The following is a 54,881-nucleotide window of genomic DNA, read 5'->3' on the forward strand; positions in this document are numbered from 1 at the left end:
CAGCGTTATTGCACATCCGATAGCGGTACTGATTCCCACAATGACAGCCGTGCCGGTTTCTGTTCCCCAAGATGGACGAAGCACCCCTAATCCAAGAAGGATGAGGATACCGATAATGGCAGTGAGCCCTACACCCCAGAATACCTTACGGCTGTTTAACTTGTATATATAGGTTACAGCCAGTACAATAAGGAATCCTGCTATCAGGATACATGCAACTCGAAATGGCAATGATATCATGTTTCTTTATCTTTTCACAGTGATTATATAGTCAAGTTGATTAATTCTCCGCTTAGTTTTGCCACCTCCGCCGACAGCGTCTCCGGCAGGAAACGGGCATAAACCTTCTCTGTAATATCCGTGCTGCTATGTCCGAGCAGACGGCTGACTACCGACATGGATAATCCCTTGTTCAGCGCAAAAACCGCAAACGAGTGACGGGCAGCGTGCATCGAGAGACTGAACGGAAGGCCGATCTGCTCACCGACAACGGCCAGTGACTGATTAATGCATTTAGTGGCATTGTTACGGGCTTTGTACAGTGCCTCCGCATCATCCAAATCCAAAGTCTCTTTTACAAGGTTGAACACATACCGGCATCCCTCACGTTTTTCCCGCCATTGCTGTAAGATATGTAATGCAGGTTCAGTAAGCGGTATGACATGTCGTTTGTTTGTCTTTATCATAATCTTCCGCAACTCTTTCCTTGCGAAGTCGATATGTTTCCATTGCAGGGTCATCACATCCACTACACGGAGACCGCAGGCGTGGAACGCAAAGAAGAACATTTCCAGAAATTCTTTTCTGCGCGGTTCTGTACAGGTCTTGTAATATTCAAGCAATGCCGCCATCTGTTCCTTACTGAGACTTTTGCCGTCAAACTCTGCTTCTTCTTCAGAAAGCGATACCTTAGTTACAATGCGCATATCCTGAATCCTTGCATTGACGGCAGGTTCCATCATCCCCATTTCACAGGCGTATGCACACGCTTTTAGAATCGGAGTCAAAGAGTGGTTGATAGTGGCATCACTGTTCTGCTTGATTTCCCTGCGCCATGATATATAGCTGTCTAACAGCTCCGGAGTCATATCGCCTACATAAATACTGTCAGAACGATAGGTTCCCTGTCGGGTAGCCCTCAGAAATGTCTGGAATATATTCATGCAGCTCTTTCCGTTTTCATACCGGCTCCTTCCGATTCTGTTTCTTGCATAGTCTGAAGAAAGACGTTCCAATGTAAACTCTACGAAGTCCTTCCCTTGATCACGACGCGCAAGAGGTTTGTCCGCAAGAAAGCCGGATACGACATCAACGGTTATCTGATTAGGATGTTTTTCGTTATATTCGGCAAGTAGCGAATCTATACGTTCAACACGTGCCAGCAATAACTGGTTAAGTCGTTTGGATTCACCGCCATGACTTGCACGTATTTCACCTCGTCCCTGATTACCGTTCTGGTTCCAGTCCGCAACCTTGACAAAGACATTCGTTGTCTTACGGATTACCTGCCTGTTCCAAGTGTATTCCAACTCGACAGGATAGGCTTTTTCCTTGTCAACCACTTTCGGCGTGCGAAGGCGATATTTGCCCAATGGATATAGTCTTTTCGGTCTTCCCATATGCTTTTCCTCCCAATTCAATATTCCTGAGGAGAAGCAAAGGTAATGTATTTTAGACAAACAAACCCAGTTTTTGAGAAGAAAAACCGCAATTTAGACAAACAAACCGCACCATATAACACCATAAAACATCAGCGCGACAAACAAATTTTCATTGTTTATCGCGCTGTAATTTAATAATTTAGCTTACTTATAAGCCGTCAATACTCGTCCTCGTTGAAGAAGAAATCATCTTTACTGGGATAGTCAGGCCAAATGTCTTCAATACTTTCGAAAATTTCTTCATCATCCTCTATATCCTGAAGATTTTCGATAACTTCCATAGGCGCTCCCGAACGAATTGCGTAATCGATTAATTCATCTTTAGATGCAGGCCATGGTGCATCTTCCAATTTTGAAGCAAGTTCCAGTGTCCAATACATAGCTATATAGTTTTTTTAGCGTTCCCATAAAATTTTCGCAAAAGTAAGTTTTTTTTGGTAATATACAAGTATAAAACAACTAAATTAATAGTAGCCCCCAATTTTAGATTTGCGATTTCCACATCTAATCTCCCCTGCTTCTCCTGACAGAGCCGGTTAGCGGGTGATTTATAATCTAGTTTTACAACGATAGAAGGGTTTATAAAGTTACATTTTCAAGGGTTCGATATGGATAGTCGCATCGATCTTCAATTCTGTTTTTATCTGCATTTCGATAAGGGTAGCTTTTCTATGAGCTTCCTCCACGGTCTCTTCCCCGGGCACTTGGATATGAAAAGTGAATTCGATATGGTCCCCATAATGATGAATGTGGTAATGATGCGGATAAGCCACATTTCCCATTTCAGCTTTCACGATCTGTTCTACTTTCCCGATCACTTCTTCCGAAGGCTCTTCTCCTAAAATTTTATTTACTGCTTCGCGAATAATCCCATAGGCAGCATAGAATAACATGAAAGATATCAACATGCCCAATACACTGTCGATCCACCAGAAATAGGGGCTGAGAAAAAGTCCGGCCAAAACCATCAGTGACGATAAAGCATCGCTCCGGTGATGCCATCCGTCCGCTTTTACAGCAGCGTTACCGGTTTTACGGGCGATATAAAAAGCATAGCGGGCCAATCCTTCTTTTAAGACAATCGAAGCAACCGTAGCCAGATAAGCCAACCAACCGAAATCAGCCGCCTCATGTCCCCTCAATTTTGCGATAGCGTCTTTCATAAACTCTACTCCGATCAAAGCCAACAGAATAGCGATAATCAATGCAGAGATTTGTTCCCAGCGGCCGTGTCCGAACGGATGCTCCTTATCCGGTTTCTTCGAGGATAATTTAATTCCAAAGATTACGACCAAAGAAGTCAGGGAATCTGAAAGGGTATGCCAGGCATCGGCAATTAAAGCAAGCGAGGCCGACGCAATACCGGCATAATATTTTAAAACAAACAAGAGTAGATTCAGAATAACGGAAACGAGTCCTTCCCGATACCCCAATTTTGAATGTTGATCCATATGATTCTATTATTCGTCGGAAAAATGTTGAAGCACCCTTCTGTAAGTGTTGAATATCTTTGCTTTCGAAACAAACCCGATATATCTTCCTTCCTCGATCACAGGTAAATTCCAGGCTCCTGTATCTTCAAATTTTTTCATAACCAGGTCCATCGAATCCGTCACATCGACAATCGTAGGTGGAGTTGTCATAAAGTCGCGGACAAAGGTGACATTGTACAAATCCTGATTGAACATGATCTTACGGATATCGTCCAGCAATACAATCCCCAGCAATGCTTCGTTTTCATCGATCACCGGGAAAATATTTCTACTGGAACGGGAAACTTTTTTCACCAGATCCCCCAAAGTAGCCTCTATGGATATCGTCTGTAAGTCGGTCTCGATGACTTTATTCAGCTTCATCAAAGTCAGCACGGCTTTATCTTTATTATGGGTAATCAGATCTCCTTTCATAGCCAGCCGACGTGCATAAATAGAGTAAGGCTCCATGCCCCGCCCCGTTAAATGGGCCGTCACCGAGGTTATCATCAAGGGCACCAGCAAACTATAGCCACTGGTAATCTCAGCGATCAGGAACATAGCTGTCAACGGAGAATTCATGACACCCGACATCACCCCCGCCATACCTGCCAATACAAAATAACTGACAGGAACCGTGATCACTCCGGTCATATTGATCAGGTAAGCAATCAGGAATCCGGTAACTCCCCCAGTGAACAAACTGGGAGCGAAAACACCTCCAACCCCCCCACTACCGTTGGTGAAAGCTGTAGCTACTACTTTGATAAATACCAAACCGATCACATACAAAACAACGACGAATGCATAGTTCCGGAAATCGAAAAAATAGGTATTGTTCAACAGTGCATCTGCATTATCGGTCAGCAAAGCTTCCAAAGAAGAGTAACCTTCACCGTAGAGAGGCGGAAAAATATAGATCAGCAAGCCCAATAATGCTCCTCCTACCAAAATTCTTTTGAATTGGTTCTTTATCCCGGTAATAAATTTCTCGATTCGGATATTCGTCCGGATAAAATATACAGAAACCAATCCACACAATATCCCCAGAATAATATAATACGGCACATTAGCCAAGGCAAAATGTTCGTGTACGGCGAATTCGAGGACCACCCCTTCGCCCATCAGAAAATATACAATAACGTAAGATGAAATGGCAGCAATCATCAAAGGCACCAAGGAAGCCATCGTCAGATCCAGCATCAGTACCTCCAGGGTAAATACGATACCGGCAATCGGAGCTTTGAAAATTCCGGCGATAGCCCCGGCAGCCCCACACCCGATCATCAAGGTCATCACCTTGTAGTTCATGTGGAAAAAACGGGCCATATTCGAACCGATGGAAGCACCGGTCAGTACAATCGTCGCTTCCGTTCCCACCGATCCTCCAAAGCCAATCGTAATTGTACTGGCAATCATAGAGGAGTAGTTATTATGAGGTTTGATCATACTATTACGCCGGGAAATCGCATATAATACCTTTGTCACTCCATGACTGATATCTTCCCTCACAAAATAACGAACAAACAGGGAGGTCAACCAAATCCCTATAAAAGGAAGAATAAAAAACAACAAACTTCCGCTATCTATCTGCAAACGCTCGGTCAGAAACTGGTGGGTATAATGGACGGAATTTTTCAGGAATACCCCGGCCAGTCCGGTGATAATACCTACCAGAAGACTCAGGATGACGATAAAATTCCTTTCTTTGATATGGCGTACCCGCCAACTCAAAAAACTCACATACCAGTTATTCCACCACGACATAATTCAAGTACTAATACCAATACAGATAGCCTGTATCAGCGATTATTTTTTCCGAATACTTTTCAAGGATCCGAACTGCGGATAAAATTCCAGCATCAACCCTTCGCTACTAATCACATCCACAGGAAATTTCTTAATTTCTCCCAATTGAGGAACAATAGCAGGATAACTCATTATTTCTTCTTTCCCTTTCAGTAACTTCAACGTAGCTGTAGCAGGTACCCTATAATAAACAGCAGCCGCTTCACCTCCTCCACTCACCGGTGACGAAGCCGGAACCACAGCCTCTTCAATCTTCAGAAAATAAGCCTGAGCGGCAACATTTTTCGTATCTGTCACTCCGTTTTGTTCAGAAAACCGGAAAGCGACAACCGGTTCGTTAGCCTTTTCCGGAATACACTGGAATACCCGTTTTACCTTGACAGTTTCTCTTTTACCTAAGAAAAGACTCAGGTAGTTTTTTTCCATCCGATCGAATTCTTTCAATATGATCTCTAAATATTTTCCATCAGGAACATTATTTTCGGCTCCCAATAATTTTACTCTTTCCGAGCGAATCCGGAAAATCTCACTTACTGCTTCTTTTACATTGTCAGCATCGGTCTTAACAGCATAATGTACGATCGGATCCCAAATTCTCTTCATCTCACCGTCCACCTCCTGATAAGTATAATTGGTATCCAACACTTCTTTCAGCTGATTATAAGTATTCAGTTTCATGATATCGATCCTCTCTTCGTCCCCCAAGGCCTCGGCGATATACTTCATCTCTTTTTTTTCATTGAAAACTTCCCCTTTACCGGCAGCGATACCTGCCAGAAAACCTTCAGCACTAAGGCTCAGTGTCACCGGCCAATAATCCCCGTTGGCAGAAACAGAATACACCGCCTTTTCATCCGGAATATACTGTGGAAGAACATTTATTTTTTTTATGGCCCATTTTTCGGAGACTTGTGTCGCTTCAGGACGGATTCCCAATTCTTTCTCGGCATAATTCTGATAGGGTCCGGGAACAAAACGTTCGCATTCCAAGATGACCTCTACTTCATAGGCTACTTTAGGTAAAGTATAATTTACGTTCACTAACGTAGTCAGTTCTTTCTTTTTTTGAGCTGCGGCAGCCAGACAAACCACCAACATTAACGATACAATAAAAACTCTTTTCATAGTAATTGTTATTATTTTTCTAATCTTTTCCAGGCCTCTCCCATCCTCTCGGCTATCATTCCGGCACAACATCCTCTCCGGCCTTCTTTTTCCGCGACACAATCGCCGGCCAGCCCATGGGCAAAAACTCCTATCCGGAGCAAATCCAATAAATTCAATTTATTGGCAGCCAAAGCCAGCAGCACTCCTGTTAAAACATCCCCCGCCCCGCCTTTAGCCATTCCCGGATTACCACTCATATTGAAGAAAAGCCGGCGATCCGGAGTAGCGATAACGGAATGAGCTCCTTTCAACACGATATGCACCCGATATTGATTTGCAAAAATGCTTAATTTATTTAATCTCTCAAAATCATTTACACTTTTTCCTGCTAATCTTTCAAATTCTTTCATATGCGGAGTAAGAATACAGCCTTCATGGAGTAAATCCAATAACTCCCGGTGTTCCGCTATAATATTCAGCGCATCTGCATCCAGAATCGTCGTCCCTCTCCAGGTACGTAATAATTTTTCCAATCCACCGACAGTCTCCGGTCCTTGCCCTATAGCAGGTCCGACAGCAATCGCATCGTAATCTCTCAGTTTACAGACGGCAGAAAACCGTTCGGCCGATTCATCCGGATCAGGAATCGCTTCCGGCACAGTCGTCTGTATCACCTCGATTCCTTTACCCGGAATATGACAGTACAACAAACCGATACCCGAGCGTACAGCCGCTTTAGCCCCCAAAACAGCCGCCCCCATCATCCCATAACTGCCGGCGATCAACAGTCCTTTCCCATTAGTACCTTTATGAGCAAAAACCGGCGAAGGAGGTAAAATCGCTTTTACCGTATCTTCTGTCGTATAAAACCAATCGGTCGGTTGCCGAGCGATGATTTCAGGATGTAAGCCGATATCCAGCACTTCCCACCGGCCGACATATTTTTCATTCTCCGCCAGCATAAAGGCTAACTTCGGGAACTGAAAAGTGAAGGTATACTCTGCACAAACAATGGTTTCGGGATCGTTCCAGGTATTATCCTCCCCTGCCAACCCGGAAGGAATATCGACAGCCACCACCCGGTTAACAGAAGCATTCATTTGCTTGATAATCCGGGCTGCCAAACCGGTTACCGGACGATTCAGCCCCGATCCGAAAATAGCATCGATCACGATTTCTCCCTTCTGTAACACCAAATCATCGGCCTGCTTTAATTCTTCCACCTTTCCCCTGGTCAACCAACGCCGATAATTCGCCTCACAATCGGGGCTTCTATCCTGGGTCCCGGCAATCCGGAATACTCTGACCGGCACTCCCCGCCGATTCAATAATCTGGCAATCGCATATCCATCGCCACCATTATTCCCATTCCCGGCAATCACGACCACTCCTGCAACTTCAGTGAAAATTTTCAAAAAACGATCTGTCCAAATCCCGGCAGCCCGTTCCATCAAATCCAAAGAGCTTACCGGCTCATGCTCAATTGTATATTTATCAATCGCAGCCAGCTGAGCCGTTCGAAAAACTTTATTTAACTTTTCCATAACATTAACTCAATCGTTTTAAAGACGAAAAATACGGAAATATTCTTACATTTGCGACCGAAGTGGATTAATATTAACTTAAATACATTATCTATGTCTAAAAATCATCCTAAGGGGTTGCTTACTGCAGCTCTGAGTAATATGGGAGAACGCTTCGGCTACTATATCATGAATGCCGTATTGGTGTTGTTCCTGTGTTCTAAATTTGGTTTAAGCGAAGCCGCCAGTGGTACTATTTACTCATTCTTTTATGCTGGCATATATATTTTAAGTCTTGTCGGAGGTCTGATTGCTGACCGCACTCAAAATTACAAAGGAACTATTAAAACAGGTCTTGTTGTAATGGCCACCGGATACATTATTCTTTCCATTCCAATTCTTGCTACGGCAGCCAACACCACCTGGTTGCTGACCCTTACCTGTTTTGCACTTTTCCTGATTGCATTCGGAAACGGTTTGTTCAAAGGAAATCTGCAGGCAATTGTCGGCCAGATGTATGATAATTTCGAAGCCGAAGCTGCCAAGAAAGGCCCGGAGGCCCTCAAAATCGCAAAAGACAAACGGGACTCCGGATTCCAGATTTTTTATGTATTTATTAATGTGGGTGGATTGATCGCTCCATTCATTGCACCGGTATTACGCCAGTGGTGGTTGGGTGTAAACGGTTTCACTTACAATGCACAACTTCCGGCACTTTGCCATGAATATATCAACAACGCCGCTGCCATGGCTCCCGAAGCATTGGCGAACTTGCAACAATTAATAACTTCAGCCGGAGGTTCCATTGTTGACTTGACCGTTTCTTGCGCTCAATATTTACAGATTTTCAATGAAGGTATCCACTATTCATTCATTGCATCTGTTGCCGCGATGCTGATTTCTCTCATTATTTTCTTCGTCTCTCAAAAAACATTTCCTACTCCTGCAAAGAAAATTGCAGCTCAAAATGTAAGTTACACACCAGAAGAAAAAGCTGCTATGGCGAAAGAAATCAAACAAAGAATGTATGCGCTGTTCGCTGTATTGGGTATCGTTATCTTTTTCTGGTTCTCGTTTCACCAGAATGGTATGTCCTTATCATTCTTTGCCCGTGATTTCGTAGATTCGTCGGCCGTTGCACCAGAAGTATGGCAAGCAATCAATCCGTTCTTCGTAATTGCGCTGACACCTGTCATCATGGCCATTTTCGGAGGATTAGCAAAACGCGGTAAAGAAATTTCAACTCCCCGCAAAATTGCAATCGGTATGTTCATTGCAGGAACGGCATTCTTGTTCCTTGCCGTTTTTTCTCTGATAAAGGGTTATCCCTCCGCAAACGACTTCAAATTATTACCCATTGCAGAACAAATGGCAAACAAAGCTCATTGGTGGGTTTTGATTGCAACCTATTTCTTCCTGACGGTTGCTGAATTGTTTATCTCTCCGCTGGGACTGTCTTTCGTATCGAAAGTAGCACCTAAAAGTATGCTAGGTCTGTGTCAGGGTCTGTGGTTGGCGGCTACGGCTCTTGGTAACCTGTTGCTTTGGATTGGCCCGCTCATGTATAATGCATGGCCGATCTGGCAATGCTGGACAGTATTCTTTATTGTATGTCTCGTGTCCATGGGAGTTATGTTGGGTATGGTTAAATGGCTTGAAAGAGTCACAAAATAATAACAACGCTCTAAAACAACAAAGTCCTCTAAGCATTCATTGCCCCGGGGACTTTTGTTTTTAACCTACTAATTTAATTTATAATATTATGTTTCAAAACCAACCTAAAGGATTGTATGCCCTGGCTCTTGCAAACACAGGAGAACGTTTCGGGTATTACACGATGCTTGCAATCTTTACACTTTTCCTGCAAGCAAAATTTGGCTTCAGTTCAGCAGCTACATCAAACATTTTTGCGGGTTTCTTAGCCTTAGTTTATTTTTTACCCATCTTAGGGGGTATCCTGGCCGATAAATTCGGTTATGGTAAAATGGTAACAGCAGGTATCATCGTCATGTTTGCCGGTTATACCTGTCTTGCTATTCCTACCGGAGGGGATGCTTTTGGAGTTGCCGCTATGTTCGGGGCTCTTTTCCTGATCGCATTAGGTACCGGATTATTCAAAGGTAATCTCCAGGTAATGGTAGGAAACCTTTACGACGATCCTAAATATTCAGACAAACGGGACACAGCATTCAGTTTATTTTATATGGCGATCAATATCGGTGCTCTTTTTGCTCCGACAGCCGCTTCAAAAATCACAGAAAATTTCATGGCGAAAGCAGGCCTTAAATACCAAGGTGATATACCTGCACTTTGCCACGAATATCTGGAAAAAGGCCAGCAAATGGCAGCTAATTCCCTGGACACCCTGACTCATTTCGCACAGTCACAAGCTTCCGCATTCAACGGAGATCTGGCAACATTCGCTCATAAATACATCGACGAATTATCACTTTCTTACCACTATGGTTTCGCAGTGGCTTGTATATCTCTGATTGTATCTATGTTGATCTATCAGGTATTCAAGAGTACCTTCAAACATGCAGATATCAATACCAAACAAGCTGCAGCAAGCGGAAAACAAGAAAATATTGTCGAATTAACTCCGGAACAAACCAGATCCCGCATTACCGCTCTCGTACTGGTATTCGCCGTAGTGATCTTCTTCTGGATGGCTTTCCACCAAAACGGCCTTACCCTTACTTTCTTTGCCCGTGATTATACAGCCAGAACCGCCGATGGCGCTATAGGTATGAGCTTTAATGTTTTCAACCTGGTATTCGTGATTACTTTGATTTATAGTTTGTTCTCTCTGTTCCAGTCCAAAGAAGCTAAATCCAAACTGATATCGGCAGTTGTCGCAGTTATTTCTGTCAGCATATTAGTCTACAAATATCTGTCGTTAGCACCGGGTTCTTTCATTGAAGTTCTTCCTCAGATGTTCCAGCACTTCAATCCGTTCTTCGTTGTTGCTCTGACCCCTGTATCTCTTGCTGTATTCGGAGCTTTGGCCAAGCGAGGCAGCGAACCTTCGGCACCCCGTAAAATCGGTATCGGTATGTTTATCGCAGCTTTAGGATTTACCGTGATGGCTCTGTCTTCTATGGGACTTCCCACTCCCAATCCTGACGGAGCGATTGTTGTAGCTAATGATTTACTCGTATCTCCTTCTGTTTTGATCAATACCTACCTGGTATTAACCTTTGCCGAATTGTTTCTTTCACCTATGGGTATTTCATTCGTATCGAAAGTAGCCCCTCCAAAATACAAAGGTTTGATGATGGGTTTATGGTTCGGAGCAACTGCAGTCGGTAACTATCTGGTTTCTATCATCGGTATGCTTTGGGGTCACATGCCATTATGGGCATTATGGTCTATCCTCATCGTTTTGTGTCTGATCTCTGCATTATTCATCTTTATGATGATGAAACGTTTGGAGAATGCCACGAAATAATAAAATTTCTTTTAGCATTAAAAGAAGTCTAAAAAACAATAATTAAATAACAAAAGCTGCTCTGTTCCGGGCAGCTTTTGTTATGATTATAATTATATTTGCAGGCAAAAGAAAGGTAAATATGTTTAAACAGATCAACCATTCCTTTGCAGCGAAACTCAATATATACCTTATTTCGTCGGCATTTCTATTATGGGGAATCGGTTTTTGCTTATTCTATCACTATTCCTCCAGAGCGATCGAGCACCAAGCTTACCTGAAAATCGACGAATCGGCGGAAAAAATCAATCTTAAAGTGACTCGTTTATTGAGGACGATAGAAAAGATCCCTGAAAATCTCAGCTGGATTATCCCTTCCTATGTTACTCATGCCGATTCGATTTATGCGATTACCCGGCAGGTCGTTTTGAACAATTATGAGATCTTCGGATGTGCTATAGCTTTCGAACCCTATTATTTTCCGGATAAAGGGTATTATTTCGCTCCTTATTCATACATGAGTGGCGATAGTGTCGTCACCACACAAATCGACCCGAAATACGATTACTATCAAAAAAATTGGTACCGGATCTCAAAAGAAAGGAATGTCTCCCGCTGGAGTCGTCCTTACCACGAACTTTCGTCCAACGATATTCTGACCTCCACCTATTCGGTACCGCTCCGGGACCCCAAAAATAATGTAATCGGTATTTTTTCGGTCGACCTCTCTTTGAATTGGCTGACCGAGCTGATCGACTCGGTCAAACCCTATGAAGACAGTTATAGCATTATAGTCAATCGGGAAGGAAGGTATATACTTCATCCGGGAAACGACTTTTTCACGGATCTGGATAAAGATATCCTTCATGAAGCGGAAATCCTTCAGGACACCAATGCTTCAAAGTTGGCGCATCTCATGATGCAGGGGCAAAAAGGGAAAGGAGTATTTGTCAACAATCATGTAAAATATTACATCTATTTTACACCCATCCTCGGCACAGAGTGGAATATGGCTACCTTGTTTCCTTATTCTCATATTTTCGACAAATTACACCGATTCACTTGGATCATCATTCTTTCTTCGGTATTATTTCTGGCTCTCCTGGTGATTATCTGTACTACAACCGTTCGTAAAATTACGAGACCTTTAAAAATATTCGCAGCTTCCACGCATTCCATTGCGGAGGGAAATTTCAACATAACTCTACCGGTCATCCACACCCAAGATGAAATGCTGGATCTTTATAATGCTTTCAGTGAAATGCAGGAAAAGCTTTCAAAATATATGAAAAACCTGGAAACGACTATAGCAGCTAAAGAGAAAATAGAAAGTGAGCTACGCATAGCACATGATATTCAAATGAGTATGCTTCCCAAAAATTTTCCTCCTTTTCCCGGTCATGAAATAGGCCTTTATGCAGTACTCTATCCGGCCCGTCAAGTCGGTGGTGATTTATACGACTTCTTTATCCATGAGAACACCCTCTTTTTTGCTATCGGCGATGTATCGGGAAAAGGGATTCCTGCTTCGCTTCTGATGGCCTCTACCATCAGTCTGCTACGTACGCTTTCCTCAGGCAGCAATTCTCCGTCACAGATTGCTTATTCGTTAAATAATAGTATTGCTGAAAGGAATGAAGCCGATATGTTTGTGACCTTCTTCATCGGAATGCTGGATCTCCGAACCGGAGTAATGAAATATTGCAATGCAGGTCACACTCCTCCGGTACTGACAAGTCCGGATCGGACAGTAGCTTTCTTTGAAATGCAATCCGATCTTCCTTTAGGTATCCTAAAAAATCATGATTATCAGGAGTACACCTACCGATTCGTGAGCGGCTCGGGTATATTACTATATACCGACGGCATTACGGATGCAGAAAATGAAAAGAACGAATTTTATACCCGGGAACGTCTTTTGGAGATAGTGACTCAAAATCAGGAACTACACCCCCGCGAATTTATCCGTTCGATAATCAATGATATTCAGTCACATATCAAATCACACGAACTATCCGACGATCTCAGTATGCTCACTTTCATTTACGGTAGTGAATGGAATATCAAAAAATCATAAAATATACCGGTTTTTCTTTGTGATATTTAAATAAAGTATTACTTTTGTGCCGTCATAAAAAACAACACTGTCCAATGGTGTAATGGCAGCACAACAGATTCTGGTCCTGTTTGTCCAAGTTCGAATCTTGGTTGGACAACTTCGAAAACCTGATTTCACATCAGGTTTTTTATTTATATGAATCAATCCTAAATTCTTGTTGTTTCACACCCAAATATCACCTAAAAAAGAGGGCTTTCCGGTTCATGAAAAGTGGAAAGCCCCAGGTACTTGATAAGTACAGATATTATTCAAACACAAGTATGTCCATAAGGGTTCCCTGCGTTTTCACAACCGGAGCAGAACTACATTGATCTGTTTTACGATTATAGGTGAAAATTCCCGTTCCATTTTGTTCCGTTGCCAAACCAAAAAGGATGTCATCCCCGTATTTATTTATAGCACAACTATATCCATTCGTGCGAGGAAGATTCAACGCTTTCATCGTACAATGATATAAATCGGCTTTCAAACAGTAGTTCGTTTTCTCGTTGATGTAATCAGGACTGGCACTGGCAAATGCCGGACAATAAGCCAGGACGTACAATTCTCCATTTCCGGCATAAAAGTTAGAAATAGAATACTGCAATTTGCCCCCTTGAACTCCTTCCACGTTCATGTCAGTCATGTTAAAACAGTAGTCCGGATCAAATTCCGTCGCCCCCTTTTTAATCCGTAATAATCCGAATTTCTGATCCGGAACATAACCGTAAGATCCCCAACAAGTCACGTAAAGATCCCCTTTTTCATCTATAAACATACCGCAATCAAAAATAGATGCCGCGGAAAGTCTCGTGTCATGAATGATCTTTTCCGGCGTATCGGTAGCCTCATCAATGATCAGGACATGCGCACCACTTTTACAAATAGGCATCTGGTCAAATTCTCCACATCCGACATAGAGTTTCCCATCCCGCAGGATCAACCCCAGCGGATTCGGAGTACTACTTCCGTCAAGTCCGTATTCAGGCCTGGCAACATTAATTTCCCCTGTTTTTACCATGGTCGTCGGGTTAAATATAATGATCTTGTTATCGTTCGGAGCGGATGCATAAGCTTTCGTGGCCGAAACGAAAGCGATAGAAGCACACATAGGAGCAGCCGTCGCCACTTCCAAACGTCCTTCCACTTTCAAAGTTCCATCATCTTGCCGGGAGTATTTTACAATCGTACCCTCCGAAGTTCCAGGCACGTAGAATACCCAATCACGATAAGACATCAGATAAGGAGTAATTTTGGTTTCAACCGCATTTGCGAAAGACATCGTTCCGGCCTTCATATCCTGTATAGGTACGATATATCCCATATCCGCCTGCGGTTGCATGTTAATACCTACGATAATCGATGCTTTACCCTCATTTTCATCATCATCTTTGTTGTCATCCGTACATGACGTTACAAACAAGGCTGTACACAGAAAAGCCCCCAGAATAAAGAAATTGTTTTTCATTGTGATTTACTTTATTTATATACTTCAAATTAAAATTCTCAGGCACATTACCATTTTAAGGTTGTAAACCGAATTTTAGCCATGATCGTCCGGCCCGCCAGCGGGTAATTGAAATTAGTCATCTCATCCGTATCAAACAGATTATGGCATTCCACGCCAAACAAAACTTTCCGGTTCATGATTCCGTACTCCAGCCCCACCGTGTGCAGGCAAGCAGAAGGTATCTTATAATCCTGATGGCGGCTAAGCTCATATCCATAATAATATTTATCCGTGTAACCACCCTCGTAATACGCCCTGGCATACTGCCCTTTACCACCAAAGGGATTATCCTTCCGGTAATCCAGCATCCAGTTGAAAAAGAGAATCGGGATATGAGGCAATTGCATTTTATAGGTCTCACTCTCGGTGTTTGTTCCCGCTATATATTTCGAATAATCCAAAGATTTCTGCCAGGTAGCATTAAATGATACAAACCAGTTACGGTCAATATCCCATTTGATTTCACCGTCCACTCCGTACAACAGAGCCTCGCCCAGATTCTGGTATTTGGAATACCCCACAACAGAGGTCAGATACATCATGTTCTTCACTTGCATGATATACCCGTTCGACTCGAATTGTAAACGGGAATTTGCATTATAGTAACGGTCGAACATGATACCCAGATTATAATTATTAGCTTGTTCGGCTTTCAGCTCCGTACTTGTCAGCGTCGTTACACGATCCCCCAAAGCCTCCTCGTAACGGGGAAGGCGGAAATTATGTTCCAAGGCAAATTTCATCAGCCAATGAGAAGATAAATCGTATTTCAAAGCAAGACTATACCCCCAATACTGATCGGATTTATGCGTCTCTGCCGGAACGGCATCTCCCGGATAAGCCAGGTTCACTGTTTTTCCCCCTAAACGATAATAATAATGCCGTCCCGTCAGCACCGATGTCAAACGTCCTTGAAACCACTTGTTCTGTAAAGCGACGGAACTGATCATTCCCGATATATTCGATTTCAAACCGCTATAATCCTTTTTCAGAAACCGGTCGGCAACGGTGTCCCGGGTTTCATTGCTCACGTAACGGAAATCATTATTCATATTGACCAGCATTCTGTCCGGGATCAAATGATATTGCAAGTTCAGGTTATAACGATAATCCATCATCCCGTCATCCGACAAATTCGGGACATATCCCACTTCTCCGCCATATGTGTTGGGAACACGGCCACCATAAAAATCATAAAGGAAAGACGAGGTGTCGATCAAAGCAGTATGCGTATAAGTAACCATCCCATTGAATTTCAAATCCAGCTTCCCGAACAAAAAATGTTTTTTCTCCAGCTTGGGGTTTACACCGGCTGTCCAGATTTTTGTCCGGGCATGACGGATATTCGTTTGTATACCCTGGGTTTCTTTATAACTGTAATACCCGACAAATTCCAACTCGGCCTTGTCGAAGTAATGATCCGGAAACTTAAGCGTCGCCCCGAATTCCCCCATTTTCAAGCGGTCATGATCCCGTTTGATTTTCAAATCATTGACATAGGGAGAAGTGATCGTGTAATCATTTCTGGCAAAGGTCCCTCCCGCGAAAAGAGTAAAAGCCATATTTGCTTTATCAAAATAATGAGAAATACAAGCCGTAGGATTATGCACGCCGTAAGACTGGTAGCTATACGACAAATCATAATATCCGTGTTCGGCATCTATCGTCACCACATTAATCGCACTTCCTAACCCATCTCCCCCGAATTCAGGCGGAACAATCCCCTTGTATATCTCGATACGGTCGATGAATTGCAAAGGAATATCATTAATGGAAAAACTACCATCCGGGGTATTCAGGGCATAGCCGTCCATGTAGATCTGAACCCGGTTTCCTTCCAATCCCCGGATATTAACTTTTGTTTGGTTACCGACACCACCTGTTTGCCGTAGTTTTACCCCTGTCTGATGATTCAACACCTCCGTGATCGTAGTCCCGCGTCCTGCCAATTGTTTCCCATCAATAACGGCAACCGGGGTTCCCTGGCGTTTCACGTCATGGATCTCTTTCCTCTCCCCTTTAGCTGCAACGACCACCTGGTCAAGGGATTTCATATCCATCTGCATATAAACCTCCAGCTTCAGATCTTTGTTTGCCTCAACCTTCACTTTCCTGATGACATCTTTCATACCCACAAACGAAAAATGAAGTTCGTATTCCCCGGCAGGAACATTTTTAAAAAAGAATTCGCCCCGGGCATTTGTCCCCGTCCCTTTTTTTAGAGAAGGCATTACGATATTTACTCCCGCGACAGGCGTATCATCAGAAGAATCTTTCACAATCCCGGAAATTGTCTGCCCGTTAGAGAAAAGAATATTGCCAACCATAAAATAGACCCCAATATAAAAACACTTCATAACCCACATAAATTAATTAATAATTAGCACCCTAAAGCAAGTTTTAACAAATAAACACTAAAAACATCAAATAATTGTGCAAACATAGACGGAAAATCCATTTGCAACAATCCCTATTAATAGGGATTATTATTGCAAACTACCTACTAATGGTATTTCGGATGGCTATTTGATCGATTTCACCGGGCCGCCTCTTCTATTATACCGATATAGTGATTTGTATGACTCACCCTCAGAAAGCCAGTCTTTCGGCACTATTTTTTTCAGATTTATTTGGGAGAAGACAAAAAAAGACGTAGTTTTGTGCCGTCAAAATACTGTCCAATGGTGTAATGGCAGCACAACAGATTCTGGTCCTGTTTGTCCAAGTTCGAATCTTGGTTGGACAACTTTGAAAACCTGACGTAAAGTCAGGTTTTATTTTTATTCGTCTCCCGATTATTTCAATATTCGGGTATCAATCCGAAATACTTATCGGTCAAGTATTCTCTAATAATTCAAAAGATAAATTTTCCGCTATTTGTGATCTTTATTCGAAGAAGTATAAAAAAGAAAAGAACAAAAGGAAGATTACTGTTCGACAATCATGTTGTTGTGTATGTACAAATAAGGGATGTATGAGTGTATGAATTATCTCCTATTGCGACGCTCCTTGCGGATTCTAAAGGAAAGATATCAAACCAGTAATCTTATCCTCTGTTCTCCCTTTCCGATGTTACAAATATAAGAGATCAGTCCCATTTCTAACTTATATAAAAAATATTATCTTTTACACATTCAATTTCAATGCAGATTTTTTTTCAGAATAAAGGTTTGTCTCACTTCAGAAGGAGTCATTCCGAACCAAATTTTACAAAACTTATTCAAATGTACGGATGAGGCAAAGTTAAGTTCGTCAGCCAATTCCTTTAGGTTTACCTCACTGGTCATCAGACGGTGTTTAATATATTCGGCTTTCTGTCGCTGCATCCACTGATAAACCGTCTCGCCGAAAACATCTTTAAATTTCTTTTGAAACACTCCCTGGCTATATCCACATAGTTCTGCAAATTCACCGGCACTCTTTACATGTAGATAATAGTCGACGACCAGTTTTTTGAACTCCATATTTTTCCCCAATAGAGGATAAAAAAGCATAGCCAATTCATCCGAAGTATAGTAAGCATGCAAAATAATAAACAATTCCTGAATTTTTCTTGAAGCCAAATCAGCCATAGGAACCTGATTTTGTTCATAATTCTGCATTAATTGCAGAAAACGGTCGAGTGATTCACGAATCTCCAATTCCCGGAATTCATATTTTATCAAAGAGAAAAAAGGAGTCAGATTTTGAAAGATATATTTATCACAACTATGATTCAAAGTGCCGAACCCCAAAATAATGAGTTCGACCGTCGATACGGCTTTACATACACATCGGGAAAGGGGAGTCAGCAAGATCATGTTTCCATCGGAAATAAGCCTGGGATACAAATCTCCATAGATCACTTCCATTTCTCCATGAAGAATAAAAACCAGATTATTATTTTTATCTGCCTTATTTCTTTGAAAAACAGTATCTTTTTCAAACTTAAAATAAGAGAATTTATTCTTCAGATCAGATTTGATATAACAAACAGTATCACTTCCCATTTTCAACTTATAGATCAATGTGTTCTCCCGTCATTTTTTGTTCTTCTATAAATTTTGTCGGGGTCATTCCCAACCATTTTTTACAGAATTTTGTAAAGTGAGCCGGTGAAGAAAAACCAAATTCATAAATAATCTCTTTGAGGTTTACCTCCTCTCCACTCAAACGTTCTTTAAGCCGATCGGCCTTTTTGCCCAATATCCATTGGTATATCGGTTCATCGAAGATTTCTTTGAATGCCCGTTTGAAACTACTGACCGAATAACCACAGATCTGAGCCAATTCTGCCACAGACTTCACATGTAAACAATTATCTTCGATCAATTTTTTCAAATCTCCCTCTTTGTGCAAAGAAAGGGTATAAAAAAAATAAGACAATTGTTCTTTAGAGTAACAAGACTTCATCAAAACAAATAGTTCTTCCTGTTTTTCTTCGAACAAATACCTGCAATCCACCCCATCTTCCAGGTACACGGTCAACATTTCCACAAATCCTTTCAGCAGCTGGTTTAAAGGTAAGATTTCCAATAATTCCCCTCTCCCCTCCAAACATCCAAGCTCCGAAACTGTTTTCAAGCAATATTCAGTGGGACGGTCAGAAATAAAGTACAAAAATTCAAGTGGAGTAAAAGCTTTCAATTTACCTTTCAAAGCAGGCAACAAAAACATCTCTCCGGCTTCAACGAATACCACCTCGTCTTCAATAGACACACCAGCTTCACCACTTAATAAAAATATCCAGCAAATGCCCGAAGTTTTCCATTTTTCCCATACAAAACCTTTCTCAAATTTCACCTGTTCAAAAAAGACCAACTCACTCCGTTCATAATTATTACAGGTTGCCTCTTTATTACAACAGTAAACACGATCGTTACTCATAATTTAACTATATACATGAATACTAAGAGCTAACAAACATAAAATAAAACTTTCAGTCAAGTTAAATTTAATTATAAGTTACAAACAAGAGGCATGAAACATTCACGTATTCTGTGTTTTACATAACTTCACTCACTCCTTTTCAACAAAGGTAAGATTTAAAAAAACAAATCAAAAGATGTTCTGATTTAATTTCATTCTTTTTCCGGCAAATAAATCTTTCCATGAAAGTGTGCAGAAAAGTCACTGAAACGTGTTCAGACTTATAATTAGTTCTTAAAGTTGCTCCTTCGTCGCTCAAAGTCCATAAAATCGACGGACTTTATAAACCAATTAATTCGGCTTATAAACAACAAAGCATCCGAAGTTTCGAATAAAAAAACATTATTTCTTTTGGAATAAAAATATTAAAGCGTATATTTGCACCGCCAAACCGTAAAAGTGTTGGTTCAGTAGCTCAGCTGGATAGAGCAACGGCCTTCTAAGCCGTAGGTCGTGGGTTCGAATCCCGCCTGAATCACAAAAGCAGCAATTTGAAATTGCTGCTTTTTTCATTTCATTGTTGGCCATTTACCTTCGGCTCAACCGTATCTGACTTTCAAGAGCCTGTCTGATGACCCAAAAGCCAGATAGCCTCCTTTTTCTGTTGCCCTCCCCCAAATCTCTCATCACCGTAAATATGCGGTGATGAGAGAAAAATAAAACCACACACTGTTTTTCCTGTTTCTCAACGGACCTCTTTATAACGCACATCTTTAATTTTAGCGAACCCGGAATACTCCCAGCCCGGTTTCAGGGTCAACTTCATACCCGATCCGCTCACATCATAGAAACGCAGCATTCCTCCATTATTATCCGTAGCGGCATTTTTGTAAGAACAGACGATCAGTTGATTTTCACGGTCTCGGTATATATTTTTGATTTCATCGTCATATTTCGAACACAAGTCATCGATGCCCCACGGATAATCATAGCGGTTGAACTTCAAACAGGTAATCTCTTCGCCTTCTAAAGTAATCACCGGTTCGGAAACCCCTGATCCCACATTGTAAGCATAGACTTTATTTCCATAAGCGTAATAAATCACATAATACTGGGAACTGGCAGCAAAACAAGTGGCATTGGCAAAATTTTCCGCCATAACATCCAAATGGCAGGCCCCTTGTTTAAATTCCCCGCTTCCCAAATTCACCTCATAAATATGCCGCTTGCCATCTTCCTGCATAATGCAATACACCATTCCTTCGGAAAAAGAGGTGTTAAGCATACACACCAAATCCATATTTCCCGTATTGTAACTAAAATTTTTATTCTCCGGATCTTCCAACGGATGCAACACCTGCTTTTTTCCAGCGACATCGCTACCTGTAACACCTTCACCACTCCAGTAAACAAAACGATGATTATCCGTATCAAACAACAAGGCGATACCAAAGTCGGATGACAACGGTCTTTTCAGCGTAGTCCCGACATAAGGCGCCACCTTGTATTCAGGCGTTCCTCCCCGGACGGAAGTATTAATCGGATACTCGAATCCCGTTTCTACTTCCACCGTATTCCAGGCATAGACATTTCCTTCCCGGGATACGCAGATAACAGCATCGTGCTCTGGTTTATAGAGTCCTTTATAAGGCACTGACACAAAATTTACAATATGATCGTCAGTAGCAGCCAGAAACATTGCCGATTTCAATTCGTGATAACTCTCTACATCAAGAAATTCTCCGCCACCTTTAGAATCTGTTGTCTCCAGCCAGTAAGCCGCATCTTCGGACATTGCAATAATCCGGTTACCGGTAGCACTTCCAGTGGCATAGAATCCTATATTCGCAGCGTGGTACTGTTCCGGTACTCCATCCTTTCGCCGGATTACATCATAAGCCGGAACAATCCGGTCCACAGAAATCTGCGCCAGCATATCTAAACGCACCCGTTCTTCCGATCCTTCATCGCAAAGCAACATCCATCCCTCCGAGGTAATGGTCGTTGCATTGACATAAAACAATTTCAGGGTCTTTACTTCCGTCCGTTTATCGGTTACCGAGAACAAAAATGCATGCCTGCCGGACTCCAATGCAGCTAACATATGAAGGTCTTTCGTATTGGCAACTTCTTCCCATTCACCTTCCGAATTTTTCCTTTGGTAAGCAAATTCGAAGTTCGTATTCCGCTCATCAATAATTCCTTCCAAATTGGAAGTAACCACCGGTTTTAAATCGATATATTCCGCATTGGCCAATACCGACAGCATTGATGAAATGCTATCTATCGTAATGACCGCTTTATCTTCATACGTATAATTTCCTTTGTCTTCCGCACAGGCTATTGCCAACAGGCAAAACCACAACATGCTCAGACGCGAAATTTTTAATATATTCATTTTTTCTATATTTTAAGGTTTTAACACGACATTCGAGTAATCCACACGATAAGCATCCGGCAATTGCATATAAGAGCCGTCTTCATCGTATACCGGATCGCCTTCATCTGCTCTCCGTTGCAATTCCGACTGCAATTCCCGGGCGTAAAAAGGCATCCGTCCTTTGCTGACTTTGCCGGTGGCCCAAGTCCAATCCGTTGTCGTAAAGCCAAAGAAGCCATTGATATAGGCATATCGGACCGGATTCCACTTTCCGAAATACTGATCGGCAGCAACATCCCCCCACCGACTCGGCTGCGTATAAATTTCACTGATCAGAAATGTATAGCGGGTTCCGTCTATCGTATCTGCCGTTGTATTACTCCACACATTGCTGGATTTATAAGCATTGAGTACCTCAAAATATTGATTGGCCTCTAATTTCAAGACCAATGTATCCACCTGTTTTTTGATGGAAGCATTCCGCATGAAACGGACTCCAACAGTTCCCTCGTTGCTTCCGGCCTTGATTTTCAGCGTATCGAAATCCATCATATATCCTCCATCGGGATTCGTTACAGCATCATAAGAAGTCATCGTCGTTTGCTCTTCGTCGACAACGACTTTCAGGGCCCGGTCGTAATCTTTTACCTCGCCCAGCAACTTCACTTTGGCATTGAATACTACTGAGGTATAAGCTGCCGCATAATCGACAAACGAAAAATTAGTCCTCGTGGTATATCCTTCGGCGCCGTTACTTCCTGAAAAATTCTGTACCTGAAAATATACCATACTGTCACCACGGTTGTACAAACCGACGTTTTCTTTTTGGCAGGCGATACTTATTCCTGCCATGGCGGCAACCCATATCCATTTGTTTATTCTATTCATATGTCTGTATTTAACGGTTATCCAATTCACTTTTCGGCAACGGAAGTACAAAGCGTTCTTCCTTTTCTTCATCAGTTGCTTTATCTTTATAATTGTATGTCGGAGGTATTCCAAACATTGGTATGCCGGGATTAGTCATCACCTTTACTTCTTTTCGTCCGTTGTAATCATTATCGAATCCCATATTCCGACGCTTGAAATAGAAGAACTTCTGACCTTCTCCGACAAATTCACGGATATACTCCAAGGTCAGCCAATCCTGTAAAAAGCTCTCTCCGTTTCCTGTTCCCCAGTTATTGGTACCCCGGTCAACGAACATCCGGTTCAAATAGGTCCATGCAGTCGGCAGATCGTACACCTCGGAACCGGTCGTACCGAGACATTCCGCTGCAATATAATACGCTTCGCTAAGCTTGATCAGCGAACAAAAGGTTCCGTAAAATTTCTGAGCCTGCAATAACTGGTTTTCATCTTTATTATTGGTCACCTCATCCCGTTTTTGATCCGCAATTTCTTTGAATTTTACCATTTGGTAGCTCGCATTTCCTTCCAAAGTGGTTCCGCTGGCCCATTGCGACTGGAAACGCCAGTCTCCGACCCAATATCCCCCGTATTTGTAAAACAAAATACCATCTACATATCCGGTACGGGGTATCAGCAAAGCTTTTCCGGTATTACCTCCTCCAAAAGAATAGTCATAAATCAATCCTCTGTTTTTATTGTAATACCCGAATAAACACTCGGTCGAAAACATCCGGTCGGGGTCGGAACTGTTCCCTAACAACTTACCCGATTCAACCACCGGGAAGAACTCCCTGACCTGGGGATCGTCGGTCAGCTTGCGGGCTTCGGTCAAGGCATTGCCGTAATCTCCCCCCCACAGATAAGCCCGGGCCGTCAACAAGACCGTCGCATAGTAATTCAGACGCAATTGCCGGTAGCGCATGGAGTTATCCTGACTCACCTCATCGTATTCTGCACGGGGTCCCTCGGTAAGTACCGGATCGGAGGCCAGCAGTAAAGCTTCGGCTTCTGTAAGATCGCGGATAATATAGTCCTTCAGTACCGTACCGGCCGGCATAATGGACAGGATTTGCGGATCGGTGCTTTCATTGTAAGGGATACCGCGTCCATCCGGATTTTTCGCCATAATCGGCCCGAACAAACGCAACATATCCAAATGCAGCATTGCACGGACAGCCAGCATCTCGCCCTTGAGCATTTTATATTCCCGCTCCGGTAATACCTTGTCCTTTACAGCATCATCCTCGATGTTCTTCAATACCACATTGGTATTCATAATCGTCGAATAGGCTTCGTTCCATATACTGCTCAGTACGCCTGTAACCGACTCGTTCGAATAATCCCACTCGGTCAGAGCCCGCAAGTATTTATAATAATCGCTTTCATCCGACTGCTCCACAGCGTAATATTGCCCCAGAATATCGATCATGTCATAACTCAGGTATTTCCCGTAAAGCGAGTTCCCGGACATTCGGTTGTAAACCCCGTTAACAGCAGCATAAAATCCATCTTTGGAAGAAAATTGCTGTTCCTCACTCTGTTTATCACTCGGTTTATAATCCAGCCAGTCGGTGCAGCTGTACCATAAAATACAGCTTAACAGAAGCGGAAAAACGATTCTATATTTTTTCATGATATCGGATTTATAAAGTTAATGAAATGGCGAAAGACACACTGCGTGCGAAAGGATAGGAAGTACCCCGTTCCATCTTGATGGTCGACAGGCGGAATATATCGTTCATATAGGCATTCAAACGTAACGAGCCAAGCCCCCATTTATGAACCAACTCAGGAGAAAATTCATATCCTATCCTCAAAGCCTCCAGACTCAATGAATTGTCTTTCTGTACAAAACGGGAAGACATCGGAGTGGATGTCGAATTGGCGATATTCTTGAACTGAGCCTTATCGCCCGGCTTTTGCCAACGGTCATAAAGAGCACGCTTATCCTGATTATATATCAGCGAATTCGTACTGATGTTCTCTACTTTATTAAATAAAACGGAATTAAACGAATGACCGCCCACCCGATAGCGGAAATCCAGGTTACAGGAAAAACCTTTCCAGGAAAAATTGGTACCCAGTACCCCTTCCACCTTCGGACGACTGTTGGCCACCACCACTTCATCGTCATATGAAAAATCATAAGTCAATTCCCCGTTTTTCTTAATAAACAGTTCCCGTCCGGTGGAGGGATCGATTCCTGCCGAACGTACAGCCCAGATATCATCGGGGTCTGCGCCGTCATAGTACCGCTTTGTCGACCTGTTATCACCTTCACGTTCCTGCGAATTATACATTTCCAGACGATTGCCGATGCCGGACAGCTCATTGGAACCATGCCGCAGATTACCCCGAACCGACCACCAGATCCGCTCGCTCATCCGGCGAATAATGTAATACGTAGCCGATGCCGTAAAACCTTTGGAGGTTTGTTTGCCGAAATTTTTATAAGTCATATTGTCGGTCGCTCCCGAAGAAGGCGGCATAGAGATAGCGATCAGCAAAGGATCAGTTGTCTTGTAATAATAATCCCCGGTCAGGGTCAGACGGTTATTCAGAATCGTAATATCGAACCCGATATTTTTATCGAGGGTTGTCTGCCATTCCAGATCAGGATTTCCCAGCTGAGCCAGCGAAGTGGTCATTCCGAAATAATTAAAGGAATTGAAATTATAACGGAACGTCGTAATGGTTGCCGAAGAAGAAAAATTCTGATTCCCCGGATTACCGATGGAAGCTCTCAGCTTCAACATGGAAATTCCGTCAAAATGGTCGGCAATAAATTTTTCATGGTGCAAATTCCATCCCAGACCGACAGCCCACGTACCGATATAATGCTTATTAGTCCCGAATACCGACGAACCGTTGACACGATAACTGAAATCGAGCAAATAACGGTTATCATAAGCATAATTTCCAATCACATACCCGCTCACCGAACGTGTCGTACTTTCGTTATAAGCCGGGGAACCTCCGTCCGGATAACTGTTGGCAAAAGAAGGAAGTGTGAAATCTCCTACCGGAAAACCGATAGCCGAATATCCTTGCGATTTCGCCTCTAAAGCAGAAAGGTACCCCCCCAATACGATATTGAATTGGTGTACTTCTTTCAATACTTTGGCATAAGTAAGCGTAAATTCTCCTTCATACTTATTGCTCTGTGTTTCCGTATTGCCATACGAACCGCGTTCTGAGAAATCCGTTTCGGCAAAACGGGTATCCAGAGGAGAATAAAAAGCTTCCGCCTGAGTACTCTGGTGTGTAAAACCGAACCGAGCCCGTAATTTCAAGGTCGGGACAGGAGTATATTCTACAATAAACTTATCCGACCACGACAAATTGTTTCCCTTGTTATAACTGTTCTGCTTAGCATTGTAAAGCGGATTGGCAGCTTTAATATAATCCGTATATTCCAGCCACCTTTCCACTTCGCCGTTCTCATTGTATTTCGTATAATAAGGATTAGCGTCGGCATATTGGGAAAAAGCGACAATCGGATCCTTGCTGTCCGTATTGTTCATATCAAACTTATTCATAAACTGAAATTTCTTCAGCCGGTAAGTCAGGTCGATATTTCCGCTGATATTATCCCGTTTGGATTCTTTCATTACACCGGTAATCCCGTTATATGCCAGTCCGATACCGAACATAAATGCACCTTCACCGCCGTCTACATAGAGGGAATGCCGGTGATTCAGGCCAACCCGCAGAGGTTCCGACAGCCAATAAGTATTTACTCCGCGGGCAATATCGGCCAATTTATCATAATAAGACTTTTTCAATTCAACATCTTTCACAACATCATTCGATGCATCATACCTGCCGACCAAATTTTCAAAACGCAATTTTTCACTGGCATCCATCAAATTATAACTGCTCAGATCAGCCCATGAAACATTGGCATTTCCGCTGTAAGCCAGATTTAACTTACCCGATTTGGGACGGATGGTTTCCACTACCACCACTCCATTTGAAGCCTTCGAACCGTAAATGGCCGTTGAAGCAGCATCTTTCAAAATAGTAATCGAAGCAACCCGGCTCATATCCAAATTATAAATAGCTTCCAGCGAAGACTCGAAACCATCCAGAATAAACAAGGGCTGATTCGGGTCCTCGCTCAATTCATCCCGGGTACTGATCAGACTTGATTTTCCCCGGATTTCAATATCCGGTAATTTATTCGGGTCGGAACCGAACTCATTATTCTCAAGTACATTAAATGAAGGATCCAGTGTTTTTAAACTGGCGATAACGTTTTGGGTACCCACCGATCTCAGCTGTTCCCCGTCGAAAGTGGCAGAAGCTCCGGTAAAACTGTCTTTTTTACGGTTAAAAATACCGGTAACGACCACTTCATCTATTTCTTTTGCATCTTCCTGCATCACCACTTTTAAAGGTTTGTCATCTTTCAGCACAATTTCCTGTGTTTTCATTCCGATAAATGAAAATACCAGCACCACATCTTTCTTTTGCGGCAAAGCGATCTTAAAAATCCCTTCGGTATCTGTTACTGTTCCCAGGGAGGTACCCTTGATTAAAATAGTTACTCCGGGAAGCGGACTACCCGAACGGTCAGTCACTTTACCTGTCACTTCCGATGTTTTACTCTGAGGCAAAGCAGCATTCACCTTCCCTTTACGCAACACGACCGTATTATGGGTAACCTCATAAGTGATACCGGTATTTTTCAACACCTCACTCAGAATTTCGTCCAAAGTTTTATTCTCTGCCACGACATCAATTCCGGTCACCTGTTCGATATCCTTAACACTATAGAAAAAAAACATTTCGCTTTTCTTTTCAAGTGCCCATAAAATAGTTTTCAGGGAGGCATCATGCATCTTGAAATTCATTCTTTCATTTTGTGCAGTGACACGGGCCGACACCTGAAACACTGTACACAACAAAAAGCACACACCTAATTTCATTGTCATCAGAATTTTTCTTCTCCACACCAACCAAGGGTGGATTGTTTGCATTTTGTTCATCGTTTGTTTGGTTTAAAAATTATTGTTTTGCACTAAATACAATTGTTTTACCTCTTGTATTTACATTTATTTTATGAGTCGAGCGAATGACATCCAATATCGGTTCGATAGAAGCACTACGATTCAATTTACCCGCAAATTCAACTTCTTTGATCCAATCCGCCTGATAACAAACCTCGAAATCATACCATCTTTCTAAAACAGTCATGATCTCTGTCAGACGTTGTCCACGAAACACAAACTGTCCGTTTTTCCACGCAATATAAAGATCGAGCTCTACTGTTTTCACGTCCAGTTTTCCTTTTTCGATATCCCACTCAGCCTGTTGTTCAGGCTTCAACGTATTCCGGACAGACTTATCCATCCCCGTAAATACAGCCACTTCTCCCCGTACCAAAGTAGCCTGTACCCATTTTTCATCGGCATAAGCCTTTAAATTAAACTCGGTACCCAATACCCTCACATCCATATTTTCAGTCTTTACTACAAAAGGCTGTTTCTCATTTTTCGCTACCTTAAAATAAGCTTCTCCCTCCAGCCAAACTTCCCGGTTCTGTCCGGAAAACTGTACCGGATACCTCATTTTCGTTTCTGAATTCAACCAAACAACCGTTCCGTCCTGCAAAGTCATTATATATTCTCCCCCTTTAGAAACTTCCAGGGTATGCCAGTCTGCTACCGGCATTTCTATTTGGCCGTTGTATTTCAAACCGCAAGAATCGTTACTGATAAGCATACCGTCACAATCGATCAATTGGGTATCTCCATTTCTTTTCTCCAACTCGACAGTTTTCCCATCGGCCAATACCAGACGGGCCTTTGAAATACCGGGATGAATTTGTTGCGTCACATCAACAGGAACATTTTCTTCCCGCTGCATAAACCATCCCAACACTCCTCCTCCCAATAACAACATGATAATTGCTGCATATTTCCAATACCGACCGGATAAGCCCTTATTGCTTTTACTCTCAGTCAAACGATTACGAACTATTCGCCAATGTTTTTCCACATCAACCGAATTCCTCTTCTCTTCCTGCCGGATAAGGTAATGAGGATCAGTAAGCCGGGAATGCAAAAGCCTGTTTTCTTCCGATTCTTTCAGCCAACATTCCAATTCTTCTTCTTCAGCAGGATTTAAACCGAAGCTGATCTGCCTGGCAATCAATTCATATATGCGCCGATATGCTGCGATATTCACCATAAAAAGGTTCGATTAAATTAGTTGAAAGTTTATAAAGTTCGTAAAGTTTAAAAAGCTATTGACCCCTGAGGGCACTTAGTTAATTGACAATTATCGCATGATAATTGACCACATATTTCCCAACCTGTGGTTTCTTCTTTATTTATTTGATAATCAATGATTCTCTTCTTCATTCTCTTTTTCATTTCTTTTCTTATTATTTTCTAATGGAAGCAAAGCTTCCAGACAATTGTCAATTATCATCTGGCAATTATTCTTTTTGCGGATTCCCGCAAAAAGAATCGAACATTTTTCAAGTCTAATAACAACTGAAAAGAAAAAAAAGACGAATGGAGGTTAAAAAAAATTCATTTTTAACATTAGAGGTAACAAATAGAAATGCTCTTTCAGAATGCCTCTTAACTTTTTATAAGCACTTTGTTTCAGGGTACGGACAGAATTGATGGATATATTCAATTGATCTGCAATCTCCTGATTCGAATACCCTTGCAGGCTTAATTGTATTATTTTACAAGATTGCTTGGGCAGCTGTTCAACTGCTTTATGGACAAGCTGATAAGTTTCTTCTTCAATAATCTGGTTCCGGAAAAAGAGTACAGAATCTTTCTCCTGTAGTCTTAAATGTTCGTCTACAATCTGATTGTGTTTAATGTGATTCAGTGCCAGATTCCGGGCCGTCGTATACAAAAACCCCTTTACCTTCTCTGGCGATACGAATTCCCCTTCAAAGCGCCATAATTGGATAAAAGCCTCCTGAGCGATATCCGCAGCCATATCCATATCATGGACATACTTATCTGCAAACATGACAAGAAAGGGGAAATTTTCTCTGAAAAATGCCCCGAATAATTTGTAATCTTTCTTATTTACAGCAGCGATCAAATCCATTCCGGAGCAAATATAGTGTAAATTCACTTAAATAGTATCTGTAAAAGAGGGTAAAAGTGATACAAAATTTGCAAATTATCACGCCCGGACATCCATCAGTTTCCCCACAACAGCCTGAGCAATTCCTAAGCACCGTTTCATTCCGCCTGACAATCGGTTGGCCCATGAAAACAAGTTCGTCCGCGTCCCCGCAGCCTGTTATATACGACCGCTTCCCTCCTTTATCAGGATGGTCCCTGTGTCGGCCCATACACCGGTACAGGCCGCCAGGAATACCATCAACAATAAAGTACTTTTTACGTTATCTGTTTCAATCGCTATTTTTTCAATTCATTTTCCAGCATCTTCTTCAATTCCGGTGAAGAAGGACGGGGAGCATCCACCGACACGATATTTCCTTTTTTATCAAAAACCATAAACCGCGGGATTCCCGTAATCTTATAATCTTTGGTAATCTTGCTCCAACCGCCGGCCAATAACTGCACCCCTTTCAGTCCCTCCGTTTTAATGAAGTCCAGCCATTTCTGTTTATCCTTGGATTCATCAACAGACACTCCCCCAAACACAACATCTGTCCCGTGCATTTCCTCCTCTAACTTTTTCAGGTAAGGAATCTGCTGACGGCAAGGTCCGCACCAAGTGGCCCAGACATCTACCAACACAACCTTCCCTTTAAAATCGGACAAAGACACCATTTTCCCGTCCACATCCGGATAGGTAAAATCGGCAGCCTGTCCGCCGGCTTTCGTATCATACAGTTTGGTTCCGACAGCTTCTGCCCGCATTTTCAAAGAAGGAGTCACCAAATATTTACCGAACTTCTCCATTGCGTTCAAATACTGGTCATAGGATTTAAAACTACGGAAACTATTATTAACGACATATTCTCCTTTCAAACGGTCGTTTCCCAAATAAGAAAGGCAATCATCCGTATAAGATTCCACGTCATACTTTTTGCCGTCTTCATTATAAGCGAACGAGGTATAACTGATGAGCATTTTGATCCCTTCCGGGAACTGCAGCACCTTGTCGTCCGTATATTTTCGTGCAGAGACAATATGACTGTAATATTCCGGCCGCATCGATTTTTCCGGATGCTTCTCCCGGGGAGTATGCAGGAAAATAATCGCATAATAATCGGTAGCATAATCCACATAGTCCGACAATATCACGTCGAAAGCCTTATTCCCGCTTCTCAATTTACTTTTCAGTTGCTCCAACCCTTTCACATAAGTTTCGAATTCCGGAAAGAAATCCTCGTAATTGCTCCGTGTCAATTCAAAAAATACGGCTTTCAGGCGAATATTAGCAGCATAATCCACCCAGCTGTACAGGGTTTTATTTTCCTTTGAATTTTTTCCGTTCAACTGTGCCCGGGTTTCTAACAAATCGATATTGACCTGTTCACCCCCCTTCAGATAAACAGGAAAATTCAGTCGTTCCCCTCCGATGGAGTAAAAACCGGTTTCGGGTTTCAGCAGAAACCCGAAACTGCCGTCCGCTCCGATTCGAGAGGTCGCACACGCCTGTATGCTACCATCTACCGTTTTATATAGGGTGACTTCCTTTAGTTTTGCTCCTTTTACAAATCCTTTAATGGCCGAATATTCCTGTGCATGGCCAGGCAGGGATAAGCACAGGATCAATATAAACAAATAATTTTTCATGGTTATAAATTAATAAAGTGTTGTTTTACCTGTTCCTTTGATATAAATCAGAGCACCTACTTTTCCTTCCCCTTCCAGTATTTCGGGATCAGCCTGTAAATTACCCGCTTGAATATTGTACAGGTAAACCTTATACCGGCTACCGTCAAAAGTGGCGACCGCCAGTTTATTAATCACCGTGGAATATTTAAGGTGCCGCATATAGGTGATATTCTCACTATCGGAGAGAATAACCTGGCTCTTTTCCTGATAACCGGCATCGATATTACAGGAATAAACCGTATGCCCCTGCGAGAAATAGATAATATTATTATTTTGGCTGCTGGCCCGGAAATCCGCTTGTAATAACTTTAAAGAATTATTGTCAATCAGGGTATCACATTTTTTTGCCGGATTATTATATGGGGAATAAGCATTATTGACTTCCAGATTATACATCAGGCAGGTATCGGTCTGTCTTTTTTTCAGCAAAGCCCAACCGGAATTACTGGGACCGGGACCAATATACAGCAGATCGGCATCCAGGTTACTGACTCTGGGATAGGTGAGCGAATCAACCGCACCTTTCTCTTTAAAGTTTACAACACTGCTACTCATAGCATTTATCGCGACAAACGAATCCGACGTTTTATCAAAGCAAAGCGGTTGGCGGAAACCGTATGTCCAATTTGGATACAATTGATAATTACCAGGCAGAGCAACCCCAAACCGGCCGCTATTGGAAGACATGTTGTAAATGTAATGTGCTTTACCGTCATTCATCAGATAAAGTTCAGTGCTTTGAGAACAGATGTTCTGAAAATTTGCGACAGCCGGACGTTCATAAAACAGATCATCGATGTCGCGAATGATTTCCCCGTTCGACGTTCTGATAACCACAGCTTCTTCCTTGGCCAATGCGAAAATACTGTTGGTATTTACATAACGTTCATTGATCTCATCCCATGCCTTGTAATTGTATGAAAATTCAATGGCGCGTGCTTCTCCCTTCAGATTTCTCCCTTCATTGTTTGTGGCAATGATATTTTCTATTTTACCTTTTTCCGTAGAAAACAAATCCAGGTCTGTACAGTCGTCTTTTGTACGGAGGACATACCAGCCTTCAGACAGAGCTGTTGTGACAGTCAGCGGCACTTCTTTAATCTCAGTAATACCTGTATTCCGTTCCGTCGCCATACAGACAATCTTATATGAACCAGGGTCCAGTGTCATCGGATAGACCAAGTCCCGGGTAGTAGCGATGGTATCCAATGTCGGAGCATATCCCTGTACATTGGTTTGGTACACACCCCAATGAAAATCATATTCAGCATCGGCCGGACTGACTTCCGGTGAAATGCGCAAAGTATCGACCAAGGTGTAGAGCGTGTAACTTGCTTTCATGCTATCGATTCGAATTTCGAAAACCTCGGTATAATCATAGTTGCCCTCATCATCATAACAGCCGTAAAAGCCGATGAGGAATAGTAAAAAACTGATAATATATAACTGTTTCATCGTTTAGCGTATTAAAAATTCAACTGGGGAATGTTATAAGGGCACTGTTCGGATCGTTCTGATTTTCCCGCATCGGAGCCAGTCCCTGTACTTTGTTGTCCGGATCATCATTATAAGCCTGCAACGCATCTCTCAGTTTATCTTTTGTATAATTGATTTCTGCATAATCTGCACTTAATTTGTTCCACCAGGCATCGCTGATTTCCGTCTGCATCACCTCAATCATAAACTCATGTTTCCGGGTACTGTAAACTCCGAAATAATAACGATCTACACTACTATTCCAGAAATTGGGTTTGCTGAGTTTGTCAGAGAGAACAATAGTGCCGGATAATTTACCGGTCTCACCCAACCGGAAGTCATCAGTGGCTTTCAACCGAAGGCACAGGCGATAATCGTCTTCTTTCAAACTGGCATCCCGCAACAAAATGACAGGGATTTCTGCCGTTACAGCATTCGGCTGAATAACCAACAGGGGAAGCATTTCCGGGTCGTCCATCGGTACATAATGTACTCCTGCTACCGCCTTATTGGGCTTTTCCGTCAAAATCGAGTCGATAAGATTGCCTTTCTCGTCATACTTATACTCAACATCATATTCGCTGATCTGTTCCAAAGCAATTTGGCGTACCCGATTTTCCGGATCACCGATTGTATTGACTGTCAGGTAAACCGTATCACGTCCGATCGCTGCATCCATATAGTAAAAGCTGGTAAGGATTTCATTAGCCTCATCCATTTGTACACGGGCGATATCGTTGAATAACAGATATTCCGCTTTCTGGCAGCCTGTCAGCCCGATCGCCACCAAGAAGAGAACCGTATAAATGATTTGTTTCATAATTTTCTGGTATTTAGTTTCCATAATTAATTTCACTCAAAGGCAAAGGCACGACATAACTCTCCTCGTCGCCCGGAAATTTCGCCCAAAGAATATTTTCCACTGCCAGACGCTTAAAAGCGTAGAATGCCTGCCCTTCGGCATAAAATTCTTTGTTGTACTCTTTAATTAAAACCTCCTCTAACTGGGCTTCGCTTTGCAGATTTACCAACTCAATATCCCTGGAGAGGCAAAACTCTTCGTACAACCGACTGGCTTCACTCAGAGGTCCGCATTCCATAGCAATGAAATACATTTCAGCCAAACGGATCAACGGGAATTGATTAATTTCATCGTGATTATCATCTTGCAGGAATTTCTTAATAGAAAAGACAACACTTCCGCTTCCCGAAGTGTAACTGGTCCACAATCCTAAATACCGGATATCCGTCGTTCCTGCCGGATATAAATTCGGAGAAAGGACGTTTTGAGCCTTCGAATAAGAAGAGTTAGTCGTAAAAGCACTTTCAGCCCTATCTTTAAGGTTATATTCATAAATAGCTAAAATGTGTTCCGTAGAAAAGGAATAATCTGACTTACTCAAATTATCCGTCGATCCCAAAGTAAAAAGGAGTTTTCCGTCACTATCTTCAGCCTCGGTCAACTCGGTAGCACAATCATAGGCTGCAGACTTATTCGTTTCTCCTCCCATCCAGAGAAAAAAACGGGCTTCCATCGCTTTCACCGCGTAGTAATTGAAGCGGACCTGGCGGGCTAATAAAAAATTTTCTGCCGAAACGGACAGATTGAGTTCCTCCCCACCTTTTTCTGCCGGAATAATTGGATCTACCTGTTTCAGCAATCCTTCTGCATCAATCAGATCGTTTTTCAACAGTTCTGTAAATTCCTGATAGGTGTGATGGGTATGGTAGTCGATACCCACCGTAGTGACATAAGGAAGAATTTTACCGGTACTTGTCCGGGTCGGCATAGGACCGAACAAACGGAGCAGATCGAAATGACAATAAGCCCGCATAGCCAGAGCCTCACCTTTGATAATCTCGTACATTCCCGGTTCGAAAACGTCCTGTCTGGCATCGATTTGCTCTAAAATCATATTGGCCGATGCTATGATTTTGTAAAGCTGGGTGTAAATCGTTTCGAAACTGCTTTGAACACTATTGTCAACATAGTTGAACTGCGAAATCTTCTCCTGGGTACTATTCGCTGAACAATCCCAATGTTGAGCCAGGTATTCTACTGTACCATACATCAGTTGCTGTCCATAAGCACCGGTGCTCTTCATATTCAAATAAGCGCCGGTGAGGGCATCCTGAAATCCTTGCTGATCAGCATACATTTCTTCCAGCGTCATTTCCGTTTCCGGCTTTACATCCAGCCAGTCATTACATGAAACGAGGCCACTGAGTAGCCAACAGGCCAATATATATAATTTAATTTTCATCTCTGTTTATTTTTATCGGTTAGAACATTACGCTTAACGTAAAAGAGAACTGACGGGAGAAAGGATAAGAGGTTCCCCTTTCCTGTTTGATCGTCGAAATCCGGAACAAGTCTGCAATATCTCCTTTCAATGTGAGGGTCTGGATACCCAAATTATGCCGGAGCCATTTGTTTCCTTTCAAATCATATGTGATATTCAGGTTCTGGCAGGTAAACGTAGCTTCATCCTGTACGAATCTCGACGTAGCCTGTGTAGCAGTAGTCTCTTTGATCCCTTTGAAAAATGTCCGGTCACCAGGCTCTTTCCAACGGTCTTCGTATACCCGTCTGTCTACATTGTATTTTTTATCGGCATTTTCCACCCGGTTGATCAGGGTCGAATTGTATTGCTGTCCGCCCCATTCGTAACCGAAAGACAGATTGACAGACAGATCCCTCCACATAAACATCGTATTAATATTTCCCCGGTAGTCCGGTTGGTCTACTCCACAGAACACCCGGTCCCTCGCATCCCAGGTATAAGTAACCTCCCCGCTCTTCTTCAGGAAAAGTTCACGGCCGTTGCTGGGGTCGATACCGAGCGAAGGAACGGCATAAATCGCATTTTGAGAGTCTCCTTCCTGCCATACTTTGTTAGGAGTAGCCCCTCCGGTAGCCAGTAGGGTAGCATTGGCTTCTTTCATGGCTTCCGAGAGTTTGATAATTTTGTCTTTGTTCCGGACTAAAGAACCTGTTACCGACCAGATCAGTTCCCGTTCCGTATCGCGTAACAGATAGCCAGTCACTTTCAATTCAAAACCTTTATTTTCCAGTTTTCCGATGTTGGCTTTATAGCTGGTAAACCCGTTGGAAGGAGGTAATTCCAAAGAAGACATCAGGCCATTTGTCCGTTCCAGATAAAGATCACAGATCATATTCAAACGGTTGTTAAGTAAATTTACTTCGACTCCGGTATTGTACTTCATGGTCTTCTGCCATTCCAGATCAGGATTAGCCAGTGCTTTCAGGTTAGCTCCCATCCAATTGTAATAGCGATCGCTCAAAGAATAAGTATAAGTAACCATAGCTTCATAGGCACTGAAGTTGTTCGAGCCAGTCTCACCGACAGAAGCCCTTATTTTCAAGCGGTTTATCCAATCGACATTACTCATGAAATTTTCCCTGTGGATGTTCCAGCCGATACCGGCAGACCAGAAAGGAGCAAACCGTTTGTCTGCTCCATACAGGGAAGAACCGTCTGTCCGAAATGAAGCATCTACAAAATACCGGTCCTCGAAAGAATAACTGGCATTACCGACAAAACCGACACGCCGACTTTTGGATTCACTACCTCCCGGTTTTCCATTTTCTTTATATTGCATAGCTACTGCCAGAAAATCGAGCGCCCCACTCGGAAAACCTTCTACAGAAAAACTGTACCTCTGTGATTTCTGGTCTTCCAAATCCATATTCAGACCGGCATAAATCATATGCTTTTCCGCAAACACTTTCGAATAATTGGCCGTCAATGAAAAATTGTAACGCGACGATCTGCTCGTCGTATAATCATAAGTTCCTCTTCTGAAGTAATCGTCATCGGCATAATCAGCAAACGCTGTATGTTCGGGGGGAAGGTATTTGTCTGAATTATTCGTTTGAGTATAAATACCGAATGTACCCCTTAAGGTAAATTCCTGTACCGGTTTCCATTCGATCGAGAAATTATTGGTAATATTAGTATAATCGCTTGTTTCTTTTGTATTCAACGTAGCATTATACAAAGGATTGGCAGGATTATTTCCTCCCCAGTAGCTGTAATCCTCATCAAAAAAACGTTTTACATTACCATTCTCATCCGTTGCTGTCCAATAGGGATTCAGTTTTACATACTGATCGAAAGTTCCATAGGGAGACTCTTGTGCTTTATTCAAACCGATCGTCAGCTGATTTCTGAAAATCAGGTCGGAAGTTTTGTAAGAAAGGTTGATCCCTCCATTGAACGTCCGGCGGAACGATTCTTTCATAACTCCGGCTACGTCGTTATACTGCACTGTTGCCGAATAGCGGAAACTCGGATCTCCTCCTTCCAACTTGATGTTGTGCCGATGCCCCACGCCGACACGCAAGGGCTTGGACAGCCAGTAGGTATTTACCCCTCTCTCCACCTGTTGCAGAATTTCATTATATTTTTGTTTCAACTGCACTTCATATTCAGCCCTGACACCGTCATAATAGCCAGATCGAAGTTCCAGATCCAGCTTTTCCCTGGCATTCAATACATCATAATCGCTCAAATCCGGCACTTCGAGATTCAGGCTTCCCGTATAGGCAAACCGCAGTTTTCCAGGTTCGGGTTCTTTTGTCGTGATCACAATCACACCGTTTGCGCCACGAGAACCGTAAATAGCAGTTGCCGAAGCGTCTTTCAGCAAAGTGATCGTCTCCACCTCGCTATCATCCAAATCCATCATGCGTTCTAAAGTTATTTCAAAACCGTCCATGATAATCAAAGGCGTGTTCAATTCTGCTTTTGTATCGCTTTGCAACTGGTCGATATCCGGCATATTGGCCGCTCCGCGGATCTGTACTTCCGGTAAACGGTTCGGGTTAGAACCCCATTCGTTGCTTTCCAGGATATTGAAAGAAGGATCGATATTGCGCAAAGTGGTCAGTATGTTTCGGTTACCGAAACTTTTCAATTCCTTTTCCGTAATCACCGACACAGCGCCAGTATAGCTTTCTTTCGATTTTGAGAAGATTCCGGTCACAACTACCTCGTCCATTTGCTTCACCTCTTCTTCCATCACTACATTCAATTCTTTTTCCCCTTTATAATACACTTCCTGAGTTTTCATCCCGACAAATGAAAACACCAGTACCGTTTCATGATCGGCCGGCAGATCCATTTTAAAGTGGCCGTCCACATCCGTCACTACTCCGACAGAGGTACCTTTTAAAACCACGGTCACTCCAGGTAAAGGATGGCTTCCATGATCCCTTACCCGACCGGTAATTTTCCGGGATTGCGGGAGTATTCCAGCCGTTATCTGTTTCTTTCCAGCCTCGCGGATGATCACCACCCCATCCTCTATGACAAATGAAAAACCACTTTTCACGAATATACTTTCCAACACTGTTTCCAACTTCGTTCCCTTCATCTCTACATCCACCCGTTGCATGCGATCAATTGCATCGCTGTCATACACAAAACGGTATTTGCTGATTTCTTCTAAATAACACAAAACCTCCGATACCGTAACATTTTTCATCGCGATATCGAACTTCGTGTGTTGGGAAAACACATTAGCCTGTACATTCAATGTACACACCAATGAGATAAATACCGTTTTCATGATTAAAAACATCCGTGGTAATTTAAGGAACACGGAATCACCTGTTCTTGATTTTTTTTCCATACTTTTGTAGTTAGAGTTTATAACAATTTTTTGCTCTATGTCGGTAGAGCAAGGGTTTTATAACTAAAGGCGGGGTATATGCCACTATACTCCGCTGTTTTTATTATTCCACAATAATACACTGCCCCTGAATACGGAAATGCACACGTCCCGTTTTTTCAATCTTCGACAATATTTTATTTATATTGTCATAGCGTTCCAAATTCAGAGTAAAACGGGCATTCTTCAAGTCCGGAACTGCAAAAAATACCTCTACATCATACCAGCGTGCCAACCTCGTCATCACTTCTTCCAGCCTTGTCCGCGTAAAACGGAATTCTCCCCTGGTCCAGCCGATATACTCTTCAGCAACCACTTTTCTCACCCGGATTTGTCCTTCCTGCTTATCTACAAGAGCCTGTTCATCCGGGCTCAACAGTTGCCGGTGCTCTTCTGTCTTCACCTCGACCCGCCCTTCGACCAAAGTCATCTTTACCTCTTTAGTTTCGGGATAAGCCTCCACATTGAATAAAGTCCCCGTCACTAACACTTCTATTTCATCCACTTTCACGACAAACGGCTGTTTTTCTTTTTTCGCCACTTCAAAACATGCCTCCCCTTTCATGATTACTTCCCGGTTTTCTCCTGTGAAACGGACCGGATAAATCAGCTGCGACTCAGCATTCAGCCATACTTTCGTTCCATCCGACAGTATCAGCCGGTATTCACTTCCCCGGGGGACCCGTACCGTATTCATTTCCTGTATCGGAGCTTCTTCTTGTTCTCCTGTCTGGTAACTCACCACGTTCTCCCCTATCCTGATTTTCGTTCCCTTTCCAGCATCGACCACCCTTTCCTGTCTCTTTCCCAAATCAATTAATTCTCCATTACCGAGAATCAACACAGTCCCCGCACACCGGTCATTCCCCGACCGAGATATATTCAAATCATCAGCCGGTAGAAATATCCACCCCAATCCCAGGAGCAAAATCACTCCGGCACAAACAGCAGCCCCCGAATGCCAGGACCAGAATAGCCTCCTCGTACGGGGAAGTTTGCTCCACACTCCTTTCCAGGCTTTATGCAAATCCGGATGCTCCGTTCTCCGTAAATCAACAATCAGACGCTTACATATAATCTCATATTCTTTTTCATGGGATTCCGATTCTTTCCACCACTTCTGAAACCGTTCCTCTTCTTCCGGAGTAATAGTCCCCATAAGCCGGCAGCTAATCAAATGTGCAAGTTCATACCTATTTTCAAACCCTCTCATTTCTATGTGTATTTTATACTGAAACACTTAAAATCAACAAGTGGGTGTGCGCATCTGAAAAAAAAAAATTACTTTTGTTTCCGAATATCAGTATAAACGACCGGCAAATAAAATGCTTCTAAACAATAAAAGATTTGAATTATTTTTCAATACTTACTATGAACCTGTCTATCTCTTCTCCTTAAAATATGTAAGAGAAGAGCCTGTAGCTCAGGATATAGCTCAGAATGTTTTTGTCCGTTTATACGAGAAGAGAGAAAATTTTTACGCCATCGAAAAAGCCAAATCTTTCGCTTATACGACTGCACACAACCTTTGTCTTAATCATTTGCGACATTCCCAGATCGCACAAAAATATATTTCACAACGGGAAGAGGAAGAAGAGCAAAATTGTCTTCACGAAATTACTTATCAGGAAACACTCCGTTTACTCAGTTTCGCCATCAGCCAATTGCCCCCGCAAACCCGGGAAATTATCCAGCTCGGTTTGGAGGGCAACAATAATACTGAAATCGCAGATCTTCTGCATATCTCTGTCAACACCGTCAAATCAATGAAAAAAAGTGCATACAGACGGTTACGGGAAATACTCGGAAAGGAATACACATTACTTATCCTCAAATTGCTCGGTTGGTAAAACCGTAAATTTTACTGTCCTTTCCGATTTCTCCTGGCCATAACCGTGCTGATAAGGATCGGAATGCCCACAAATACTACCGTACCGACAATTACTAACCCCGTATAAAAGGCAGGACTACCGACCGGCAACTGCGAAGGTGGAAAAAAGGTAACGATAAATGAAAAGGCGACAGCCAGAAAACCGACTCCCGCAATCAGCCACATGCCCATCTTACCTCCGGGCACTTTATAACTTCTTTTCAGATCAGGTTGAGTATACCGCAATTTTATTCCTGAAGCATACATCATCATATACATAACGAGGTAAAGTCCGATCGTCAAAGCACTCAACAAAAAGAAAGCCACACTGACATCATCCATAATGATATACAGGGAAGATAAAACCGATACAATAGCTCCCTGAATAAAAAGGATATGAGTCTGTACCCCATTCCGATTGGTTTTTTTCAGGAAATCAGGCAATTGTCCATCGTTAGCCGTCCATAATAATCCACGGCTAGGGCCGGAAATCCATGACATAACCCCGGCCAAAGCTCCGAAAGCCGCTAACAATCCCATCACATTAGTCAACCACCCGATATGATAATGACCGAACAATTGCTGAAAACTGACGAACAATCCGGCTTGTAAGTTGATCTGATCATAAGGAGTAACTATCGCTACTGCCAGAGAACCTAAAGTGAACAAGGCAAAAGAAATCAAGGCAGCTAAAAACATGGCAGCAGGAAATTGTTTTTGAGGTTCTTTCATTTCCCGGACATGTACGGCATGTACCTCGACTCCGGCAAACAACAGTAAAATACCCGCCAAAAAAGCGATATCACTGATCCCCGTCATATGAGGGAAAAAACGCGGATGTACATGCCCGGCATTTACGTTGACCACTTGAGTAACCGTATCCGGGACATGTTCGAAAGCAATCGGATTACCTCCTGCAATCCAAATAATCGCCATAACGATAATGACCACTCCGGGCAATACGGTTCCTAATAAAAATCCCTGACTGGTAATCCGGGAAATAATCGAGGTGCCCTTAAAGGTCAACCAGGTAGCCAGCCAATACATAGCAATAGAAAACACCCCTACAAACCAGCCATTCTGCGACAAGTCGGGTTTTCCGATCATATATGCGATAGAGGCGGCTGCAAATCCAAGTACTGTCGGATACCAGACTACATTCTGAATCCATTGCAAAAAAATCGCCGTAAATCCCATTTTCCGGTTAAAGGCTTCTTTCACCCAAGTATATACTCCACCACCCCGGTCGGCAAAAGCGCTACCTAATTCGGCAGCGACCAAAGCCGCCGGTATCAGGAACAGGAAAGTAGCAAAGAAAATGTAAAAAAACATCGTCAGCTCCTCCTGAGCCATCATCGGCAATCCTCTCAAACTAATCACTGCAGCTGCCGTCATCAAGGCCAACTGCCAAGTTGAAATATTTTTCTTCATTCCAATAAATTTTAATTAATCAACCTCATTTATTAACCTACTAACGGAATAAATCTATTTTTGGTTGCTTTCTGTATCGGCTAAAAATTCGGGAATTTGTAACAAAGCTTTTGCAAAAGCGTAATTCTCCTAATTCAGAATGAAATTAAGGTATATTATGATCCTCAGCATTATTATCAAAATCATCATCGGTATGTCCGGAGTGATCTTTTTTCTCCGCATCTCAGGCAAGACACAAATGGCCCAGCTCACTCCCCTCGACTCGGTCAATGCATTTGTTTTAGGAGCTCTGATCGGAGGCGTGATTTATAATCCGGACTTGTCGGTATGGTATATGATCTTTGCGCTCGGAACCTGGACAATCGTCAATATGACTATCCGCTACTTGCTGCGTTTCAGTCTGATCAGGCGTTTAGTCAAAGGAGATACGGTTATGATCGTCAGGAACGGACAAATCAATCTCAAAGAATTCAAACGTAACGGTCTGGAAATGGAACAATTCCGGACCATGTTGCGGGAAGTGGGTATATTCTCGATGTTCGATGTAGACGATGCCCGCTTCGAGACAAACGGCAAGCTCACCGTTTCACTGAAACGAAATATTTCCGAATCTTATCTTTTTGTCAATAATGGATCGATCCTGCAAAGTTCACTGGATAATGCCGGAAAAAAGGAAACCTGGCTACTGGCTCAATTAAAAAAACTGGGATACGAAGATATCGATTCGCTCTTCTGCGTGGAATGGACCCCTGGCAAGGGATTTTATATTGCTGCTAAAAACACGGATTCTCACAAAAGTGGTCAGGCACATTCCGATAACGATATTTCGAATTGATTTTTCAATTAATCCGTTAACTTTGCACGCTGAAAATATAAAAATACATGAAGCAATACACGCAGCAACCTTCTTTACTGGCTTTAAGTCCTTTATTTATATTTCTGGGAGTCTACCTGGTCACTTCTCTTATCGCCGATGATTTTTATAAAGTACCGATCACTGTCGCTTTCGTGATCTCTTCCATCGCAGCTATCGCCATGACCCGTCATCTCGGTCTGAGTGAAAGGATCGCTCATTTCTCCGGAGGTGCTTCGGATAAAAATATCCTTTTGATGATCTGGATATTTATTCTGGCGGGAGCCTTCGCCCAATCGGCCAAAGCGATGGGAGCCATAGACGCCACGGTCAATCTGACTTTACACATTCTTCCGGACAACCTGCTTTTGGCCGGTATCTTTATCGCCGCTTGTTTTATTTCTTTATCGGTCGGGACCTCCGTCGGAACGATCGTAGCCCTCACTCCTGTTGCTGTAGGAATCGCCGATAAAACCGGTGTAGAACTAGCCTATATGGTAGCTATTGTCGTCGGAGGGGCCTTCTTCGGAGATAATCTTTCGTTTATCTCTGACACTACCATTGCAGCCACCAAAACTCAAGGGTGTGAAATGAGAGATAAATTCAAGGTCAATAGTTTAATTGTCATGCCGGCAGCCATCCTATTGCTCTTTTATTATGTCTTTGCCGGCATGCACATCCATACCCCCACGCAGATCGAAGCCGTCGAATGGATCAAGGTTATCCCTTATCTCATCGTTCTCGCAACTGCTTTAGCCGGCATAAATGTCATGCTCGTATTATTTCTGGGGATATTAACTTCCGGGCTTATCGGTATACTCTCTTCCGGTTTCGATTTGTTCGGCTGGTTCGGTGCTATGGGAGCAGGTATCACAGGCATGGGGGAATTGATCATTATCACTTTATTGGCCGGAGGTATGCTCGAAATGATCCGATACAACGGAGGGATCGATTACATCATCGTCAAACTCACCCGACATGTCAATTCCAAACGTGCCGGAGAGCTGAGTATCGCCGGTTTAGTCTGTCTGGCCAATCTTTGTACGGCCAACAACACGATCGCTGTCATCACCATCGGTCCTATAGCTAAAAATATAGCTGACAGATTCGGCATCGACTGCCGTAAATCTGCCAGCATATTAGATACATTTTCTTGTTTTATCCAGGGAATCATACCCTATGGAGCTCAAATGCTGATCGCTGCAGGTCTGGCCTCCATCTCCCCGCTTTCCATCATTCAATACCTGTACTATCCGATGCTGATCGGGATATGTGCCCTATCGGCTATCGTCTTCCGGTATCCGCGCCGTTATTCCTGACAGACTCAACGGTCCGTTCCCCCCAAAGCTTTGGCATACTCGGCCAAGGCTACTTTATATTGATAGTTGACAGAAACCACATTGGTGTACGCCTGTAACCAGCTCACCTGGGCCGACAACACATCGATAATCGGCAGTTTCCCTTCATTATAACTAAACGTATTCAACGTCAGGTTGTCCTTTGCTATATCGAGAGAAGAATATACGATCTCCAGCTTTTTGGATATTTCGATCACATTCACCCAGGCATTATTCAGCTCTTTACTTACCTGGTCCTTGAGCTGGCTTCTTTCCAGTTCTTTGGTCCATTCCTGGGTCCGGCTCAATCTCACATTCTGCCGCATTTCTCCCCAATGGAACACCGGTATATTGATTTGTGCATAAGCCGTAGTCGCCCATTGAGCCTTTCCGTCCACATTCAACAAAGTCGTTCCGTATTTTTCTTTTATACCGACAGCCAATTGGGGCAAATACTTCGAACGGGCCATATCGGTCTGCAATTTCGCCATCTCTATCCCCATAATGGCAGATTGATAGTCGGCTCTTCTTTCCAGGGCCTTATTCAACCCTTCCTGCTTAGGAACCCAAAGCACTTTTTGAATAGAATCGGTCAAAACTACAGCAGCATCCGGCTCCACTCCCATCATAATATTCAAAGATTGCAGTGCTGTCTTATAATTCGTCGAATTCGTATTCAATTGTAGTTCAGCTTCTTTCAAACGATTCTGCACCATCAATACATCTGTTTTACTGATAGCTCCTTCTTCAAACCGTTTATTTACAATCTCATACAATTCCCTTACAATCTGAACGAATTGTTCCGAAAGCTCATACAGATTGCGGTTTGCGGCCACCGACCAATAGCTGACATCGGCGGCATAAATCATGTTATCCACTGTATGTTCTACCGACAACTGAGCAATAGCATGTTGCAATTTAGCTACATCATATTGTTTCCGGACAGCGCTCCCGGAATAGACATTCTGTACCAATCCGGCTTCTACTCCATAATTATCGTGTTTCAGGTCGGTTCCGGGCAAGAACTCCACCTTCTCCAACTGATAGGAATAGTTTCCGGTAATATCCAATTTCGGAAAAAAGCCCGTTTTAATTCCTTTCAGGGAATATAAAGCCCCGTTTACAGCCTGTTGGGACTTTTGGATATCCTGATTATATTCCAACACTTTTTGCCGGTATTGTTCCACCGACAAGGTCTGGGCGTCAACTATTCCACCCCAAAGTATTGCTCCGACGATTAAATATATTTTTTTCATTCCGTTTATTTTTATCCTTTCTTTTTATTATTCCTCATTCATTCTTACCTCAGGGGTATCTGTCACTTTCACCCGGAACAACAAACTATAGGTAACAGGTAAAACAAAAATAGTCAACAGACTGGCCACCAATAATCCTCCCATGATACAAGCGGCCATTCCGCCGAACATCGCATCGAACAGCAAAGGCAGCATACCGAGTATCGTCGTCCCCGAAGCCATCGCTACCGGCACAATTCTCGACTTTGTAGCTTCGATAATAGCTTCCAGGCGGGGAGTACCTTTTTCTTCTTCAATACCGATCTGGTCTACCAGCACAATAGCATTCTTGATATTCATACCGATCAACCCCAGTACCCCCAGGATTGCAAAGAAATCGAGCATTTTCCCGGTTACAGCCAATCCGAAGACAACTCCGATAAAGATCAGGGGCACCATCAACAAAATGATCGTCGGTTTACGATAAGTTTTAAACAAAAACAACAACACGATGAACATCAGGATAAAGGTCAACGGTAAATTGGCAGCCATAGCCGAATTCGACTCTTCCTGAGTTTCGTTTTCCCCGAAGACCTGCATCCGGTAACCCTGAGGGATATCCATACCCTCGGTAATCGCTTTTTTTACCTGCGCAAAAGCTGCCATCGTATTGGCTCCACGTTTGGAGTCACATTGTGCCATCATCACCTTATCGCGGTTATAACGCTTAATTACGTTGTAATTATATCCGAAGGCAAAGCTGTCCACCACCTGAGCCAAAGGGACGGCATATCCCGACTGGGAAAATACAGGTAAGGTCTTCATATTATCGATATTCGACGATTCGATATTTTCCTCTTTCAGCAAAATAGGCATAAACAAATCCTTCTCCCGATAATCGCCCAAAGGCAAACCGTTGGTTGCAATTTTCAGGGCATAGGCCACTGCCTGCCGGGTAATCCCCAGCCGTTGTCCCCGTTCCTGCGAATAAGCCGGCTCCCAGACAGGTACTTTATTTCCCCAGCTATTTTTGATATCGGTAACCATATCACATTCGTGCATGATACTCATTGCCTTCTCCGTCAACATCGTAAGCGTATCGATATTCTCTCCGATAAAACCGAATTCAATATTCGCTTCCACTGCCGGCGAAAGCTTAAATAAAGAGGAACGGATCAGGATATCCGGATAGTTTTCACGGACATATTTATTCAGGCGTTCTTCTACCTGAGCCGTATATTTTTTATCTTTTACTTCGACCAGGAAATTACCGAAATTAGATTTCGGACCGAAAGAAGTACTGGCCAGATAGTAACGAAGTGGTGAGCTTCCGTATGTAGCCGATACATTCACGACTTCTTCCTGTTGTAACAAAAACTCTTCGATCTTTCCCATTTCTTTTTCTGTCTCCCGGATACTGTATCCTTCAGGTAAAAAGCAATCGGCCCTTAAATAGGGTTTATCCATATTAGGGAAGAAATTCTGGGGCATCAACCCCATAATCGTCATCGCCAGCATAAATAACCCCACCATCACTAACATCGTCGTCCCCTTGAAGCGGATCAGCAAACGCAGGAATTTACCGAATTTATGGTAAAAAGGAGTATCGTACGGATCTTTTCCAGTCTCACCGGAACCTTCTTTCAAAATGAAATTTCCGAAAACAGTTGTCTGAGCCAACGCCAGCACCCAACTAAGTAACAAAGAAACGGCCAACACAATAAACAAAGGTTTGATCATTTCCGCTACGGAAGATTGCGCCAGATATAAAGGCAGAAAAGAGAATACGGCGATCATCGTAGCCCCCAGCAATCCCCATTGAGGCGTAGTAGCCCCGTCTATCAAGGCTTGCCGGCGGCGTATTCCCCGCTTGATCGCTATTTGTGCATTATCGGTGACCACGATAGCATTATCCACCAACATCCCCATGGCTATAATAAAAGCAGCCAAGGAAGTTCTATTCAATCCTACTCCCATAAACTGCATGATCAACAGTGTTCCTCCGATACAAAATATCAACGAACTACCGATCAGAATACCGGCCCGGACTCCCATGACGATAAGAATGATAAAAATCACGATCACCACCGACTCGATCAGATTCAGGATAAAGCCGTTGTTCGCCTCCCGGGCGATCTGATCCTCGGGGTACAGCGTCACCATTTCGATCCCTACCGGCATTTGTTCTTCCAGTTGTGCCAACTTCAACCGCACAGCCTCTCCGGCCTTCACCACATCATAGTCGGGTGCCGTAGAAACTCCGATACCGATCCCTTTCCTGCCATTTACCCGGATCAGGGTACTGGGCGGTTCCATATATCCTTTTTCAATCACAGCAATATCTCCTAAACGGATTTGTTGCCCGGTCTCGGTAGAAATCAACTGATTTCTGATATCGGTCAGATTCTTGTACGTTCCTTCAGCCAGAATCTTGAGCTGGATATTTCCTGCTCTCTTTTCTCCGGTATTGATCAACGAATTCTGTGATTTAATGGTCTGCATCAACGAATTCAGGTTGATCCCCGAATTGGCCAGTTTCGACATAGAAATAAAAACATTGACCACCTCGGTCTGTTCTCCGAACAGGGCCACCTTCTGCACACCTTCGATCGTAACCAACTCGGTTTTCAGCCGTTGTCCCCATTCCCTCAGGTCATGATAGCTAAATCCTTCGTCGGCTGTCAGAGAGAAATAGATACCGAAAACATCTCCAAAATCATCGGAAACTTTAATATCGGATGCCCCTTGAGGCAATTGCGACTGAACATTCAATACCTTACGCCGGAGTTCATCCCACATTTGCGGCATTTCTTCGGGCGGAGTTGCGGGACTCAATTCGATATTGATCTTCGACATACCGTAATATGAATCGGATTTGATCTTATAGACACGCCGCATAGACTGAATCTCCCTTTCAATCGGCTCTGTGATCAGTTGTTCCACTTCCTTCGGAGAAGCTCCCGGATACTGAGTAATCAATACGGCTGTCTTAATCACAAAAGGCGAATCTTCTTTTTTCCCCAGCGAACCGAAAGAAATCACCCCTCCGATCAACATGACGAAGAGAAAAAAGTAGATGACCTTCGGATTATCCAATGAATACTTTGCTATATTCATATCAATATGGTTTCAATTTTAATTTCTAATTTTCAATAACGGCAACTTTCTGTCCATTAACGATATAATTCACTCCTGCAACCACGATAATATCGTCGGCTTCCAATCCTTCGGTCACCAAAACACGATCTGTCCCCAACAATTGCTCGGTAGTGACTTTTTGTCTTTTGACCGTCTCATCGGCTGTATGATACAACCAAACCGAAGTTTCGTCAGTTTTTAAATCTTTAAATACAGCACTTAACGGCACAGTATAGCCTTTTCCGGTCTCATTATCGATACTCAGGATCACTTTACAAGAGAAACCCGGATAAATATTATACACATCGCGGTTAAAGCTCTTGTCGGTAATGGCCAGTCGCACAGGTATCCCACTCCCGTCGGGAGAAGCATCCACAAATTCTTTCACCTCTGCCTTAAACCATTTGCCTTTGTAAGTATCGAATTCGACCGCCACTTGCATTTTTTCACGGGTCAACCTGACATTAGTCTCGGGAAGGATAAAACCGACTTCCAATTTATCCGGATTCACCAATTTTATAATCGATTCTCCCGGCTGCACTTTTTGATAATTTTCAACATATTTCTGTTCTACAAAACCGTCGAACGGTGCTCTCAATTTTGTATCGGCCAATGTATTCTGCGAAGTCTCGTAGGCCGATTTGGCTTTTACATAGTTCGCTTCGGCTATTTCATAATCCTGTTTAGAGATCGCCTGCATCGCCAACAACTTCTTATTTCGTTCCATTTGCAATTTGGAGGTGACATAAGCCGCCTTATTGGCTTCGAATTGCAAATTATAATCCAAAGGATCGACAGCAGCGATGACTGTCCCCTTCTTCACCTTCTGTCCTGCATCCACATTCATTTCAACCAACGGCCCGGAAACCTTAAATGCCAGTTTACTGTATTCTTCAGCCTGTACCACTCCGGTATACATTTTTTGCATAGCTCCCAGTGATTCTACTTTTACCACCCGTACCGGACGAATACTTTCCTGGCCGGTATTTTCTTTTTTTCCTCCACAGGAAACACCGATCCAAGCACACAAACCCGACAAAATAAATAATCTCAATTTCATGATTCTCGATTTATTTTCTTTTTTTTTAAATTCATTCACAAAGACGCCTCTCTTCTATCAAAAGATAAGCCAAACCCTCCCCTATTAAGTTAAAAAATATTTTTTATGGGAAAAACCAGTAAAAACCTCATTTGTTCTTTTATACGGTTTTCACTAAAAAAAGTTGAATAGAAGTCATCGGAAATTTCTATCTTAAATCGTTAAAACGGGTAGAACCCCTCTTCCGGTTTCTTGATTTTCTTCCCCAGGCAAAGATTCCTCCCCCAACAGCGACGATAAATATAGGGAATAATAAATTCAGCATTTCCCACGAAGTACGTTCCGCTTTCAGCCGGGTTTTATCCAATAGATATAAGGACAAATTCCGTCCTCTCAGCTGCATCCATCCCTCATCATCACACAACCAATTGACACAATTGAGAATAAAATCACGGTTTCCGTACATCTGTCCGCTATACTCATCATAGCCCAAGGGTACGATCCGGGCATTTTCCCCCACCCCTCTCACCTGATTACGGATCACCTCCCCGTCAGCTACTACGATCACCCGACTATAACCGCTCTGTGCTTTAAAAGGCTGTCCCGCCACTTCTTCCCGATTCCGGTACTGGAACAGAGAAGTAAAATTTCCCTCGACAGCTACTGCTACCGGTACAAACCGACGATTGAACCGGTCGGGAGTCATCTTCTCCTCGGTTATCGACAACGATACAGGGCAAGGAGTTTTCATAACAGCCGCATAAGAGGAAGTGGACAACAATACGGTCTTTTTCAGTCCATCGTTTTTTCCCACCGTATCGATACTGTTGGCATAATCCACCCGTACCGGTTGCAATCCGGCCGTTACCGGATGTTGTCCGCGGGCGAGTAATAAGGGCGAATAATACCAGCAACCCGGACTATAGTCGGGAGTCGTCCCGTTCATCCCGGTAATCACAGGAATCAGCACACAATTTCCATCCAATACCAGATCAGGATTTATCCTTACCCCATAGCGGAACAACATATCTTCCACATTCAAAGGCCGATAAACAGCAGGTACAGTCTCCTGATTTTTCAACACTTCGTGATCTACATCCACTTCGTCCAAGCACCATAGTAACCGTCCACCATGCATAAGATACTGATCGATAACGTATTTATCCCGCTCAGAAAAATCTTTCGTCGGTTTAGCGATAATCAAAGCAGCATAGCGTTTCAAGTCGGTCGCCAGGCTATCACAACTCACCAGATCGACCTGATAATAATAGGAAAGTGTCTTCGCCATATCCATCACTTCCGGATAAGTCAATTCGCCCTGTCCTACCAAAAAACCGACTACTTTTTTTTGTTTCTGTATCAGTAACCGAATCGCTTTTGTCAATTCATATTCCAATGCCTCGATAGAATGGTTGATATTCTCGTCGGCACTATTTCCGGGCACATTCTGTAATAAATTGACACTTACTTCAGTTTCCTGATCGTAAATGATCAATCCGGGAAAAATGATCTGCTGGGATAAAGTCTCGTCTTCACTTCTGCGATTCAGATTTATCGGCAGGATTCCCCGTTCTGCCAGGTATTTTACTAAAGCCTTTTTCTCTTCAGGATCCTGTATTTCCGTAGGATCGATCAGCTGATAACGGAAATTATTTCCCGAAAGCCGGCGGAATTCTTCGAGATTTCTGGTCAATGCATATTGCAATTTTTGCAAACCGGCAGGTAATTTTCCACCCAAAAAAATATCTACACTGACTCCCCGGTCGATTCCCCGGAGCAACGAACAGGTGGATTCGGAAAGCGTATAACGCTTATCATCGGTAATATCCGCCCTCAGGTAAACCCGGGTACAAGCCAGATTCAAAACCACAAAAGCTATTATAACATAGCCCCCGCCTAACCGTATTCCGTGAAACCGCCGTACGGTAGCCCACAGAAAAAGAAAAACGAAGGAGACAAAATAAACGACATCGCTAAAAGCGATGACCCCCCGCGACATGGGCTCATAATGAAAATGAATTCCCCAAAACTGAATCGAAGTCTGATAATCTTCAAACAAAGGAATACCGGCTATAAAGTCGAGACCGGTATACAACAAAAAAGCCACCACCAGGGTGTAGAGAAAAGCAATAATCTGATTTTCGGTCAAAGCCGAAGCCCAAACCCCGGCAGCCACATATATGCCGGATAAGAAAATCAACCCGATATACGAACCTATAATTCCTCCCACATCGATATGTCCGACCGGCTGGGCTAAAAACCATAAACTGACCGGATAAACGAGGGTAGGTAATATCGAAAAGAGCACCAACAGAAATCCGGCCAGATATTTTGCTCCGACAATCTGCCAGGTAGTTAGCGGGCGGGTAAGCAGTAACTCCAGCGTACCGGTACGCCTTTCTTCTGCAAATAGGCGCATACAAAGAGCAGGAACCAGAAAAAGGTACAAAAGCGGAGCAAGGGTAAAAAAAGCCTGCATGTCGGCCAGGCCACTTGCCGGAATATGATATCCTCCCGGAATGATCCACAAAAACAGACCATTAGCAAGCAGAAAAAACACCAACACCACATAGCCTGACAGCGAGGCAAAAAAACTTTTTAATTCCTTCCTTACCAGTTCACCCATATCTCCCGTTTCCGGTTTCGTTCCTACAGGAAGCTACACCCCTTTTACTAACCCGGAACTTCTCAGTTTAATCTTAGTCAACACCTTTTTGGTATAAAGTGGGAAATCACTTTTGATCATCCAATCATAATATCCCTGTTGTTCTTTCAACACCTTCTCTACAGGCACTCCTTTATTCTTACCGAAGTTAAACACTTCTACCCCTTTATCGTCATAAATAATAAAACCGGCAAAGTCGACGTTCTTGTTTTGGGTAGAAAACTTACTTAAGAAATCGATATTATTTTCCAGCTTTTCCCCATATCTATCCAGCTGGGCCATCAGCACCTCATAGGTAGCCATCGTGTCGGCTGCAGCCGTATGGGCATCTTCAAGACATTTATCACAATAAAAATGGTAGGCAGCCGACAGGGTACGCTGTTCCATTTTGTGGAAAATAGTTTGTACATCTACAAACTTCCGTTTACTCATATCGAAATCCACCTCCGCACGCAAAAATTCTTCTGCCAATAAGGGGATATCGAAACGATTCGAATTATATCCTCCCAAATCACATCCTTCGATATAATGCGCCAATTCGCGGGCAATATGCTTGAACATCGGTGCATCTTTCACATCTTCATCGTAAATGCCATGAATAGCAGACGCTTCTTCGGGGATATGCATTCCCGGATTCACCCGGATGGTCTTTTGTTCCTCCTTACCGTTCGGATACACTTTCAATACCGAAATTTCCACGATCCGGTCTTTAGCAATATTGATTCCCGTGGTTTCCAGATCGAAAAAAACGATGGGATTAGCTAAATTCAGTTTCATATACTTCAAAATTTATAATCTCTTCCGTAGCAGGACAAGGACAAGCAACACTTTCCTACCCATAAATCATAAGAGCCGTTCGATTTACTATAAAAACCAATCAAACGACTCTTTATCTTTCATTTTTACCTTTACTATTCTATCGGATAAGTCTTTCCGTTACACCATCATCGGCATCAGCAGCATCAACAAATCTTCATCGTTGTCCTCGTTTTCAAACGGCAGGAACAATCCCGGACGAGTCGGATCGGATAACTCCAGCACCACATTTTCAGATTCGATATTAGAGAGAATTTCAAGGACGAAAGGCGATTTGAAACCGATAGCGATGTTCTCGCCTTCATACTGACAAGTCAGTGTTTCGTGTCCCGACATCGAATAATCCATATCCTGGGCTGAAATGACGATTTTTCCTTCTGCAACATCGAATTTCACCAGATTACTAGCCTGATTGGCCATGACAGACACCCGGCGTAAAGAATTGTAAAGCTCTTTCTTTTCAATGATAATCTTTTTCGGGTTATTCTGCGGGATAACCGAATTATAATTCGGGAAACGTCCCTCGACCAGAGTAGAAGTCATTTTATAATCACCGAATACGAAGCAAGCCATTTTATCGTTAAAAGAGATCTTCAGTTCCGAGTCGTCTTTCGGCAGAATATTCTTCAGCATCAAGGCCGGTTTCTTCGGTAAAATCAAAGAGAACTGTCCGCTTTCACTTTTGGCGTCGAACCGTTTGTAACGAACTAATTTGTGAGCATCCGAAGCGACAAAGGTAAAATTATCTTCGTTCATTTCGATCAGGATACAGTTCATAACCGGACGCAGATCGTCGTTGGCCGTTGCAAATATCGTCTTCACAATTCCTTCCAGAATCAAACCGCATTTAGAGGTCAGGTCGTTGCTGCTATCGTTGAGTGCTGCCTGTATCGGATAATCTTCGGCACTTTCTCCCGGCACAGAAAACTCTCCCTTCTCGGAAATAATTTTCACCTCATTGGTCTCCGTATTGATTTCGAATGTCAACGGTTGTTCGGGAAATTCCTTCAAAATATCCAGCAATATTTTGGCAGGTATCGTTATTTTACCTTCTTCTTCCAGACTTTCCAATTCTATCCGGGCTTCCATGGTCGTCTCTTTATCAGATGCTGTTGCATATAAGACACCTTCGGTAGCCACCAACAAGATATTATCCAGAATAGGTTGTACGGGCTTTCCACCGATCACTTTACTTACCGCTTGCAAACGGGTCAGCAATGTATTGCTTGATACGACAAACTTCATAGATTCAATATTTTATGTTTTACTTTATTTCAATCCCAAAGAGACGCCTAAATTAGTGTTTTTTCCCTTCACAGAAAAGATTTACAAGAAAAAAGTTTCCTACTTTTATCAACATCGGTGTCCCCCCGTTCCACTTCTTTTCCATCCACGAATATTCCCCATACATAAGCTCGGGACCGACATTTCGTTTGCTTAAACGAATCGTCCCAACCACCGTAGATACCGATTCCATCCGTTTTAAATACTTGTTCTCCCCAGCGGTCATCAATATACCATTCAAAGCGGCTTCCGGAAAGATAGTCGAGCCCATCTTCGATAAATCGCCCCCAGGGTACCGCCCCTTTGATTTTTGGCGATAAGCAGACGGGATATTATCGTTTAATTGTAGGTTTATTTTTTCTTTCTATTCCGATTCCGGGTTTTATGCCGTCAGACCGGTTCGCCTGGACCGGTCCGCTAAGGCTTTCCTTCACTGACCGGCGGAACTCCTCGCAAGCTCGTCAGACACCACCGGTCGGGCGTTCGGAAAACCTAACC

Annotated in this window: 36 protein-coding genes, 3 tRNA genes and 1 pseudogene; 9 read left to right on the forward strand and 31 right to left on the reverse strand. The window is 42.9% G+C overall.

Annotated elements, in window-relative coordinates; all coding sequences use genetic code 11:
* From AC5RDS_RS09710 to AC5RDS_RS09740, 7 genes and pseudogenes are all read right to left on the reverse strand, one after another.
* Window positions 1-240, reverse strand: a pseudogene (locus tag AC5RDS_RS09710) (hypothetical protein); the annotation flags it as partial.
* 23 nt (window positions 241-263) lie between these two features.
* Window positions 264-1,619 (reverse strand): site-specific integrase, encoded by a 1,356-nt coding sequence (locus tag AC5RDS_RS09715; protein WP_013611299.1) that lies wholly within the window; start codon window positions 1,617-1,619, stop codon window positions 264-266.
* A 200-nt stretch (window positions 1,620-1,819) separates the two neighbouring features.
* Complete coding sequence (locus AC5RDS_RS09720; RefSeq protein ID WP_009135471.1) at window positions 1,820-2,041, reverse strand: DUF2795 domain-containing protein; 222 nt, start codon at window positions 2,039-2,041, stop codon at window positions 1,820-1,822.
* A gap of 207 nt (window positions 2,042-2,248) precedes the next feature.
* Window positions 2,249-3,112, reverse strand: coding sequence for a cation diffusion facilitator family transporter (locus tag AC5RDS_RS09725; RefSeq protein WP_217778123.1), 864 nt, complete (start codon window positions 3,110-3,112; stop codon window positions 2,249-2,251).
* A gap of 9 nt (window positions 3,113-3,121) precedes the next feature.
* Window positions 3,122-4,900, reverse strand: coding sequence for a chloride channel protein (locus tag AC5RDS_RS09730; protein WP_013611301.1), 1,779 nt, complete (start codon window positions 4,898-4,900; stop codon window positions 3,122-3,124).
* Window positions 4,901-4,942: 42 nt separating this feature from the next.
* Window positions 4,943-6,067 carry a DUF4831 family protein gene (locus AC5RDS_RS09735; RefSeq protein ID WP_368317987.1) on the reverse strand — a complete coding sequence of 375 codons (1,125 nt, stop codon included), beginning with the start codon at window positions 6,065-6,067 and terminating at the stop codon, window positions 4,943-4,945.
* An 11-nt stretch (window positions 6,068-6,078) separates the two neighbouring features.
* Complete coding sequence (locus AC5RDS_RS09740; protein WP_013611303.1) at window positions 6,079-7,593, reverse strand: bifunctional ADP-dependent NAD(P)H-hydrate dehydratase/NAD(P)H-hydrate epimerase; 1,515 nt, start codon at window positions 7,591-7,593, stop codon at window positions 6,079-6,081.
* Between the two features lie 93 nt (window positions 7,594-7,686).
* Here AC5RDS_RS09740 and AC5RDS_RS09745 point away from each other — a divergent pair, with 93 nt between their 5' ends.
* From AC5RDS_RS09745 to AC5RDS_RS09760, 4 genes are all read left to right on the forward strand, one after another.
* Window positions 7,687-9,246, forward strand: coding sequence for a peptide MFS transporter (locus AC5RDS_RS09745; protein WP_013611304.1), 1,560 nt, complete (start codon window positions 7,687-7,689; stop codon window positions 9,244-9,246).
* An 88-nt stretch (window positions 9,247-9,334) separates the two neighbouring features.
* Window positions 9,335-11,023: a peptide MFS transporter gene (locus tag AC5RDS_RS09750; RefSeq protein ID WP_013611305.1), complete on the forward strand. Its 1,689-nt coding sequence runs from the start codon at window positions 9,335-9,337 to the stop codon at window positions 11,021-11,023.
* A 121-nt stretch (window positions 11,024-11,144) separates the two neighbouring features.
* On the forward strand, window positions 11,145-13,079 hold the full coding sequence (locus AC5RDS_RS09755; protein ID WP_215658481.1) for a SpoIIE family protein phosphatase: 1,935 nt from the start codon (window positions 11,145-11,147) through the stop codon (window positions 13,077-13,079).
* A 68-nt stretch (window positions 13,080-13,147) separates the two neighbouring features.
* Window positions 13,148-13,218, forward strand: a tRNA-Gln gene (locus tag AC5RDS_RS09760).
* A gap of 147 nt (window positions 13,219-13,365) precedes the next feature.
* On the opposite strand, the gene AC5RDS_RS09765 is transcribed toward AC5RDS_RS09760, so the two are convergent.
* Window positions 13,366-14,568, reverse strand: coding sequence for a YncE family protein (locus tag AC5RDS_RS09765; RefSeq protein ID WP_013611307.1), 1,203 nt, complete (start codon window positions 14,566-14,568; stop codon window positions 13,366-13,368).
* Between the two features lie 47 nt (window positions 14,569-14,615).
* The gene (locus AC5RDS_RS09770; RefSeq protein WP_215658480.1) at window positions 14,616-16,967 is read right to left on the reverse strand and encodes a TonB-dependent receptor; all 2,352 of its coding nucleotides are present in this window, start codon (window positions 16,965-16,967) and stop codon (window positions 14,616-14,618) included.
* Window positions 16,968-17,285: 318 nt separating this feature from the next.
* Between AC5RDS_RS09770 and AC5RDS_RS09775 the strand changes: the two genes are divergently transcribed.
* Window positions 17,286-17,356 (forward strand) — tRNA-Gln (locus AC5RDS_RS09775).
* Window positions 17,357-17,750: 394 nt separating this feature from the next.
* On the opposite strand, the gene AC5RDS_RS09780 is transcribed toward AC5RDS_RS09775, so the two are convergent.
* A complete protein-coding gene (locus tag AC5RDS_RS09780) occupies window positions 17,751-18,599 on the reverse strand; it encodes a helix-turn-helix domain-containing protein (protein WP_013611309.1) in 849 nt (282 codons plus the stop codon).
* 7 nt (window positions 18,600-18,606) lie between these two features.
* The gene (locus AC5RDS_RS09785; RefSeq protein ID WP_013611310.1) at window positions 18,607-19,476 is read right to left on the reverse strand and encodes an AraC family transcriptional regulator; all 870 of its coding nucleotides are present in this window, start codon (window positions 19,474-19,476) and stop codon (window positions 18,607-18,609) included.
* A gap of 446 nt (window positions 19,477-19,922) precedes the next feature.
* Here AC5RDS_RS09785 and AC5RDS_RS09790 point away from each other — a divergent pair.
* A tRNA-Arg gene (locus tag AC5RDS_RS09790) sits at window positions 19,923-19,996 on the forward strand.
* Between the two features lie 207 nt (window positions 19,997-20,203).
* Here AC5RDS_RS09790 and AC5RDS_RS09795 read toward each other — a convergent pair.
* From AC5RDS_RS09795 to AC5RDS_RS09850, 12 genes are all read right to left on the reverse strand, one after another.
* Window positions 20,204-21,856: a PKD-like family lipoprotein gene (locus AC5RDS_RS09795; protein WP_013611311.1), complete on the reverse strand. Its 1,653-nt coding sequence runs from the start codon at window positions 21,854-21,856 to the stop codon at window positions 20,204-20,206.
* Between the two features lie 12 nt (window positions 21,857-21,868).
* Entirely contained in the window at window positions 21,869-22,726 is an 858-nt protein-coding gene (locus AC5RDS_RS09800) for a DUF4843 domain-containing protein (protein ID WP_013611312.1), read from the reverse strand.
* A gap of 10 nt (window positions 22,727-22,736) precedes the next feature.
* The gene (locus AC5RDS_RS09805; RefSeq protein ID WP_494222322.1) at window positions 22,737-24,383 is read right to left on the reverse strand and encodes a RagB/SusD family nutrient uptake outer membrane protein; all 1,647 of its coding nucleotides are present in this window, start codon (window positions 24,381-24,383) and stop codon (window positions 22,737-22,739) included.
* A gap of 10 nt (window positions 24,384-24,393) precedes the next feature.
* Window positions 24,394-27,741, reverse strand: a complete 3,348-nt coding sequence (locus AC5RDS_RS09810) for a SusC/RagA family TonB-linked outer membrane protein (protein ID WP_013611314.1) — start codon at window positions 27,739-27,741, stop codon at window positions 24,394-24,396.
* 19 nt (window positions 27,742-27,760) lie between these two features.
* Window positions 27,761-28,945: a FecR family protein gene (locus AC5RDS_RS09815; protein ID WP_022160457.1), complete on the reverse strand. Its 1,185-nt coding sequence runs from the start codon at window positions 28,943-28,945 to the stop codon at window positions 27,761-27,763.
* A 336-nt stretch (window positions 28,946-29,281) separates the two neighbouring features.
* Complete coding sequence (locus AC5RDS_RS09820; RefSeq protein ID WP_118103398.1) at window positions 29,282-29,833, reverse strand: RNA polymerase sigma factor; 552 nt, start codon at window positions 29,831-29,833, stop codon at window positions 29,282-29,284.
* A 317-nt stretch (window positions 29,834-30,150) separates the two neighbouring features.
* Window positions 30,151-31,500, reverse strand: coding sequence for a TlpA family protein disulfide reductase (locus tag AC5RDS_RS09825; protein ID WP_118103396.1), 1,350 nt, complete (start codon window positions 31,498-31,500; stop codon window positions 30,151-30,153).
* Between the two features lie 9 nt (window positions 31,501-31,509).
* Complete coding sequence (locus tag AC5RDS_RS09830; protein ID WP_013611318.1) at window positions 31,510-32,997, reverse strand: PKD-like family lipoprotein; 1,488 nt, start codon at window positions 32,995-32,997, stop codon at window positions 31,510-31,512.
* 19 nt (window positions 32,998-33,016) lie between these two features.
* Window positions 33,017-33,838 carry a DUF4843 domain-containing protein gene (locus tag AC5RDS_RS09835; RefSeq protein WP_013611319.1) on the reverse strand — a complete coding sequence of 274 codons (822 nt, stop codon included), beginning with the start codon at window positions 33,836-33,838 and terminating at the stop codon, window positions 33,017-33,019.
* Between the two features lie 13 nt (window positions 33,839-33,851).
* Window positions 33,852-35,282 carry a RagB/SusD family nutrient uptake outer membrane protein gene (locus AC5RDS_RS09840; protein ID WP_118404584.1) on the reverse strand — a complete coding sequence of 477 codons (1,431 nt, stop codon included), beginning with the start codon at window positions 35,280-35,282 and terminating at the stop codon, window positions 33,852-33,854.
* Between the two features lie 19 nt (window positions 35,283-35,301).
* The gene (locus tag AC5RDS_RS09845; protein WP_259342129.1) at window positions 35,302-38,613 is read right to left on the reverse strand and encodes a SusC/RagA family TonB-linked outer membrane protein; all 3,312 of its coding nucleotides are present in this window, start codon (window positions 38,611-38,613) and stop codon (window positions 35,302-35,304) included.
* A 166-nt stretch (window positions 38,614-38,779) separates the two neighbouring features.
* Window positions 38,780-39,928, reverse strand: a complete 1,149-nt coding sequence (locus AC5RDS_RS09850; RefSeq protein WP_022160245.1) for a FecR family protein — start codon at window positions 39,926-39,928, stop codon at window positions 38,780-38,782.
* Window positions 39,929-40,040: 112 nt separating this feature from the next.
* Between AC5RDS_RS09850 and AC5RDS_RS09855 the strand changes: the two genes are divergently transcribed.
* Window positions 40,041-40,565 carry a sigma-70 family RNA polymerase sigma factor gene (locus AC5RDS_RS09855; protein WP_013611323.1) on the forward strand — a complete coding sequence of 175 codons (525 nt, stop codon included), beginning with the start codon at window positions 40,041-40,043 and terminating at the stop codon, window positions 40,563-40,565.
* Window positions 40,566-40,576: 11 nt separating this feature from the next.
* On the opposite strand, the gene AC5RDS_RS09860 is transcribed toward AC5RDS_RS09855, so the two are convergent.
* Complete coding sequence (locus tag AC5RDS_RS09860; RefSeq protein ID WP_013611324.1) at window positions 40,577-42,016, reverse strand: amino acid permease; 1,440 nt, start codon at window positions 42,014-42,016, stop codon at window positions 40,577-40,579.
* 157 nt (window positions 42,017-42,173) lie between these two features.
* Between AC5RDS_RS09860 and AC5RDS_RS09865 the strand changes: the two genes are divergently transcribed.
* Window positions 42,174-42,851, forward strand: coding sequence for a DUF421 domain-containing protein (locus tag AC5RDS_RS09865; protein WP_172720191.1), 678 nt, complete (start codon window positions 42,174-42,176; stop codon window positions 42,849-42,851).
* Window positions 42,852-42,898: 47 nt separating this feature from the next.
* Entirely contained in the window at window positions 42,899-44,188 is a 1,290-nt protein-coding gene (locus AC5RDS_RS09870; protein WP_013611326.1) for a Na+/H+ antiporter NhaC family protein, read from the forward strand.
* 5 nt (window positions 44,189-44,193) lie between these two features.
* Here AC5RDS_RS09870 and AC5RDS_RS09875 read toward each other — a convergent pair whose 3' ends face one another.
* The 7 genes from AC5RDS_RS09875 to AC5RDS_RS09905 form a co-directional block, all read right to left on the reverse strand.
* Window positions 44,194-45,462 carry a TolC family protein gene (locus tag AC5RDS_RS09875; protein ID WP_013611327.1) on the reverse strand — a complete coding sequence of 423 codons (1,269 nt, stop codon included), beginning with the start codon at window positions 45,460-45,462 and terminating at the stop codon, window positions 44,194-44,196.
* A 27-nt stretch (window positions 45,463-45,489) separates the two neighbouring features.
* Window positions 45,490-48,558 carry an efflux RND transporter permease subunit gene (locus AC5RDS_RS09880; RefSeq protein ID WP_013611328.1) on the reverse strand — a complete coding sequence of 1,023 codons (3,069 nt, stop codon included), beginning with the start codon at window positions 48,556-48,558 and terminating at the stop codon, window positions 45,490-45,492.
* 25 nt (window positions 48,559-48,583) lie between these two features.
* Window positions 48,584-49,639 carry an efflux RND transporter periplasmic adaptor subunit gene (locus AC5RDS_RS09885; protein ID WP_013611329.1) on the reverse strand — a complete coding sequence of 352 codons (1,056 nt, stop codon included), beginning with the start codon at window positions 49,637-49,639 and terminating at the stop codon, window positions 48,584-48,586.
* 187 nt (window positions 49,640-49,826) lie between these two features.
* Window positions 49,827-52,244 (reverse strand): gliding motility-associated ABC transporter substrate-binding protein GldG, encoded by a 2,418-nt coding sequence (gldG, locus tag AC5RDS_RS09890; protein WP_013611330.1) that lies wholly within the window; start codon window positions 52,242-52,244, stop codon window positions 49,827-49,829.
* A gap of 33 nt (window positions 52,245-52,277) precedes the next feature.
* Window positions 52,278-53,060, reverse strand: a complete 783-nt coding sequence (locus AC5RDS_RS09895; RefSeq protein WP_013611331.1) for a 3'-5' exonuclease — start codon at window positions 53,058-53,060, stop codon at window positions 52,278-52,280.
* Window positions 53,061-53,219: 159 nt separating this feature from the next.
* Window positions 53,220-54,344 (reverse strand): DNA polymerase III subunit beta, encoded by a 1,125-nt coding sequence (gene dnaN, locus AC5RDS_RS09900; RefSeq protein ID WP_217778139.1) that lies wholly within the window; start codon window positions 54,342-54,344, stop codon window positions 53,220-53,222.
* Between the two features lie 52 nt (window positions 54,345-54,396).
* Window positions 54,397-54,654 (reverse strand): hypothetical protein, encoded by a 258-nt coding sequence (locus AC5RDS_RS09905; RefSeq protein WP_041556423.1) that lies wholly within the window; start codon window positions 54,652-54,654, stop codon window positions 54,397-54,399.
* Between the last annotated feature and the right edge of the window lie 227 nt (window positions 54,655-54,881).

The sequence above is a fragment of the Odoribacter sp. genome, assembly GCF_985060555.1.

Excerpts from the sequence above, each read along its gene's own strand:
- AC5RDS_RS09800 (WP_013611312.1), bottom strand. The coding sequence starts at position 22,726 with ATGAATAGAATAAACAAATGGATATGGGTTGCCGCCATGGCAGGAATA.
- AC5RDS_RS09880 (WP_013611328.1), bottom strand. The coding sequence starts at position 48,558 with ATGAATATAGCAAAGTATTCATTGGATAATCCGAAGGTCATCTACTTT.
- AC5RDS_RS09755 (WP_215658481.1), top strand. The coding sequence starts at position 11,145 with ATGTTTAAACAGATCAACCATTCCTTTGCAGCGAAACTCAATATATAC.
- AC5RDS_RS09715 (WP_013611299.1), bottom strand. The coding sequence starts at position 1,619 with ATGGGAAGACCGAAAAGACTATATCCATTGGGCAAATATCGCCTTCGC.
- AC5RDS_RS09840 (WP_118404584.1), bottom strand. The coding sequence starts at position 35,282 with ATGAAAATTAAATTATATATATTGGCCTGTTGGCTACTCAGTGGCCTC.
- AC5RDS_RS09885 (WP_013611329.1), bottom strand. The coding sequence starts at position 49,639 with ATGAAATTGAGATTATTTATTTTGTCGGGTTTGTGTGCTTGGATCGGT.
- AC5RDS_RS09835 (WP_013611319.1), bottom strand. The coding sequence starts at position 33,838 with ATGAAACAAATCATTTATACGGTTCTCTTCTTGGTGGCGATCGGGCTG.
- AC5RDS_RS09825 (WP_118103396.1), bottom strand. The coding sequence starts at position 31,500 with ATGAAAAATTATTTGTTTATATTGATCCTGTGCTTATCCCTGCCTGGC.
- AC5RDS_RS09860 (WP_013611324.1), bottom strand. The coding sequence starts at position 42,016 with ATGAAGAAAAATATTTCAACTTGGCAGTTGGCCTTGATGACGGCAGCT.
- AC5RDS_RS09845 (WP_259342129.1), bottom strand. The coding sequence starts at position 38,613 with ATGAAAACGGTATTTATCTCATTGGTGTGTACATTGAATGTACAGGCT.
- AC5RDS_RS09780 (WP_013611309.1), bottom strand. The coding sequence starts at position 18,599 with ATGGGAAGTGATACTGTTTGTTATATCAAATCTGATCTGAAGAATAAA.
- AC5RDS_RS09805 (WP_494222322.1), bottom strand. The coding sequence starts at position 24,383 with ATGAAAAAATATAGAATCGTTTTTCCGCTTCTGTTAAGCTGTATTTTA.
- AC5RDS_RS09870 (WP_013611326.1), top strand. The coding sequence starts at position 42,899 with ATGAAGCAATACACGCAGCAACCTTCTTTACTGGCTTTAAGTCCTTTA.
- AC5RDS_RS09905 (WP_041556423.1), bottom strand. The coding sequence starts at position 54,654 with ATGGGCTCGACTATCTTTCCGGAAGCCGCTTTGAATGGTATATTGATG.
- AC5RDS_RS09740 (WP_013611303.1), bottom strand. The coding sequence starts at position 7,593 with ATGGAAAAGTTAAATAAAGTTTTTCGAACGGCTCAGCTGGCTGCGATT.
- AC5RDS_RS09855 (WP_013611323.1), top strand. The coding sequence starts at position 40,041 with ATGCTTCTAAACAATAAAAGATTTGAATTATTTTTCAATACTTACTAT.
- AC5RDS_RS09815 (WP_022160457.1), bottom strand. The coding sequence starts at position 28,945 with ATGGTGAATATCGCAGCATATCGGCGCATATATGAATTGATTGCCAGG.
- dnaN (WP_217778139.1), bottom strand. The coding sequence starts at position 54,344 with ATGAAGTTTGTCGTATCAAGCAATACATTGCTGACCCGTTTGCAAGCG.
- AC5RDS_RS09810 (WP_013611314.1), bottom strand. The coding sequence starts at position 27,741 with ATGAACAAAATGCAAACAATCCACCCTTGGTTGGTGTGGAGAAGAAAA.
- AC5RDS_RS09895 (WP_013611331.1), bottom strand. The coding sequence starts at position 53,060 with ATGAAACTGAATTTAGCTAATCCCATCGTTTTTTTCGATCTGGAAACC.
- AC5RDS_RS09735 (WP_368317987.1), bottom strand. The coding sequence starts at position 6,067 with ATGAAAAGAGTTTTTATTGTATCGTTAATGTTGGTGGTTTGTCTGGCT.
- AC5RDS_RS09865 (WP_172720191.1), top strand. The coding sequence starts at position 42,174 with ATGATCCTCAGCATTATTATCAAAATCATCATCGGTATGTCCGGAGTG.
- AC5RDS_RS09720 (WP_009135471.1), bottom strand. The coding sequence starts at position 2,041 with ATGTATTGGACACTGGAACTTGCTTCAAAATTGGAAGATGCACCATGG.
- AC5RDS_RS09875 (WP_013611327.1), bottom strand. The coding sequence starts at position 45,462 with ATGAAAAAAATATATTTAATCGTCGGAGCAATACTTTGGGGTGGAATA.
- AC5RDS_RS09725 (WP_217778123.1), bottom strand. The coding sequence starts at position 3,112 with ATGGATCAACATTCAAAATTGGGGTATCGGGAAGGACTCGTTTCCGTT.
- AC5RDS_RS09785 (WP_013611310.1), bottom strand. The coding sequence starts at position 19,476 with ATGAGTAACGATCGTGTTTACTGTTGTAATAAAGAGGCAACCTGTAAT.
- AC5RDS_RS09770 (WP_215658480.1), bottom strand. The coding sequence starts at position 16,967 with ATGAAGTGTTTTTATATTGGGGTCTATTTTATGGTTGGCAATATTCTT.
- gldG (WP_013611330.1), bottom strand. The coding sequence starts at position 52,244 with ATGGGTGAACTGGTAAGGAAGGAATTAAAAAGTTTTTTTGCCTCGCTG.
- AC5RDS_RS09765 (WP_013611307.1), bottom strand. The coding sequence starts at position 14,568 with ATGAAAAACAATTTCTTTATTCTGGGGGCTTTTCTGTGTACAGCCTTG.
- AC5RDS_RS09795 (WP_013611311.1), bottom strand. The coding sequence starts at position 21,856 with ATGAATATATTAAAAATTTCGCGTCTGAGCATGTTGTGGTTTTGCCTG.
- AC5RDS_RS09830 (WP_013611318.1), bottom strand. The coding sequence starts at position 32,997 with ATGAAACAGTTATATATTATCAGTTTTTTACTATTCCTCATCGGCTTT.
- AC5RDS_RS09850 (WP_022160245.1), bottom strand. The coding sequence starts at position 39,928 with ATGAGAGGGTTTGAAAATAGGTATGAACTTGCACATTTGATTAGCTGC.
- AC5RDS_RS09730 (WP_013611301.1), bottom strand. The coding sequence starts at position 4,900 with ATGTCGTGGTGGAATAACTGGTATGTGAGTTTTTTGAGTTGGCGGGTA.
- AC5RDS_RS09820 (WP_118103398.1), bottom strand. The coding sequence starts at position 29,833 with ATGGATTTGATCGCTGCTGTAAATAAGAAAGATTACAAATTATTCGGG.
- AC5RDS_RS09750 (WP_013611305.1), top strand. The coding sequence starts at position 9,335 with ATGTTTCAAAACCAACCTAAAGGATTGTATGCCCTGGCTCTTGCAAAC.
- AC5RDS_RS09745 (WP_013611304.1), top strand. The coding sequence starts at position 7,687 with ATGTCTAAAAATCATCCTAAGGGGTTGCTTACTGCAGCTCTGAGTAAT.